Consider the following 52,665-nt stretch of genomic DNA (forward strand, 5'->3'; position numbering starts at 1 on the left):
GCGTTCGCTGCTCAAGGGACCCACCACCTGGCTCGGTCCGGTGGTCCGGTCGAGCTTTCCGACGGGTACGGCGCTGAAGAAGGGTGTGTCCGGGCGCCGGGCGCCGGGCGCGACTCCACGCGGCGAAGAGGGCGTCTCGGGCCGCTCTACGGCAGGCCACTCGGAAGGCCGCGGTCGTGCAGGGGCTCGCGGAGGTCCTGGGCGAGTCGCGAGGTGATGTGCGCCAGCAGTTCCGTCTTCTCGGGATTGAGGTAGAAGTGGTTTCCCTCGAAGACCCGGACGTCCGCGCCCGCGGTGGTCGCCGCCGCCCACGACGAGAGGTCCTCGACCGGACACACGGGATCGCGATCGCCTCCGCACGCCGTGATGGGAATGCCGAGACGGTGCAGGTGAGCCGGGCGGTACGCCCTCAGGAGACCGAAGTCCGCGCGCAGTGCGGGCATCACGATCGGCAGCAGTTCAGGGATGTCGTAGACGGCGGCGCCCTCGGGGTCGAGGAGGCGGAGGTAGTCCAGGATCGCGGCGTCGGTCCCGTCCGGCTGAGGCGGAGCCTCCTCGTGCGGGCCGCGAGGCCGGCCCCGGCCCGACACGAACAGGCGGGTGAGGGGGACGTCGGGGTGGTCCTCCAGGCGGCGGGCCACCTCGTAGGCCACCGCCGAGCCCATGCTGTGGCCGAACAGTGCCAACGGCCGGTCGGCCAGCTCCCGTAGCAGTACGGCCGTGATCGCGTCGGCCAGCTCCGCCATCGTGGTCGCGAACGGGTCGGCGAACCGGTCCTGACGGCCGGGGTACTGGACCGCCACCACCTCTGTCCCCGGTGGTGTCAGCGCGGCCCAGTCCTGGTAGGAACTCGCCGCACCGCCGGCGTGCGGAAAGCACACCAGGCGGATCCTCGCGGCGGGTTCGCTTACCCCGCGCAGCCAACGACCCTCGCTCTGCCGCCTGTTCACACTTCCGCCTCGAACTCGGAGAGCAGGTCGTCCAGCAGCCCGTCGCCTTCGCCGTGCCGTTTCATCTCGCAGACGCGGGCGGCCATGTCCCGCAGCGTGATCGGCTCCAGAAACAGCTGGATCGGCACGTCGATGCCCAGCTCGTCGCGCAGCCGTCCGGCCAGGTGGACCGCCGTGAGCGAGTCGCCGCCGGCCTCGAAGTAGGTCTGTGCCAGATCGGCAACGCTGGTGAGATCCAGGGCCTCGATCACCAGCGCGGACACGGTGGCCGCAAGCCCGTCCTCGGTCGTGGGCGCCGGCTCGGGTGCCGCCTGCTCCCGCGTCGCGGTCCTCCTCGGTGTCAGCGCGCCGAAACTCTCGCCCGCGAACGGGTACGTCGGCAGCGACACCCTGCGGACACCGTCGCCGAAGGCCGGCCAGCTCACCTCCTCGCCCCTCAGCCACGCCTCGCCGAGCACGTCGATCGTGGGGTCCGGGCGGCCCGCGGCGAGCGCCGTGAGCTTGCCGGCCGCCTCGCGCACATCGGCGGCCACGACATAGGCGCGGACGGGCAGCGCGACCCGGCCCGTGCGCAGGGTGTGGGAGACATCGGCGAGTGACGGGGCGTCGGCGGCCGCCAGCCGTGTCGCCAACCGCTCGGCCAGTAGGATGAGTTGGCCTTCGGTACGCGCCGAAAGCGGCAGGACCGTCGGGCCCGCCGCCGCTGTCCTCGCCCGCCGCTCGGGCGCCTCCTGCAGCACCACGTGGACATTCGTGCCGCCGATTCCCACCGACGTCACGCCCGCCAGCCGGGGCAGACCCGCCCTGTTCGGCCAATCCTCCGTCTCCGTCACCAGGCGCAGCGGTGAGGCTCCTGCGCGGAGGCCGGCGACCGGGCTCGTCACGTTGACCGTCGGCGCGAGCGTCGCATGCTCCAGCATCAGGATCGTCTTGATCAGCGCCGCAGCCCCGGCCGCCGTGTCCGTGTGCCCGATGTTCGACTTCACCGAGCCGATGCCGATGTCCGGGGCCCCGGCGAAGGCCCTGGCGGCGACCTCCAGCTCGATCCGGTCGCCCAGCGCCGTCCCCGTGCCGTGCGCCTCCAGGTACTGCGCCGTCGACGGATCCAGCCCCGCGGCCGCCCAGGCCTCACTGACGGCGGCGATCTGCTGATCCACACCCGGCGCGGTGAAACCGACCTTGCCGGAACCGTCGTTGGTGACCGCCGTGCCGCGGATCACCGCGCGCACCGGGTCCCCGTCGGCCAGCGCGTCCGACAGACGGCGCAGGACCAGCACGCCCACGCCGCTTCCCGGCACCGTGCCGGCCGCCTGCTCGTCGAAGGGGCGGCAGCGGCCGTCGGCAGAGAAGATCCCGCCCTGGTAGTGGACATAGCCCTGTCTGCGCACGCTGCCGATGGCCACACCGCCCGCGAGCGCCGCGTCGCACTCACCGAGCAGCAGTGCCTGTACGGCCAGGTGGACCGTCGTCAGCGACGTCGAGCAGGCGGTCTGCACCGCCATGCTCGGCCCGTCCAGGCCCAGCCGATAGGAGATCCAGGGTGCCAGGAACTCGCGGTCCGTGAGGATGCGTACCTGCAGGGCGCCGATGGTGGCCGCCAGCTCCGGGTCCGTGCCGGCCGCCAGCGCGTGCTCGGTCGGACTGCCCCCGACGTACACGCCGGTGCGGTGCGGGACGCTCGGCGGGGCGTACCCGGCGTCCTCCAGGGCGGACCAGGCGGTCTCCAGCAGCAGCCGGTGCTGGGGATCCAGCGCGGCGGCCTCGGTGCGGCTGAAGCCGAAGAGGTCCGCCTCGAAGCGGTCCGCGTCGGCGAGATGTCCCTGGGCGGGGACGTACGCGGGGTTGCCCAGCTCCGCCGCGTCCGCTCCGTCGGCCAGCAGTTCGCTCTCGGTGAGGGTGGAGATCGAACAGACGCCGTCGCGCAGATTGGTCCAGTAGGCATCCAGGTCCGGAGCGCCGGGAAAGCGGCCGCTCATGCCCACGACGGCCACCGCCGACTCCGGATGATGCAGGGGTACCTCTTCGGTCGTCATCGTGTCATGCCCTTCCCGGAACGCGGCTGCCGCAGCGCAGCCAGGCGCAGACGGCGGTCGTCTCCTCGCCGGGCCGCCTCCCCCTGGGGAGCGGTGTCCTCGGCCGAACTGTCTAGATGGGCCGCCACGGTGGCGACCGTCGGATGGCGGAACAGGTCGATCAGGGTCAGGTCCCGGTACTCCGGACGCCGCTCCCGCAGCGCCGTCAGCACGGCCAGCAGCCGAACCGAGTTGCCGCCCAGATCGAAGAAGTTGTCCTCGACGCCGACGCGGTCGAGGGTCAGTACCCGCTGCCAGATCTCGGCCACCCGGTGCTCGGTCTCGGTGCGCGGGGCAGCGTACGACTCGCGCAGCCGGGGCCGTGACGCCGGCGGTTCGGGGAGCCGGGCCCGGTCGATCTTGCCGGAGGGGTTCACCGGCAGCTCGGGCAGGCGCACGAAGACCTCCGGAACCGCGTAACCCGGCAGCCGCTCCGCCAGATGAGCCCGCAGCGCCTCGTCCGAGACGTCCGAGGTGGCGACCAGGTACGCCACCAGCCGCTGCCGCGTCCCGGTCCCGCGCACCGCCGCCGCGGCAACCGCCACGTCGGGGTGGCCGGCCAGCAGAGCCTCGATCTCGCCCAGTTCGAGACGGAAGCCGCGCAACTTCACCTGGGAGTCGATGCGGCCCAGGTAGTGCAGCACGTCGTGCGCGTCGACGCGGCACAGGTCGCCGGTGCGGTACATACGGCTGCCGGGCGGGCCATAGGGGTCGGCGACGAAGCGCTCGGCGGTCATGCCGGGCCGGCCGACGTAGCCGCGGGCCAGGGAGGCGCCGGCGACGTACAGCTCACCGGTCACCCCGACCGGGACCGGGCGCAGCCGGTTGTCCAGCACGTAGGTGCGAGTGCCCGGCACCGCCGCACCGATCACCACCGGCTCGCCGGGACGCAGGACGGCGGTGGTGGAGTAGACCGTGGCCTCGCTGGGCCCGTACCCGTTGACGATCCGGCGGCCCTCCTCGCCGAGCCGTTCGACCAGTTCCGCGGGGCAGGCTTCGCCGCCGACCGCGAGGGTGCGCAGCTCGGGCAGGGCGCCCGGAGCGCGCGGCAGGGTCATCGCGGCCGACGGGGGCAGGAAGACGTACGTGATCCGGGAGTCCCGCAGGCGCGCCTGCAGCGCCTCGCCGAGCCGTTCGTCCTCCCGCGCGATGTGCAGCTCCGCGCCCGCGACCCAGGAGAAGAACAGGTCGGAGACGGCCACGTCGAAGCCGAACGACACGAACTGCAGAACCCGGTCCTCGGCGGTCACCGGGAACACCGGGCGCACGTTCACCGCGAGGTTGAGCAGAGCGCGGTGCTCGACGGCCACGCCCTTGGGGACTCCCGTGGAACCGGAGGTGTACAGCACGTACGCGAGGTCGTCGGGCCCGCAGACCACCGGGTCCGGAGCCGCTCCGTAGGGCACGGTCCCCTCGTCCACCACCAGCGCGGGGACGTTCAGACCAGCCGCCCGCCCCGCCGTCTCCCCGGCCGTCAGCAGCAGGGACGTGCCCGAGTTCGTGACCATGTGGGCGAGGCGGGCCGGCGGATTGGCCGGATCCAGCGGGACGTAGGCGCCGCCCGCGCGCAGGACCGCGAGGGCGGCGACGCCCATCTCCGCCCCACGGGGCAGGAGCAGGCCGATCCGATCCCCACGGCGGACACCCCGGGCCTGCAGCAGTGCCGCCAGGCCGTCGGCGCGCGCCAGCAGTTCACGGTACGTCAGCCGCAGGTCCCCACAGACCAGCGCCGTGGCGTCCGGCTGCGCGGCGGCTCGGTCCGCCACCAGATCGGGGACCGCCCGGTAAGCCGGCACCGCCTCGTCCGTACGGTCGCCCAGCCTCAGCAGCCGCTCGCGCTCGTCCGCCGGGACCATGGGGATGGCCGACAGCGGCGCGTCCGGCCGGTCCAGCAGCCCCTCCAGCAGGGTCTCGAAGCACCGCACCCACCGCCGTGCCGTCGCGGCCTCGAACAGCTCACGGCGATGGATGAGGTACGCGGCCAGCTCCTCGCCCCACCGCTCCACCTGGAGGTGGAAGTCGAACTTCGCGGTGTTCAGGACCAGGGGGAGCCGCTCGACCTCGGCGCCGGACAGCCGCAGCGCCAGCTCGGTGTCGTCGTCGTAACCGAGCACCACCTGCACGACCGGGTCGTAACTGATCTCGCGGGTGGGTGCCACCGCGTTCACCACCGCCTCGAACGGGGCGTCCTGGTAGGGCTGGGACTCCACCAGGGCGGCGTGCAGCCGGTCGATCAGATCGTGGTACGACGGGTCGCCGGACAGGTCGACGCGCAGCGCCAGGGTGTTGGTCAGCATGCCGACCATGTCCTGGAGTTCCGGGCGGTCCCGGCCTGAGACGGGGAAACCGATCACCAGGTCCTTCGCATCCGACAGGCGGCCCACGAAGGCGGCGTACGCGGCGAACACCGCCATGAACGGCGTGCCGCCGCGCGACCGGGCCGTGGCCGCGATCCGTTCGCGGACTTGGGCCGTCAGCGTGAACCGTTCGACGCCGCCCGCCGCCGAACGGACGGCACCGCGCGGTCGATCCAGGGGCAGCGGAACCGTCCTGGGGGCGTCGTGCAGACGTTCGGTCCAGTAAGCGACCGAGCGGTCGTAGCCGCCGGCCGCCTGCCGCTCCCGTTGCCAGACGGCGAAGTCGGGGTACTGGAGCGGGGGTTCGGGCAGAACGTGGCGCGTGCCCGTCGTCTCGTTCTCGTACAGGGTCGACAGCTCGCGCAGCAGCACCCCCAGCGACCAGCCGTCGCAGACCAGATGATGGGCGACCAGGAGGATGCGGTGGCTGCCGTCGTCCACGTCGTACACCGTGCAGCGAAGCAGCGGGCCGGTCGTCGGCTCGAAGGGGTGCGCCGCTTCGGCGTGCACGCGCGCCAGTACCTCCGGCGCCGGTACGGCCCGCTCGACGCGCAGCGCGGCGCGCCCCGTCGCCGCCACGATCTGCACGGCCGTACCGTCCGGGGCGGTCCGTACGACCGTGCGCAGCGACTCGTGCCGCGCCACCAGCCCGTCCAGCGCGCGGCCGAAAGCGGCCACGTCGAGCGGGCCGTTCACGGTGTAGGCGGCGGGCACGTTGTACTGGGCGGTGCCCGGGTGCATCAGGTTCAGGACCAGCAGACGGGTCTGTGCTTCGGAGGCCGGGAATTCGTACTCCTCCCCGTGCTCTCCGTCTCCCGAGCCGGTCCCGACCGCGGTGTCAGTCCCTGTAACCAACTGGTTCACTCCCCGTACGTCCGGTTCTGTGTCGCGTGGTGGGTCGCGTTCCGCGCCGCTGCCTCGACGACCGCCGCGATCCGTGCCGCCTGGGCCGGTTTGAAGACGTCGTAGTGCGTGCCAGGCAGCTCGTGGGCGTCGACGTCGGCGGCGCCGCGCAGCCAGCCCGCGGTCTTCTCCGCCGTCGTGACGCCCTCGGGATCCTCGGTCGCGGAGAAGAGCGTCACGCATCCGTCGTACGGTGGAGGGCTCCATGCGCGGTGCAGACGGATGTGGTGGGCCATGGTGTCCACCAGGGCGTGCGTCCGTGCGTCGTCGAACCCGGCGATCAGGCTCTCGTCGTGCCTGGCCAGCGCGAACGCCTCCGCTCGGGTGGCCGGCACCGGAACGCCCGGGGCGGTGATGCGCAGCAGCATGCTCAGCGCCTTCGCCTCCACGAGCGCCGGATCCAGCGGGATCCGGGCCACCTCGGCCGGTTTGGGCAGGGTGTCTACCACGCCGAGCAGCGCGACGTCCTCGCCGGCACGGCGCAGCGCCACCGCGATCTCGTAGCAGAGCGGTCCACCGAAGGACCAGCCGATCAGCAGGTAGGGGCCATGCGGTTGAGCGGCGCGAATCCGCGCCAGATACTGCTTCGACAACTCGTCGATGCTGTCGGCCAGTTGGGCGACGCCCGTACTCAGGGCCGGGGTCTGCAGGACGTACACCGGGCGGTCCGGACGCAGGTGCGGGACGATTCCGCGGTACCACCAGCCGACGCCGGATCCCGGGTGCACGCAGAACAGGGGGGTACGGGCCGCCGCGCCGCCCGCACGCAGGGTGAGGAGCGGCGCGAGGCTGTCGTCCACGGCACCGGGCCCGGGACCTTCCAGCCAGGCGGCCAGTGCGGCGGGCGTCGATGCCTCGAACAGACGGGGGATGGGCACCCGGACGCCCAGCGCGGCCTTGATACGGGAGGCCAGGCGCAGGGCGAGCAGGGAGTGGCCACCCGAGGCGAAGAACTCGGTCTCCGGATGGGCGGGGAGATCCAGCACGTCGCTGAAGAGACGGCACAGCTCGCGCTCCAGTTCGGTGCGGGGCCCGCGGGAGGGCGCGGTGATCGCCGAGGGGACCGGCAGGGCCGACCGGTCCACCTTGCCGTGCGCGGTGAGGGGGACGGCGTCGATGCGGGACCAGAGGGAGGGCAGCAGATGCGCGGGCAGGATCCGGGCCGCATGTGCCCGCACGGTGTCCGGTGTGGTGCCGTCCTCCAGGACCAGGTGGGCGACCAGCCGCCGGCCTCCGGCAGGGTCGGGAGCCGGGCCGACCACCGCGCGCACCACGCCGGGACAGGCGCTCAGCGCTGCTTCCACCTCCGCGGGCTCGATCCGGAAGCCGCGCACCTTCAGCTGGTCGTCCGCACGTCCGGCGAACTCCAGCACACCGTCGGCCGTCCAGCGCACCAGGTCGCCGGTGCGGTACATCCGGCTGCCCGGCGGGCCGTACGGATCGGCGACGAACCGCTCGGCGGTCAGACCGGGACGGCCGAGGTAGCCGTGGGCGAGACCAGTGCCGGCGACGTACAACTCGCCCACCGTCCCGGCGGGCACCGGGCGCAGCAGACGGTCGAGGACCTGGGCGCGGGTGTTGTCCAGCGGCCGTCCGACGGGCACGGACGAGCCGACAGCTCCGGCCACGGACTGGGCCGTCGCGAACACCGTCGTCTCGGTGGGCCCGTAGCCGTTGACGACCAGCGTCCCGGGGCAGTGCTCGCGCACCCGGCGCACCGCGTCCGGCGCGAGGATGTCGCCGCCCGCCCACACCTCGCGCAGGGTGCCGAGCACGTCGGGTGCCAGCTCCGCGACGGTGCGCAGCAGCTCGGCGGTGAGCCACAGGGCGGTGATCCCCGCCTCGGGCAGCAGCCTCTTGAGGAGGTCGGGGGTGACGGGCCCCGGCGGGGCGATCACCACGGTGCCGCCGTTCAGCAGCGGCACCCAGGTCTCGTAGAGGGCGGCGTCGAAGGTGTGCGGGCTGTGCAGCAGGACGCGTCGATGCGCGGGGCCGAAGCGGGAGTCCGCGGTGAGTTCGGCGATGGCCCGGTGGGGGGTGATGATGCCCTTGGGCTCGCCCGTCGAACCGGAGGTGTACATCACGTAGGCGGCGGACTCGGGGGGTGTGGCGGTGATCGGCACGGGCACGTCCCCCGACGCGCGGGGGGCCAGCACCAGGACCGGATCCGGGAGTTCCACGTCCGGCCCGGCGATCGCCACACGCACGTCCGAACGGTCCGTCAGCGCCGCCAGCCGCGCCGCCGGAGCCCGCGGGTCCAGTGGCAGACAGCACGCCCCCGCCCTCAGCACCGCCAACTGGGCCACGACCATGGACACGGAACGGTCCAACGGCAGCGCCACGGTGTCGCCGGGCCGCACTCCTGCCTCCCGTAGCCGCGCCGCCAGCCTGCCGGACGCCGCGTCGAGATTGCTGTACGTCAGCGACGCGCCGTCCGCTTCGACGGCCGGCGCGTCGGGGGTACGGGCCACCTGCTCCGCGAAGCGGCCGGGAACGCTCAGCGAGCCGGACAGCGGGCGCACCGGCCCCTCCGCCAGCCGGGAGAGCTGGAGCCGTTCCCGCTCCGGAAGGACGTCGAGCCGCTCGGCCGGTGTACCGTCCGCGGCGGCCAGGGCCTCGAAGGCGCGCACCATACGGGCCCCGAGCGCCGCCCCGGAGATGCCCCGGCGACAGCTCACCCGCAGCAGCATCCGCTCTCCGGCGACCACGGCGATCGCCACCGGATAGTGGGTCGCGTCCCAGGTCTCGACCAGCTCGACGGCCGGAGTGCGTCCGTCTTCCCGGGCACGCGGGAAGTTCTCGAACGCCAGGACCGTGTCGAAGAGTTCGTTCTTCCCGGTGGCCCGCTGGATCTCGGACAGCCGCACATGGTGGTACGGCGTGAGGCGCAGCCGCTCGTCCTGGACCCGGGCCAGCAGCTCGTCGACGCCCTCCCCGGAGCGCAGCCGGATCCGCACCGGGAGGGTGTTGATGAACAGCCCGACCATCCGCTCGACGCCGGGCAGATCATGCGGTCTGCCGGACACCACCGCACCGAAGACCAGGTCCTGCGCACCGGTCAGCCGGGCCAGGACCAGGGCCCAGGCGGTCTGCGCCACGGTGTTGACGGTGACCCCGGCCGCGGCGGCGCGCCGACTGACCGCCTGCGTCAGCTCGGACGTCAGCTCGACATCCACGGTGTCCGCGTCGGACCGGTCGTCCGGCCCGTCCGGCCCGTCCGGATCCAGCAGCGCGGGCCGGTCGAGTCCGCTCAGGGAGTCGCACCACGCGGCCTGTCCGGCCGCCTGCTCCTGCGCGTTCAGCCAGACCAGGTACTGCTTGAAGGGGACCGGGGGCGACAGTTCCGACCCGCCCCGGACCAGCTCCTCCAGATCGCGCGCCAGAATCGGCAAGGACCAGCCGTCCAGCAGAATGTGATGCAGCGTCAGCAGCAGGTCGGCGCCGGCGTCGTGGCGCACCAGCAAGCCGCGTACCAACGGAGGACGGGACAGGTCGAACCGGCGTGCCCGGTCCTCGGCCGTCAGCCGCGTCAGCTCGGCCTCGACCTCGTCCGGCGCGCGCCCGGTCAGGTCCCTCTCGGTCCACGGCACCGTCGCCACCCGCGGAATCACCTGCACGGTCTCGTCCAGGTTCTCGTACCGGAAACAGGCGCGCAGATTCGGATACCGCTCCAGCAGCGCGGCCACCCCGCACCGTACGCTCTCCGCCGGGACGCCCGGGGCGATGCGGAACCTGGCCTGCACCAGGTACGGATCGGGGCGCCCGGGCTCGCGCAGGGCGTGGAAGAGCAGGCCCTCCTGAGCAGGGGAGAGCGGCAGCAGGTCGGCGATGCGGCCGCCCATCAGTGGTCGCCCTCCGGACTCTTGTCCGCCGGGTCCGCCAGACCGGATGCGAGGTCCTCCTCCAGCATGGCGAGCTGGTCCGACGTCAGGTTCACCAGCGGGAAGTCGGAGCCGGTGTGCGTGCTGGTGCCGTCCCGTCGGGCATGCCCGGCCAGCACCTCGATCGCCTCGCACCACAGCCGCGCCAGTCGCCGCACCTCGTCCTCGCCGAGCACGTCACGTGCGTAGGAGAAGTCGGCGCTCAGACACAGCCGTCCGTCGCCGTCCTCGCGGACCAGCGCGTCCACTTCCACCGCGTGGCCGAGCGGCAGCGCCTCGGCGGTCATGCCGAGCAGTTCGCCGTCGGCCGTGTCGCCCCCGGAGAGCCTGCCCAGATAGTTGAAACGCAGGTCCGGGACGGGGAGCGCGGCCAGCTTCGGAGCCGTGTCCGGGTTGAGGTGCCGCAGCAGCCCCCAGCCGAGGCCGGCCGACGGGACCGCCCGCAGCTGCTCCTTGACCTGTTTGAGCGCCTCGCCTGCCGCGTTCTCCGTGGACTGCCAGAAGCGCGGGCCGAGCGCGTCGCCCGCGTCCAGCCGGACCGGGTACTGCGTGGTGAACCAGCCGACCGTACGGGAGACGTCGACGGGTGTGGACAGCGTCTCCCGGCCGTGTCCCTCCAGATGGACCAGGAGTCCGGTGCCGTGGCCTCGCTGCCGCATCGCGGCTGCGGCCAAGCCTGTCAGCAGGACCGCGTCCGGGCCGCAGTGGAAGGCCTCGGTCACCTCGGTCAGGGCCGCCGCGCTGAGCTCGGGCGTCAGCTCGACGGTGAGTACGGCACGGCGCGACCCGACCCCCCGGCCTTGCGCGATCCGGGCGTCCGGCCCGTTCAGCATCCGCTCCCACCAGCCGGTTTCCACGTCGGCCAGCTGCGGCCGCACCGCCTCCCGCGCCAGCGCACGAGCCCAGTGGGCGAAGGCGGTACCCGGACGGTCCGGGAGCCGCCCACCGGCCAGCAGGGCGGCGAGTTCGGGGCCCAGCAGCCGCCAGGACACCCCGTCGACGGCCAGATGGTGCACGGTGAGCACCAGCAGCCCCGGACGCCCTGGAACAGCGGGATCGAGCCAGGTGGCCCGCAGCATCTCGCCCTTCTCTGGGTCCAGGCGCAGCGAAGCCGCCAGCTCCTCGGCCATCGCCCGCAGATCCGCACCCGCGGGCGCCTCGACCCGCCCCACGGTCACAGCGGGCACCGCCTCCGGTACCTCCAGTTCGCCCTGCGTCAGACGCATCCGCAAGGCCCCGTGCCGCTCCACCAGCTCGCGTACCGCGGCGCCGACGCGCTCCTGGCCGGCGCCACGGGGCACCGGAAAGACCATCGACTGGGTGAACGCGGCCGCCTCCCCGGCCTGGTCACGCCACCAGCGCATCACGGGCGTCAGCGGAAAGCGCCCGGTGACGGAGTCCTCGTCGGCGCCCACCGCGTCGACGTCCCGCGCCGCCAGGGCGAGCGCGGCGGGTGAACGGGCGACGAAGACGTCACGAGGGGTGATCGCCAGTCCCGCCCGCGACGCCCGCCCGGCGAGCTGGATCGCCATGATGCTGTCGCCGCCGAGCCGGAAGAAGTCATCGTCGGCGCCGATTCGTTCGACGCCCAGCACCTGCTCGAACAGGGCACTCAGGGTCACCTCCCGGGTGCCCTGCGGAGCCCGTCCGGTGACCCGCGGCCGGGTTCCGGGCACGGGCAGCGCGCTCCGGTCCAGCTTGCCGTTCGGTGCCAGCGGCAGCTCGTCGAGCACCACGACGTCGGACGGCACCATGGCCACGGGCAGCCGCCCGGCCGCGTACCCGAGCAGATCCTCCGGCACCGGGTCGGTCCCGCCGCCGACGACGTACGCGATGAGCCGCGGCCTGCCCGGCCGGTCCTCCCGGACGACGACCACGGCCTGTGCCACCGAGGGGTGCCCGCGCAGGACGGCCGCGACCTCGCCCGGCTCGATCCGCTGACCACGGATCTTCACCTGGTCGTCGGACCGGCCGAGGTACTCCAGCTGCCCGTCGCCGCGCCACCGGGCCAGATCGCCGGTGCGATACATCCGGTCGCCGGGCGCCCCGTGGGGGTTCGCCACGAACCGCTCGGCGGTCTGCCTGGGCTGTCCCAGATAGCCGTACGACAGCCCCCGCCCCGCCAGATAGAGCTCGCCGCGCACCCCGGGCGGCAGCGGCCGCAGCCGCTCGTCGAGGACGTAGGCGTACGTACCCGGGATCGGGAAGCCAATGGGCGGGCTCGTGCCGTCACCGGTCAGCGGGCCGGAGACGGTGGCGGCGACCGTGGCCTCGGTGGGCCCGTAGGCATTGTGGAACCGGCGATCGCCGACGGCCCAGCGAGACACCATGTCCGGCGTGCACACCTCCGCACCCACGACGAGCGAACGCAGGTCGGGGTACTCCCCGGCGGGGACCGTCGCCAGCAAGGAGGGTGGCAGGATTGCGGCGCCGATCCGCCGTCCGGTGAGCACGTCGGCGAGTTCCTGCCCGGCGAGCGCGCCCGGCGGCGGTACGACCAGGGTGCCGCCGGAGCCGAAGGCCATACACATCTCGAACACGGAGATGTCGAACGCGGGCGAGCCCAGGTGCAGCACCCTGGTGCCGGGCTCCAGGGCCAGGGTGCCCACGAGAGCGTGGGCGAGGGCCGTGAGGCCGGTGTGCGGCACCACTACGCCCTTCGGTCTGCCGGTGGTGCCGGAGGTGTGGATCACGTAGGCGGCTGCGGCCGGATCCAACTCCTCGGCACACAACGGCTGTTCGTCGTAGAACTGCTCGTCCGGTGCCAGGGTGGGGACGTCCGTCCTCGGCAGTGCCCCGCCCTCGCCGACGACCAGCAGCACGGGCGACGCGTCCGCCAGGGCCAGCCGGATGCGCTCCGCGGGATGGCCGGGGTCGATGGGGAGGTAGGCGGCGCCGGTGCGCTGGACCGCGAGCAGCGCCGGTGTCATCGCGGCCGTGCGGCCCAGCGCGAGGGCCACGATCCGGCCGGGACCGGCGCCGTGCCGGATGAGACGGGCGGCCAGCCGGTCCACCCGGTCCGTCAGTTCGGCATACGTCAGCCGCAGGCCCTCGGCCTCCAGCGCCGGGGCGTCGGGTGTCCGGGCCGCCTGCCGGGCCACCAGGTCGGGCAGGGCCAGCGGGTCGGGGGCGGTGCCGCCGGAGGCCGGCTCCACGAGCGGCCGGCGGCCGGCCTCGGGCACCAGACCGACCTCGGCGTGCGGCACGGTCGGGTCGGCGGCGAAGCAGCGCAGCAGTTCCAGGTAGGCATCCGCCCAGGAGCGCACGGTGGCGGCGTCGAAGAGGGCCGTACGGATCTCGAAACTGCCGTCCATCGTGCCGTCGTCGGCGTCCCGCACGATGCCCACCAAGTCGTGCTCACCACCGGTGTGGATGCGCTCGGGCTCGCTGAAGTCCCGCAGCATGGCCACACTGCGCTGCTGGGTGAGGTGCATGAAGACCCACTGGAACAGCGGTGAGCGGCCGGCCCTGCGGTCGGGCGCGACCGCAGAGACGATGCGGCCCACGGGCACGTCGGCGTTGGCCATGAGCTGGGGGAAGTCCGTCACGAAACGGGCCAGGACATCGGCGAAGGAGTCGTCCGTCCCTACCCGCCAACGGGTCGGGATGGCGTTCATGACATACCCGATGACCCGCTCCAGACCTTTCGCGGCCCGGTTGGCGGACGGGGTGCCCAGCACCATGTCATCGGCGCCGGTCAGCCGGTGCGCCAGGATCGCGAAGGCGGCCATCAGCACGACGTAGACGGAGGCACCGCGCTCCCGGGCCAGCGTACGGACCGCCCGGGCGGTGGGCGCGTCGATCTTGAAGGGGATCTGCGCGACGCCGTCGTCGTCGGGCGCACCGTTCCCGCCACCCGGCACGGTGAGCGGTGCCGGCGGCTCGGCGAGGTAGCGGCGCCAGAAGTCCAGCCGTGCCTCGAAAACACCCGCCTCCTCCAGCTCCCCCTGCCAGGACGCGAAGTCGGCGTACTGGATCGGCGGCCGCGTCAGCGCCGGTTCGGTACCGGAGCACAGCGCGCCATGGGCCTCGGCGAACTCGGCCTGGAGCACGTCGAAGGACCACCAGTCGGCGATGATGTGGTGCAGGCTCAGCATCAGCGTGCTCCGCCGGTCGTCCACCGTGACTAACCGGGCGCGCATCAGCGCGCCGCCCGCCAGATCGAAGGGACGGCGCCGGAACGTCTCGAAGGCCTCGGCGATGGTGGTGCCGGTGCCGCGCAGATCCTCCCGCTCCAGCCTGAAGCGGTCCTCGGCCGGGAAGGTGACGTCGAGCGCGTCCGGCTCACCGCCGATACGGGCCCGCAGCACGTCGTGGTGGGCGCGCACCAGGGTCAGCGCCGCCTCCAGCCGATCCGGGGCGACCGGATCGTCGAAGTGGTAGGCGCAGCAGAGATTGAGCGCGGGCGTGCCCGGATAGAGCGACTCGTACACCCAGAGGTCCTGCTGTGCCGGGCTCAGCCGCACCGGGCCGTTCCCGTCGCGCGGTGGTACGACTGCCGGGATCAGCCCCACCTGCCCGGAATCCACGAGCCGTCGCACGAGCCGGACGCGCTGCTCACCGCTGAGCGCGCTGAACCGGTCGGCCGACGAAGTACCGCCGGCCGACTCCCTCACCCCCGTCATGCCACTTCCTCCTGGAGTTCGGCCAGCCGGTGCAGCCCGGCCAGCACTTCGTCGCGGCCGAGGCCGAAGTCCACGAAACAGGCGACCTCGTCGCAGCCGAGCTCGCGCAGATCGGCGAGCGTCTTCCGGCAGGTCTCGGCGGAGCCGAGCAGGCAGCCCCAGGTCAGATAGCGGTGGAACGCGAACTCCGCCAGCGCCGCCGTTTGTTCGGCGGTGAGTTCGGCGGTGGCCCGGTCCGCCGCACGGTTGGCCGCGGTCTGCCGTACGTACGAGCGCAGGTACCGCTTCAGCGGTGCGGCGGTCACACGCCGCGCCTCCGCGTCGTCCGCGCCGACGAAGGTGTGCGCCATCAGCGTCACCCGCCCGTGGGCGTCGGTGCCGCGCTGGTCGGGGGCGGCGGCGCAGGCGGCGCGGTAGCGGGCGATCTTCTCGGCGAGCTCCTCCCGGCTCTGCCCGACGGTCGCCCCGAGCACCGCCGTACGCAGGCGTCCGGCGGCCTCCCACGTCTCGGGGTTGCCGGAGGTGGTGAGCCACAGGGGGAGGGTCTCCTGCACCGGTCTCGGCTGCGGCACCACGCCGACCGGGGCGCCGGTGCCGTCGGGGAAGTCGACCGCCTCGCCCGCCCACAGACGGCGCAGCAGGGGAATGCCCTGCACGGTCAGCTCGCGGCGATCCGCGTACCTCTCGGGTGCCAGCACGAAGTCGGCGGAGTGCCAGCCCGTGGCCGCGGACAGGCCGATCCGACCCTGGGAGAGGTTGTCGACGACAGCCCAGTCCTCCACCACCCGCAGCGGATGATGCAGCGGCAGAATGACACTGCCCGCGCGGATACCGATGCGCCGGGTGGCCACGGCGAGTGCCGCGCTGAGCACCGGCGGGCTGGGGAAGACCTGACCCACCTGCTGGAAGTGGCGCTCAGGAGTCCAGATCGCGTGGAACCCGAGCCTGTCCGCGGCACGGGCGACGGCGAGAATGTCGTCGTAGGCCTCGCCGCGACGGGGCGCACCGGCGGTCGGGGCGTCGGCGGGGGGATCGGCGCCGAAGAACATCACGCTCAGGTCCATGGCACCTCCTCCTGACCGGAGGCGGTCCGGCTGTCGCGGTCGGGCTGCCGGGGGATGCGCCGCCGGCGTGGGATGGGCGCCGACTCCGCGGACGCCTCGGCCGGCGTGCGCACCCGCTCCAGCTCGGTGACCAGCGCGGCGACGGTGGGAGAGTCGAAGAGCTGAGCAGCCGTCACCGGGCGTCCCGAGCCGGTGAGCCGGGCCGCGACCCGTACCGCGCGCAGAGAGTTCCCGCCGAGTTCGAAGAAGTCGTCGTGCGGTCCGACGCGGTCGACACCGAGCACATCGGACCAGACCGCGGTGATCTCCCGGTGGAGGGCGGAGTCCGCCGGGGCGTCAGTGGTGTGGGCGGGTGCGAGGATCGCGTCCCGGGCCGGATCGGCCCGCCGGGCGGGTTCCGGCAGCCGGAGCCGGGTCAGCGGTACGTCCGGCTCGACGGTCGCGATCCGCAGCACCTCGACGACCGTTTCCGCCAGCCACTGGACGAACTCTTCCTCCAGACACGACGTGCGGTACTCGAAGACCAGCGTCATGCCGTCCGGCGCGCCCGACGGGCCGTGATCGTCGGTGACGTCGACCAGGAGCTCGAACCGCGCCGCGCCGGTGCGCAGCGGCTCCACCCCGGCCTCGGCGCCGGGCAGGTCCACCTCGGCGCGGGCGTTGTTCTGCAACGCCAGCACCACCTCGGTGAACGGCTGCCGCCCCGACCGCCGTACGGGATTGAGCGCGTCCACGACCTCCTCGAACGGCACGTCCTGGCAGGCGAACGCGCTCAGCGCCTGCTCCCGTGTGCGCGCGAGCAGCTGCCGCAGAGTGGGATCGCCGGCGGCGTCGATGCGCAGCACGAGCATGTTGACGAAGAACCCGACAACGTCGTCGACCATGCCGTCACGACCGCGACCGGCGATCGGCGAGCCGACCGCGAGGTCCTCACCCGCCCCCGCCCGAACCAACGCGGCGGCGAGCGCGGCGTGCAGCGCCATGAACAGCGTCGCGCCCTGTGCGCGTGCCGTCTCGACGATCCGTGCGTGCGTGTCCGCGTCCAGTCGCCGGACGACGGTGGCGGTGGACCGCCCCGGTACCGCCGGGCGCTCCGGGCGGCGCGGCAGCAAGGGGCCGCCTGGCGGCAGACCGGCCAAGGTGTCCCGCCAGAAAGCCAGTTGCGTGGCGAACGGAGAACCGGGCCGGTCCGCCGAGCCGAGCCATTCCCGCTGGCGGCGGGCGAAGTCGGCGTACGGGACAGGCAGTGGCCCCAAGTCCGGACAGGCACCGGAGTTCCGGGCGGCGTAGGCACGCGACAGGTCCCGAAAGAGCGGGGGCAATGACCAGCCGTCGGCTGCGATGTGATGCAGCACGAGCAGGAGAGCGTGTTCACCGGGACGGTCCACGACGCTGAACAGCACGGCGTGCAGCGGGAGTTCATGCGCGAGGTCGAACCGGTGCCGGGCCGCCTCGGTGACGGCGCGCGTCAACTCGGCGGAGCCGACTGTCAGGTGCCGCAGCCTCGGCAGGGCCGCGGCGCCCTCCAGCACCCGCTGTTCCGGTTCACCGTCCCGGTCCTCGAAGACGGTGCGCAGCGCGGTCTGCCGGGCGGTCACGTCTGCGAGGGCGTCTCGAAGGGCCTCGGCGTCGATCTCGCCGCGCAGCCGCACCAGCACCGGCAGGGTGTAGGCGGTGCCCGCGTCGACACGGTCCAGGAACCACAGGCGGCGCTGGGCGTAGGAAAGGGGCAGCGTGTCCCCGCCCCGGGGAGCCGGGGTGATGCCGTCCGGGCCGTCCGGGTGCGCCCACTCGACCTTCTCCAGGTGCGGCACCAGCTCCGCCGGTGTCCGGTATTCGAAGAGCGTCCGAACGCCGAGCTCGGCGCCCAGCGTCTGCTGGATCCGGCCCAGCAGCCGCGCCACCATCAGCGAGTTGCCGCCGAGTTCGAAGAAGTCGTCGTGCGGGCCGACCGACGCCGTTCCCAGCACCTCGGAGAACAGCCCGCACAGTGCCTTCTCCGTCGGCCCCGACGGGCCCCGTGTCTCCTGCGCGGCGAGCGAGCCGGTGACCGGGCCGGGATCGGGCAGGGCGGCGCGGTCCAGCTTTCCGTTGGGGGTCAGGGGCAGTGCGTCCAGCAGGACGAAGGCCGCCGGCACCAGGTAGTCGGCGAGCACCCGCTCGGCGTACTCGCGCAACTCGCGCCCCGACAGCTCCCGCCGACGTCCTTCGCGCGGCACGACATAGGCGATGAGCCGCCTGTCACCGGCGGCGTCGGTGCCGGCCACCACGGCGGCCCGCAGGACGGCCGGATGGCGGGCCAGGACTGTTTCCACCTCGCCGGGCTCCACCCGGAAACCCCGGATCTTCACCTGGTCGTCGGCACGGCCCAGATACTCCAGCACTCCGTCCGACCGGCGCCGCACCAGATCGCCGGTGCGGTACATCCGCGCACCCGCGGGACCGTACGGGTCCGCCACGAACCGCTCGGCGGTCAGCCCCGGCCGGCCGCAGTAGCCGAGGGCGATGCCCGCCCCGGCGGCGTACAGCTCACCCGTACAGCCGTCTGCGACGGGCCGTAACCGCTCGTCCAGCACGCGGAGCCGCTTGCCGGCCAGCGGGCGCCCGATCGGCACCGGCCGGCCGTCCCGCACCTCCGACTCGGTGACCGGATGGACCGTCAGGAAGACCATGCCCTCGACCGGGCCGTAGCCGTTGCTCAGCCGCAGCGCGGGGTGGCGCTCCAGGGCTCGTGCCGCGTGCGCGGGCGACAACGGCTCGCCGCCGACGATCAGTTCGGGGACGCCGTCGAAGGCCTGCGGGAACTCGTCGATCATCACGTGGAAGAGCGAGGCGGACATGTACAGGGAAGTGATGGCGTGGCTGACAACGAGTCGGGAGATCACCAACGGGTCGGGGCGCCGGCCCGGGTGGAGCACGCACAGGCCGCCGCTCAGCAGCGGTCCCCACAGTTCCATCGCGAACGCGTCCCAGGACACCGGGGAGCACTGCAACCACGCCGTCCCGGGCCCGAACGAGGCGAAGCTCTGCCCGGTCAGTGTCCCGGTGATCGCGGAGTGGGAGGCGACGATGCCCTTCGGGCGACCGGTAGAGCCGGACGTGAACATCACGCAGGCCGGGTCCCCCGGCCGTACCGTCACGGCGCCGTGCTCCATGGGGGGAACCGTTCTCGCGTCCTCCATCGCCACCGACGGCGCGCCCGAGCCCAGTTCCTCGGCCGCCGTGCCGCGCCGGGACACGATCGCGGCGACGCCCGCGTCGGCCGCCATCGCCCGCAGCCGTTCCGGTGGAAAGCCGGGGTCGAGCACGACATACCCGGCGCCGGCCTTGAGCGTCCCGAGCAGCGCCACCACCAGTTCGGTCGACCGCTCCAGATACACGCCCACCAGGGCTCCGGACCCCACTCCGTGCCGCCGCAGCAGACCGGCCAACCGATCGGCCAGGGCATCGAGTTCGCCATAGCTCAGCAGCTCGTCCCCGTACGCCAGTGCGGCGGCCGCCGGCGTGCGCCGAGCTTGTTCCGCGACCAGCTCATGCACACAGCGCGAGGCCCGCGATGCGCCCTTCTCAGGCATCGCCGGCCGCGTGGGCGGGACGTATGTCCGTCCAACGGTCCTCGACGAAGGCGAGGCAGTCGGCGCGGCTGCTGGCGGTCAGCGCCACGTTCCACCCGTCCGGCACGCTGATCCCGTCGGGCCAGAGCGAGAACTGGCCTTCGGCGTTGGTGAGTACGAGGTAGGTGCCGTTCTCGTCGTCGAACGGATTGGTGGTCATCGTCAGCCCTCCACGAGTTCTCTGTTCTCGGGGTTCTCGGGGTTCTCGGGGTTTTGGGGGTACTCGGGGCTTTGGGGGTCGTCGGGTCTGGCGGAGGCGTCGATACCGCCCGGGTCCCGGGGCGGCCCGGAGTCCGCGGACGCCGCGTCTCCTCCGGCACCGGTGTCGCTCCGGTCGTCGGTCCGGCTTTCGCCGGCCCGGGCGTGCGTATTGTCCGTACCGGCTTCCCTGTCGATGTCGGGAAGCAGCGTGTCGATCTCCCGCACCGTGCTCCGGGACATGCCCAGCGTCGCGACGGTGATCCCGGACAGGCCGGCGATGAGCAGCATGGCCGCCATGCCGCTGCCCGCGCCGTCGCCCACCAGTGGCCCCAGCACCACGAAGATCCCGGTCCCCGCGGCGGCCTGTGGCTCGAAGACATGGTCGGCGAGCGGCCCGGAGACCGCGGTCGCCAGTGGGACGGAGATCTGCGACAGGAACATCACGGCGCCGAAGACCCGCCCGTGCCACTCCTGGGGCACCTTGGTCTGCACGAGGGCCTGCATCACGGCGTTGACCATCGGCATCAGCGCCGCACCGACGAGGATCGCCGCGCACCAGCCGACCACGCCGCCCGCGAGAGCCATCGCCACCTGGGCGGACAGGCACATGCCGATGATGCCGAGCAGCATGCCCCGCGCCCGCTTCCTCGGCCCACTCCAGGCCGCCATCAGCAGGCCGCCGGTGATTCCGCCGACGCCGATCGCGGTGTTCACGCTGGCCAGTGCGGAGGTTTCACCGCCGGAGCGGGCCAGCACCATGGGCTGCACGGCGGCGAAGCCGAAGACCATGACCAGATTGACCAGGCAGAACGTCAGTATCACATCGCGCAGGCTCGGGATCCGGAAGAGGAACCGGGTCCCTTCCACGGCCTCGGCGAGGAGCCGTTTGCGCGGCCCGTGGGCCTTTCCCCGACCGCTGGTATCCCCGTGCATGGGGGCGATCCGGACGGTGGTCAGCGCCACCGCGAAGCTCAGCAGGTCGGCGGCGAGGATGAAACCCATCCCGGAGAAGGCCACCAGCAGACCGCCCAGCGCGGGCCCACCCACCTCCGCCGTGCTCTTGGCGCTCGCCAGCAGTCCGTTGGCGCGCTGGAGCTGGTCTTTTTGCACCAGCAAGGGCACGGCGGCCCCCAGCGCGGGAAACTGGAAGGCGGCGGCGGAGCCGAGCAGTGTGACGGCCGCGTACACCTCCCACGTGTGCAGCCCGCCGCTGAAATACAGCACGCTCAGCAGTGCCACGACCGACAGCCCGCCGGCGTCGGCGAGTTGCAGTGCCGTGCGTCGGTCGATGCGGTCGACCAGGGCTCCGGCAAGCGGGCTGAACAGCACCTGGGGGAGCAGTGCGCACAGTGAGAGGGTGGTCAGGGCGGTGGCCCGCCCGGTGGCCGACCAGGTCTCGAAGACGAAGGTGAACCGGAGGACCGAGTTGCCGACGAGGGAAACCGCCTGCCCGCTCCAGACGAGCATGAAGGGACCCATGCCGGTGAACCGGCTTCGTCCCTCCTTCTTCTCCTTGTCCTGCGTGGTGTCGTCCCGTGGGCGCGCGGAATGACCCATTCACTTTCCCCCGTGTGGTGTGTCAACCGGTTGAGCACCTGCAACGCGAATCAGTAGGCGGCATAGTCCAAATCATGAGCATGCCAGAGAGGGAAGCCGTCGCACGGTCGATTTCACGCCAAGCGCTGCACTGGCCTCATCCGCCCCGCCGTATGACGGACGGAGCAGGAGGCACGGGCGAGCCCTCCGGCTCTCCGGCGGCGGGCACCGGTCACCTGCTCCGGGAGCGCTTCCTTCCCCTGCGGGGGCGCCCGAGATGCTCCCCCTGGATGGGGTGTGCCCGCCTTCGGTGGAACTGACGGGAGGAGACCCTGCGGTTCGCAATACCTGTTTCAGGACTGACTCATGTGGTGTAGATTCGCTCGCAAGTTGATAAAGCGCGATCAATAAATACCTAGTGTGAGCTGGGCTGTTGAATTGTCAGGCGATACGGGGGTATGCGTCGATGAATATGTCTGTTCTGGCTGATTTATCAGTGGACGTATGGCCGTGGACATGAGCACGGTACGCCTCCCCGAAGGTGTCCGTGCCGTTCGGCAGGCCAGAGCTCTTCCCCGAGACGAGTGGGACGCGCTGACCCGCTCTTCCGACCTCTTCCTCACCACTCGATGGCTGGACGTGGTGGAGGACACCGCGGGTGTTCCCATGGCCTACCTGTGGATCGAGCGCGCGGGGAAAATGGTCGCGGGACTCGCCACCGCGCTGGCCGATGCGTCGGCTCCCTGGTCGCTAGGCCGCCCCGACTACGTACTGGAGAAGAGTGCCGAGGCCGGATTGCCCGGTGCGAAGGAAATTCTCGCCGATCTCCCGGGGGAGACCACCTCGGCCCTGATGCCCACGCTGCTGGCGGGTGGCCGTCACCTCGGCAACACCCGTGTGCTGTACGGGCGGGAGGCATCGGCCGACGACCTCGAGACACTCGTCACCGCCGCACAGAGCCTCGCACGGGGGGTCGGCGCGGTGAGTATCGCCTTCCTCTACGTGGACGAGACGGATCACGAGCTGAGGAGCGTTCTGACCCGGTGCGGGTACCGGAGCTACGTGTCCGGGCGATACAGCTCCCTGCACGTGCCGCCGGACGGTTTCCCGGGCTACCTCGCCGCGCTGCCGAGCAAACGGCGTGTGTCCATCAAGGCCGAGCGGCGAAAACTGTACGACGCGGGTTGCCGGCTCTCCGTGGAGTCCCTGGACGGCGCCGACCTGCCCCGCTTCGCCGAACTCGAGGCGGAGCTGATGCGCAAGTACGGCATCGCGTGGCGTGCCGACCAGTCGCTGCCCACACTCGTCCAGGTCCGGGACCGGTTCGGAGACGACGCCTTCGCGATCGTCGCCCGAGCCGACGGGGCGATCCGCGGGTTCGGCCTGATTCTGCGTCACAACCATTACTGGTATGCGCGGCAGAGCGGCTTCGACTACGACTACCAGCGGCGCAGCGGGCTTCCGCTGTACTTCGAGATCCTCTATTACCGACTGCTGGAGGAGGCCGCCGCGGCGGGTGTCACCACCATCTGCTACGGACACGGCAGTGAGGACACCAAACGCTCACGCGGCTGCGTAGCCACTGACCAGTTCTGCTACCAACTGCGCCTGTGAAGGTGCGTGACCTTGACCATCCACCACGAAAGGTCCGGTGTGCCGAACAAGGGCAATCGACGCGTCTTCGCAGTCATCGAAACCTTCTTGGGGGCACTCGGGCGCACTCCCCTGGACGCGGCACGTGCTCAAGGACTGCACATCGCGTTCGTGACCCGGGACATGTCCCGCTACGCGCCCGACCCCCCAGCGCGCGAGGCGTTCGAGGCATGCGTCGACAGCGTGATCGAGGCGGACCCGCACGACAGCGCCTCGGTGGTCGCGGCTCTCGACCGGGCCTACGAGCGCAGCGATCTGTGCGGGATCTACACGACCATCGACCACTACGTTCCGGTCGTGGCCGAGACCGCGCGCACACTGGGGCTGCCCGGGCTCGACCCCGCCGCGGCCCACATGTGCCGCAACAAGCTGAAGACCAGAGAGTCGGCCGAGAAGGCGGGTGTGCCCGTCCCTCTGTGGGCCTGGGTCCGCTCGGAGGAGGAGGCGGTCGCCGCCGCCGAGCGCGTCGGGTTGCCGTGTGTGGTCAAGCCGATGACCGACGCCGGGAGTCTGGACGTCAGACTGTGCCGTACGGTGCAGGACGTGATCGCGCAGTACCACGTGATCGCGTCGGTCCCCACGGACTTCTTCGGCGGGCGGCGCCTGCCCGGGGCGCTCGTGGAGGAGTACCTCATCGGGTACGAAGTCAGCGTCGAGTCCTTCACCTTCCGCGGTGAACGCACCCTGATCGGGGTGACCGACAAGGGGCTCGGTGCCCATCCGCACTTCGTCGAGACCGGAGACGTCTTTCCCTCGCTCCTTCCGCAGACCGTCCAGAAGGATCTCGTCGGGACGGCGTTCGCCGCGCTCGACGCCGTCGGACACGACTTCGGCTGTGCCCATGTCGAGGTCAGGATGACGGATTCCGGTCCCAAGCTCATCGAGATCAACGCCCGTATGCCCGGGGGGCAGATCACCCGGCTCATACGCGAGAGCACCGGGTTCCACCTCCAGCGCGAGCAGGTGCGGATGCACTCCGGACAGGAACCGGACCTCACGCTGCGCCCGCTCGGCTCCGCGGTGTCGCGGTTTCTCTCCGCACCCCGCGACGGCACGGTGCGCGCGGTGCACGGCCTCGACCTGCTCGCACGTATCCCGGGTGTCGTCGAGGTGGACCTGCACGTGGCCCCCGGCGACCGTGTGCGGGTCCCGGAGAACAACGTTGATCTGCTCGGCAGCATCGTGGTGTGCGGGCAGAACGGCGGCGAAGCTCTCCGCAGGGCGGATGCCGCGATCGGGCAGATCGGGATCGAGGTGGAGTGATGGCACCTGCCCCCGCCTCGCGCGACGCGGACGCATGAGCTGCCCGACGGAGGTCCCGGAGCGTTCCTCGGTGTCCTGTCGACAGCCCGGCGTTCGTCCCTCGGCGTGGCGGCCACCGCACCGTTCGACACGGCGCTCGCCGCGATCCGGTGCGTGTGCGTGATGCCGCCCTGCCGGTATCCGCCCCCTCCCGTCACCCGCAGAAGGACACCTTCCTGATCCGATCCCTCATGGAGCCGTGAGATGACCGTTACCGAGTCCGGTGCCGTGGCCGTTCCGCTCACCGGGTGGAGTGGCTCGGCCGAGTACTTCACGTTCCGGGAGTACGACACATACCGACCTGAAGCCGTGGTGGACGTGCTGCTCGGAAAGGTCGCGGGAGTGATGTTCCGCGGCATGGTCGATCCGGAGACGCGCAAGGAACTGGCCCGCCGCTTCTGGGCTAGCACGCACCGAAAAAAGCGCGGGACCGAGGCTCCCGGATACTACCTGGGCACTTACCACTATCACAAGACCACCGAAACATACCTGGAGGAATCCGAGCAGATCGCCCCGGCCCTCGACGAGGTGCTCGATGTCCCCGGCGATCCGACGGCTGTCTTCTACGGAGGCCTCGCCGAGGTCCTGGCGCCGCAGGGCATCGAGGTACGGCGGGCCCGGCACGGTGATCGCCAGGCTTGCCGAGGGTTGCTTCGCTCCTGGCACGGGCAAGGGGAGTACGCCCTGGCGCCGCACGAGGATCTGGCGCAGTGCACCGAGCCCCAGCAGGCGGATTTCGAGATCCAGAAGGTTGCCGGGCGCCACGTCGCGGCGCTCAACATCTGCCTGGAGAACGGTGACGGCGGGCGCCTGGCGTACTGGAACATTCAGCCGGACGAGCTGAGCAAGCGCCGTCTGGGGCTGCACTACACCGGCTCTCCCTACCCTCTGGAGTCCCTCGCCGGGACGGAGCTGACGTGGATCGACGTCAACCCCGGTGATGTGTACGTCTTCAACGGAGCCCATGTGCACGCCGTCGAGCCCAACACCGATCCGGACCTGCGCCGCACCACACTCGCCGGAATCCTCGGGTTCACCGATGACTCGACCGTCGTCTCCTGGACCTGACCTGCAGAAGGAGCCCCGACATGATTTCAGCAGCAGCGCAACGCACGGCGGAACAGTTGATCAACGAGCTGTTCGACGTCATCGACAACCGCCGTTGGGACCAGCTGTCCCGAGTCTTCGCCGAGGACGGCGTGTACGAGCGGCCCGGCTACGAGCCCCTGGTGGGTCTTGCGGCGATCCAGCACTTCTACCGGTACGAGCGCGTCGTCGACCAGGGCCGACACGACGTCGAGCACGTCGTCAGCGACCTCGGGACCGCGGCCTGTTGGGGGCGGTTCACGGGGATGGACCGGAGCGGCCGTCCCCTGGACGAGGCGTTCGCCGACGCCTATGCCGTGACGGAGGGAAAGATCAAACACCGCGTTACGTACTTCTACCGTCCCGCGATCTGAGGAGACAGTGATCATGACGGGGGAAGTCGTCGATCCACGCACCGGGGAGCCGCTGGGCGCCGTCCCCTGGCTGGCGCCGGACCAGACCCCTGCTGTGGCCGCCGCCGCTCTGGAAGCAGCCGGTGCGTGGGCGGACACCGCCGTGGGTGAACGGTGCCGGCTGATCCTCCGGATGGCTGACCTGCTGGAGGAACGGCTGCCTGCGGTCGCGGCGGCGTTCAGCCGCGAGCAGGGCAAGAGCGAGGCGGAGGCGGCGGCCGAGCTGATCCGGGCGGTGGACACCCTGCGCTGGAGTGCCGGTGAGGCCGCACGGCTCACCGTCCCAGCCGCCCTGCCCGAACGGGCCGGAACGGTACGCGAAGTGCGCGTGGAGCCGGCCGGTCCGGTGCTGGCCATCGTGCCCTGGAACTTTCCCGCGGTGGTGCTCGCCCGGAAGCTGGGCCCGGCTCTGGCCATGGGCTGCCCTGTCGTCGTCAAGGCGGCCGACGAGACACCGTCGGTGACCGACGCCTTCCGTACGGCGGCCTCCCGGGCGGGACTGCCAGAGGGGGTCCTCCAGATGGTGCACACCGGCCCCGACGGGGCGCAGGCCCTGGTGCGGAGACCGGAGTTCGGTGTGGTCTCCTTCACCGGCTCCACCCGGGTCGGTCGGCTGGTCGCCGCGGCCGCGGCAGGCACCCTGACCCCGTGCGTCCTCGAACTGGGCGGCCACGCACCGGCGATCGTCACCGCGGACGCCGACCTGGACCTCGCCGCGTCCGCCCTGGCGGCTGCCAAGTTCGGTTCGGCGGGGCAGAGTTGTGGGGCACCCAGCCGCTTCATCGTGGACCGCGCCATACACGACGCCTTCGTGGAGCGGTTCATGGAGCAGGCGCCGCTGTGCGACTACGAACGGGACGGCGCGGGCCGCCCGGGGACCATGGGGCCGCTCAACAACCCCCGTCGGCAGGCGGAGGTGCATGCGCTGGTGACCGACGCCACCGACCGCGGGGCACGGCTTCGGCTCGGTGGCCGGGTGCCGCAGACTCCTGGCTTCTACTACCCGGCGACTGTTCTGACGGAGCTTCACACCCGCTCCCGTGTCCTGCGGGAAGAACCCTTTGGCCCGGTGGCCCCGGTCATCCCCTACGACGGTGACCACGAGGCCATCGCCCTGGCCAACGACTGCGACTACGCGCTGTCCGCCTACGTCTTCGGCGACCCGAACCATGCGGACCGGCTCAGTCGTGCGCTGAACGCCGGCAGCGTATCGGTGAACCTCGCCTCCGGCGCCGCCCCGGACGCGCCGCTGGGCGGCCGCGGAATCAGCGGCTACGGCTATGAGGGCGGCGAGCCCGGAATGCTGGCGTTCGGCCGACTGAAAGCCGTCCAGAGTCGGCTGTCCGAGTGAGGGAGACGGTCATTCCGGTGGGCCGGCGCGGTCGGCCGCCGTGAATCACCGCCCCCGCTGCGCGTAGAGATCCACTCGAACAAGGAGAAGGAATCCGTTGAGCATTCTGATCGTGCACACCGCGAGTGCCAGCCGCCGTCCGCATCTTGCGCGCATGCAGAGCTACGCGAAGGCACATGGCGAGCGTCTGCTCCTCCTGATGCACAAACCGACCTGGGAGGGAGAATACGCAGACCGAGTGATCACCACCGACACCACGAACGCCGAGGAGACACTGCGGGCCGTCAGGGATCTGGTCGCCGGCGAGACCGAGCCGATTCGGGGAGTGACGGCGTTCACCGAGTTCAGCGTGTCGGCGGCGGCGATGGTGGCGGCGGAGTTGGGGGTGCGGTTCATCAGCGAACGCACAGCACATCTGGCCCGGGACAAGTACTCGATGCGGACCGCCTTCGCCGCGCACGCGATTCCGCAGCCCGAGTTCGGGTTGGCCCGCACCGTCGACGAGGCCCTCGCCGTCGCGGATCGGATCGGGTACCCGCTCGTACTGAAGCCGGTGTTCGGAGGCGGCAGCAAGTACGTATGGCGTGTCGATGACCCTGCCGAGCTGGGCCGGAGCTTCGAGCCTATGCGGACCGGGGCATGGGACGGGTTCGGTCAGGACGTCCTGCACCGGGCGGCGTTCGAGGAACACGAAGGGGGTCTGCTGCTCGAGGGGTTCGTGCCGGGGACCGAGATCAGTGTGGAGTCGGTGGTCGTCGGCGGCCGGACCCAGGTGGTGGCAGTGCACGACAGGCCACTGCCGATGGACGGACCACACTTCGCCGAGGTGTTCTGCACGACGCCGACGACCCTGCCCGACGCGGTGCTGGCCGAGGTGGAGCGGCTGACGGCCGTCGCGCACGAGGCACTGGGTGTCGAGGCCGGAGTCACGCATTCGGAGTTCCGGGTCGACCACGGACGACCAAGGATTCTGGAGACCGCGGCCCGGCTGGGCGGCGGAGCCATCTACCGGTCCGTCGCGCTGAGTACAGGAGTGGACCTGGTCGATGCCGCGCTCGACGTCGCCTGTGGGCGCGTACCGGATCTGCGGCCGCGTGAGCCGCGCGCCACCATGGGAGTCCATCTCGCCTTCGCGCGGAGACCGGGCCGCGTCACCGAGGTGCGGGGCGTCGACCGGGTGCGGAGCGACCCCCAGGTCCGCGAGGTCGAGATCTTCGTCGCGCCGGGGGACTGGGTGGATGTGCCTCCGCACGTCACCGGGGCACACGCGCAGGTGCTCTTCACCGCGGACGACCGCGAAGGCGTCCAGCGAAAGCAGGCCGAGCTTGCCGACGCTCTCCACATCGAAACCGAATGACCGCGCACAAGGTGTACGCGGCACAGCCACCGCGCCAGGGGGAGCGGTCTCCGAAGGCCTTCATCGCCGCCACGCGCGTGGCCACGAGCCTCGGCTATTACCTCACGATCCCGCTGCTGGGCCTGGTGGCGCTCCGCGCGGGTGCCATGACCAGCACAGAGGTGGGCGTTCTCATCGCCACCCATACGTTGTTCCGGCGCAGCGTCGCGGTGCCGACGGGGATGGCATGCGACCGGTGGGGTGCCGAGCGCGTCCTGGTGGTGGGCCTGGCCGCCGAAGCCGTCGGATATCTGCTGCTCGGCTCGTCTCTCACGTTCCCGGTGTGGTGGGCGGCGATGGTCGTCGACGGCCTGGGCGGGGCGGCCTACAACTCCGCCGGCAAGGTGATACTCGCCCAGGCCTCCGAGGACGACAGCAGCGCTGTCTCCTTCGCGGGGTTCTACGTCGCCACCAGCGTGGGGGCGCTGCTCGGCCCGCTGATGGGGGCCCTGTTGGCCGAATCTGGATTCCCCCGCCTGATCCTGGTGATCTCAGCGGTCATCTACGCCGGCAGCACGACCGCGGCCGTGGTGCGCTACCGAAGACTCGACGGCCGGGCACTGCGCGGGCCCGCCGGCGCGGTGTCCGTGTGGCGCGACGCCTTCCGTCCCCTGCGCAACCCGTTGTTCCTGGTCTACTGCTCGCTGACCATACCCATGTGGTTCGGTATCTCGCTCCTGGTGTCGGCGCTGCCACTGGAGGCGGAGGCGAGGGGGCTCGGCTACTTCGACGTGGGCCTCATCAGCTCGCTCAGCGCGCTGGTCGTCGTCACGCTGGGCCACTGGGCGGGGCGGCGAGCCGACGGGCTCGCCCTCCACGAACGCGCAGGCCTCCTCGCCGCCGGAGCGGCGATGATGACGGTGGGCAGCCTGCTCTGCCTGCCCATGGGCAGATGGCCGCTGTACGCCTCCATGCTGGTGGTGACCCTGGGCGAACTCGCCCTCATCGCCGCGTCCGAGGTCATTGCCGTGCAACTGGCCCCCATCGGGTCCACAGGGCTGTACCTGGGATACATGACCACGGCCTGGTCCATCGGCGGTACGCTGGCCAGCCTCTTGTCCGGATTCCTGCTCGACGGATCCTTGGCGGGCCACCGGATCTTCTGGGTTCTCGCCGCGGCGTTGCTCGCGGCGGACGCGGCCGGTCTGCGCGCCCTGGCCGGCCGGCGGGCACCGCTGGAACGCGGCGGACCACGGGTTGCGGCCTGATCCGCCGCGAGCCGATCGTCGGCCTCAGACCGATTCGAACCGTTGCAGGCCGGCACTGTGCTTGTAGCCCATGATGAGCACGTCGCGCACCGCGGGCCGTCCGGTGTCCTGCGGCCTGATCGGCCGGACCGCGTGCAGGACCTGCTGGTCCGCCCAGTACATGGTGTCCATCTGCTCCGTCAGACAGAACTCGGTGAGGAGGGCTTTGTCCTGGCTGTAGACCTGGGACTCACCGCCTGTGGCGTTGAGCCGTCCCATCAGGTGGATCGCGCCGTAGTCGACCTCGTCGCGGTGCGGTCCCTCCGGCGTCGGCCGGCCGATCTCGTCGGGCGTGCTGATGATCCGGAACTGGTGGCACTGGACGTCCCACGGGTCGTCGAGCCGGCCGTCCTCCACCGGGAACCGGGCGAAGTTCGTGCGGAGCAGGCGGGTCAGCAGCGGGTTGTCCAGGGTGGAGCGGCTCAGCGGAGCCACGTCACGCTGGATGCCGCCGGCGTAGTCGTTGGCGTTCTCGGACTGGAAGTACGGCCGGTGCGGGCGCAGCCGGACCTCTCCGGTGCGCGGCAGGAAAAAGAAGCGGTCGTAGGCCCGCTCGCGGAAACGGGAGCCGTCCTTCAGGTATCGGTCGACCTCCAGGTGTTCCCACTCGTGCGCCAGTTGCTTCACTCGTGGCCGCAATTCGGGATCGATGGGGAATTGGCTGGCCGGCTCTAACGCGTAGCCGTTGGCCCGTAGTTCGTCCCGGATGTCGGTGTGCAGCATGTTTGGCTCCTCCAAGAAAGGATCTGAGGATCATTCCCGCGTATGAGGTTCCCATGAATGTCCTGACACGAGCACCTGAGATACGGATACGGGAAGCAGTTGTGGTCGGCGTCTCAATCTCCGGCGGCCGCACCAGGTCAGACCGGTTACAAGGTGATGGCGCACCGCCGATGCCGGACAGGCCCTCGCCCGAGATCATTGCGCGAGGGCCTGCTCCTTGTGGTTTACTCCAAAAGGAGTGGCCATTCGGGTACTTGCTTATGTGTGAGCAGGCGGTGCCAGACGTTGCCGGTGAACAGGTCGCTCAGTACGGCGAAACCAGTCGATCCCTCGCAGGCCACACCCACGAGGTGAGCAACTGCCGCGCAGATCCGCGCTCTGACCCGTCCGTCGATGTTCTCGCCCGAGGCCCGCATCCCGAACCGGAATTCGGAACGCGCGCCTGTCCGACATGACCGCGAACCGGGGAAATGCGACTCCGGTGCTGTCCACGGCCGTACGGAAGTCCACACAGCCCGGAGCCCCGTCGGAGGAGGGTTCCCGCCCGGACCCGGTACAACGCGAAACCGCCCCGCTTTACCAGAGACTTGGAGATGCAGTGCCCACCAAACACAGTCCTGCCGCGGACCAGACGATACCGACCGAACCCATGGCAGTCGTGGACGAGGTCTCGTCCTGGCTGGCGGTTCCCGCCGATGAGGTCGACCGTTCCTTCGCGGGCGAGCGTGAGCGCATCGTCGCCGCGATCACCGCGCTCAACACGGCCGCGGCCGACGGGCCCGGTCCCGTGGCCGACCGGGCCCGCTACGCGCAGCAGTTGCTGTTGTCGCGTATCTACCAGACGGTGATGCACATAGCGGACCACCCCACCGCCGAGGGCTCTTTACTGCTGCACGAGGTCACCCGCCTGCTGGAGACGGCCACCATGGAGGCGGAGGACGCCCATCTGGCGCCCGGCATCCTTGACGAGGCCCCGGAAGACCCCAAGCTGTTTTTGTCCTGGCTCAAGACTCTGGTCCGTGGGCATCAGGCCTACAAACATCCGTACTACACGGAGTTCATCAACCGGGAGGCCACGCGTGAAGATCTGCGCACCTATGTGATCCAGGAATCGCTCATCGACGGCCGGTTCGACGACTTGCTCGCGATGATGCAGGTCGGCACCGTGGGCGCCAGCAAGATGGAGATCGCGAACAACTACTGGGACGAGATGGGCAACGGCGACCCCTCGGCCGTGCACACCCACCTCTTCAACAAGATCTATGAGGTGTTCGACGTCCGCGCCGAGGATCTCGAGGCGGCGATGACCACCGCCGACCTGCACTCGGGCAACCTCGCGGTACTGCTGTGCCGTTACCGCCGGCTCTACCCCGAGGCCGTCGGTTTCCTCGGCATGGCCGAATGGCTGGCCCCCGACCGGTTCCGCAACGTCGTGCAGGCCTGGGAGCGGCTGGGCCTGCCCGAGGTCGGGATCGTCTACCACCGGCTGCACATCACCGTCGACTCGAAGCACGCGGCCGGCTGGTTTCACAACGTCGTCGTTCCCAGTGCCCGTTCGACGTCCATGCGGCGTGCCATCGCACGCGGGGCGCTGTGGCGGGTGAACTCGTCCGCCCGCCACCTCGACGAGCGCCTGGAACTCGCGCTGTCCGGCAGCGGTCGCCTGCCTCAGACCGTGAGCTGAGCCGCGCCCGTGCCGGAGTGGGACGACCGACGGAAAGCACCCCCGGACCGCGAACGGCACGTCCGGCTCGACCGCGCCGACATGCGGCCGGTACCCGCAGCACGCCCGTGTCCGGGTGGCGCCGGACGGCGCCCCCCGGTCCTCCGGGGGCGGGTCCCGGTCAGCGACGCGCGGGCGAGGACCGGGGTTGCCGCGCAGTTGCTCTCCCGGGGGACACGAAGGGCAGCAGCGCCGCGATGAGCAGCGACACAAGTGCGACGGTCCCGCAGAGCGCGGCGAACGCCCGGGAGTATGCCTCGGTGGGCGCGGTGCCGGCGGCCCGCGCTTGATCGAAGGCCGCCAGGAACGGCAGCATCAGCACCGCCGTGCCCAGGACGTTGCCGAGCCGCTGCATCGAGGTCAGAATCCCCGCGGCGCCTCCGGCGTGCTCTACGCCCACGCCGTCGAGTACGGCATTCAGGCTCGGAGCCACGAAGAGCCCCTCGGCGATGCCGATGACCACCATGGAGGGCAGCAGGCTTTCGGGCAGGCCGGCGGGCCTGGCGAGACAGATCCAGAGCGCGACACCGCCGCCGACACCGTGCAGCACCGCTCCCGCGGCCAGCACCGTGCGTGCTCCGACCCGACGGAGGAAGCGGCCTGCGATGAACGAGCTGATCGCGACCGCCGTCGCGAGCGGAGCGAAGGCAAGCCCGGCCTGCAGGGGAGAGCGGCCATAGCTGTCCTGGAGCAGGATCGTGTAGCCGAGATACAGCGGCGGCATGGTGGCGGAGAACAGCAGCACCACAGTGGCGCCGCCGACGAACGACCGGCTGGCCAGCAGCTCGGCGTTCGGCGGGGTCGCGGCGCCGCCTTTGGCCCGGCGGAGCTGGGTGATGACGAACACGGTCAGCGCCGCCACTGCGACGAGCAGCATTCCCACGAGCCACCCGGGCCAGCCGAGTTGCTGTCCTTCGATCAGAGGAAGGAGCAACAGGCTCAGTGTCACCACGCCGAACAGGGTGCCGCCCCAGTGGACAGGGCCGGCGGCCGGGGACCGGGATTCGGCTACCGTGCGCCGTGTGAGCAGCAGCGCGGCGATGCCGATCGGCACGTTGATCAGGAACACCGGGCGCCAGCCCAGCCCCAGCAGGTCGGCCTGTGTCACGGCGCCGCCCAGGATCTGCCCGAACACACTCGCCAGCGCCTGCACCGCGCCCATGAGCCCGAAAGCGCGGGCGCGTTGCTGCGGGTCCGTGAAGGAGGTCCGGATGATCGCCAGTACCTGCGGAGACAGTATGGCGGCGGCAGCGCCCTGCGACAGCCGGGCGACGATGAGTTCTCCGGGGCTGCCGGCCAGGCCGCACATCAGCGATGCCGCGGTGAACCCGGCCAGTCCCAGGGTGAACATCCGCCGTCGGCCGTAGACGTCCCCCAGCCGTCCACCGGTGATCAGGCCGACCGCGTAGGTCAGCGTGTAGCCGGCGATCACGAACTCGGTGTCCGCGGTGTTCGCCCGCAGATCCGCCTGAATGCTCGGTGCGGCCACGTTGACGATGAACGTGTCCATCATGGCGATGAACGCACCGGTCAGCACGGTTGCGAGGCCCAGCCAGGAGTATGCCGAATCGGTCTGCGCGGTACCGGTCACCGCGACGCGACGTACTTTCAGCGAGATCACCGCAATGCGTCGTCGAAGGTCCGTGTCACCCTGGCGACCGAGAAATCCGACAGGGCCGCTGGCGACATGACGCGGTATGTGTCGGTGTCGTTCGGACCCGTCCGCGGATGTCCTGAAGAGTGTCCGCGACTGTCACCGGAGCACCGGCGACCTTATCGTGCGCGCCGCGGGAGACGTCGATGACACGCCCGCAGGAGAGGGGGCGGCTGACGTCCTTGCGATTGACGTCGCTTCCTTCGGATGTCGCCGAACGCCGCGGTCCTCACCCTTGATGGTGGAAAGACCGTGGTCCTTCGAGTAGTTGCACAAGCTGATGCGTTCTTGCTCGGGAAGGATCAGTCTGGATACGCTTCTGGCGGTCTTCGGAACCTTCCAGCACTTTTGACGCCGCTCAAGTCAGGAACTGGGTGAAAAGGTGAACCCCGACAGCACAGGAAATCGCGCACGACCGTTAACCGATCCGGTTTCGCTCTACCGCCTGCGAGAAGGCGTTTACGCCGCAGATCTGCTCATTGTGGCGATCGTGGAACTCGACCTCTTCACCTGGATCGGGAGAAGAGCAGAGGTGCGCGCCGCGGACATCGAGAAGGAACTTCGGCTCGACTCGCGTGCACTCGATGTACTGATCACCTACCTCGTCGCTCTCGGACTTCTGGAGCGCGCTCCGAACGAAACGCTGCGGCTCAGCCCACTGGCCGCCGAACACCTGGTCGCCGACTCGTCGTGGGACATGCGGGCGTATTTCGGTTCGCTCAGCGAGCGTCCCGGCTGCGCCGAGATGATGACCGCCCTGCGCAGCGGGAAGACGTCGTCGTGGTCCAGCGCTACCGAGGACAGCCGGGACTGGTCGGACCGGCTGATCGATCCCGGGTGGGCGCGCCACGTCGTCGCGTCCATGGACTCCCGCGGCCTGTTCCTCGGGGCGGAGTTCGCCGCCGCCCTGGACGAACTCCCGGACATCCGCCGGTCGTTGGACATCGGCGGTGACTCGGGCGTGTACTCGTGCGCCCTGGTCGATCGCAGGCCCGAAGTACGGGCCTCCGTTCTGGAGCGCTCACCGGTGGACGAGCTGGGCAGGGAGCTGCTGGTGCGACGGGGCTATGCCGATCGCGTGAACGTCATCACCGGCGACATGTTCAACGGCCCGCTGCCCGGCGGATTCGATCTGCACATCTACTCGCACGTTCTGCACGACTGGTCCGAGGCCCAGGTGCGCGATCTGCTCGACGCGTCGTACGCGGCGTTGGAGCCTGGCGGCTGGATCGTCGACCACGATGCGCACATCAACGCGGACAAGACAGGTCCGCTGCCGGTGGCCGAGTACTCGGTGATGATGATGCACGGCACGCACGGCAAGTGCTGGTCGGTGTCGGAGCTGGAGCCGATGCTCACCGACAGCGGGTTCGTCGACGTCCGGCACAAGGACACCATCAGCGACCGGAGTGTGGTCATCGCGCGGAAGCCAGCGGCATGAGGCCGGACGAAGGACACGCACGGGGGACCAAGACGGCGGAGATGCCGGCCACTTCGGCCGACCGTCCGCACGCACGGCGTGCGGCCGTCGCCAGCATGGTGGGGGCGGTCTTCGAGTGGTACGACTTCTATCTGTACGGCCTAGCCACCGCGCTGGTCTTCAACAAGATCTTTTTCGCGACCCTCGATCCGACCACCGGTCAGCTCGCCGCCTTCGGGACCTACGCGGTCGGTTTCGTGGCCCGTCCACTCGGTGCCGTGCTCGCCGGCCAGATCGCCGACCGGCACGGCCGTCGCCGCGTGCTCGTCCTGTCACTGGTCACCATGGGCGTGGTCACCACGCTCGTCGGTGCGCTGCCGACCTACCGGCAGGTGGGTGCGGCGGCACCGACCGCGCTGGTGATCCTGCGTCTGATCCAGGGCGTGGCGGCCGGAGCCGAACAGGGCGGTGCCGCAGTGTTCATGGTCGAGCACTCGGGTGCCCGCCGACGCGGCAGATGGGGCAGCCTGGCAACCTCGGGGGCAGGGCTCGGGTTGCTGTTCGCCTCAACGGCGTTCTTCCTGCTCCAGCGCTTCGCGAGTTCTTCCGAGATCCTGGCCGGCGGTTGGCGCATCCCCTTCCTGATCAGCCCCGTGCTCATCCTCGTCGGGCTGGTCATCCGGGTGACGGTTCCGGAACCGGAGGTCTTCGAGCGCACCCAGCACGGGAACAGGGCGAGGTCCAACGTCTTCGTCGACCTCCTGCGCCACCACAAGAGACGACTCGCGCTCGGCGTCGGCCTGCGGATCTCGCAGACCACGGCGTCGTACTTCTACACCGTGTTCTCCGTGTACTACATCGGAGTGGTGCTGGGAAAGACCTCCTCGGTCGGGGCGGCCTCGGTGGCGGTCAGCTCGGCGCTGAGCCTCCTCAGCGCACCCTTCTGGGGCATGATGTCGGACCGGTCCGGACGGCGCCGCTGGTATCTGTTCGGTGCCATCGGCAGTGCGCTGTACATGGCGCCTTTCTTCCTCCTCGTCGACACACGGTCGCCGGTGCTGATCGGGCTGGGGGTGGTGTGCGGGCTCAACCTCTTCCATGACGCCATGTCAGCGCCTCAGCCGGCCTGGCTCAGCGAACTGTTCCCCACCGCGGTTCGAGGCAGCGGTGTGGGTATGAGCTACCAGATCGGTGCCGTGCTCGGCGGTGGGATCCTGCCCCTTGTCGGGGTGTTCCTGCTGATGGCCGGTTCAGGCAGACCATGGCTGATAGTCGCCTACTTCGTGGCACTGTCCATGGTGACCGTGACAGCCGCCTGCCTTGCACCGGAGACCGGAGCCCAGGCGCTCGAACCATTGGAGACGGTCAGGGGGTGAGCTTCCGGAGGACCTCGTCCTCCGTCCGTGACCGTGGGCGCGCCACCGACCGGCTCTCGTGCGCTCGACGGCGCGCTCTCCGCCGGCGGGATGCCCTCCTTGCAGGTGCGTGATCGGCGTGTCGGCGGTGGTGCGGCGGCCTGGACGGAACGGGACGCCGCACCTTTCGTTCATCGCCCGGGCTGCCGTCACGCACCGCCGCCGCGCCTTGACCGTCGTCCCGGCGCGGCTCCGGCCCTCATCCGTGCACGTGCCCGGCGTCATTCATGCGGACCGGCCGCCGCCTGGGCACGGGCCCGTTCACAGGACGCTTCGATCTCGGCGTACGCCTGCTCGCGGCCTTCCCAGTGCGAGCCCTCGACGGACTTGCCGGGTTCCAGATCCTTGTAGACCTCGAAGAAGTGGGTGATCTCCAGCCGGTCGAACTCGGCGACGTCGTGGATGTCCCGTACCTCGGCGTAGCGCGGGTCGTGCGCGGGCACGCACAGCACCTTCTCGTCCGGGCCGCGCTCGTCCTTCATCACGAACATGCCGACGGCACGGCATTCGATGGTGCAGCCGGGGAACGTCGGCTCCCCGACGAGCACGAGCGCGTCGAGCGGGTCACCGTCACGGCCCAGGGTGCCATCGATGTAGCCGTAGTCGGCCGGGTACTGGGTGGAGGTGAACAGCAGCCGGTCCAGCCGGATGCGGTGCAACTCGTGGTCCATCTCGTACTTGTTGCGGGAGCCCTGGGGGATCTCCACGATGACGTCGAATTCCACTGCGACCTCCTGGTGGCATGGGCCGCGTCGTCCTGCGGCTCGGGGTGAGGTTCGTCGGAACTTGTGCCGCGGCTCCGCCGTCCGCACGGCGCCGGAGCGCCGGACCGGGGAACGGCCGGGTCCCTGTGCCGCCTCTCTCCCCAGAGCCGTCGGCGGCGGCGTGGGTCCGGTCGGCCGCCGAGCGCACCCGGTGCGGGCTCCGGCGGCACGGAGGCGGTGGCCATCCGCGGGGAGAGCGGGCATCCGGCGCGGCCCCCGCGGCGGGGGCGGCGGGCGGCGGGCGTGGGGCATGGCTCCTCCTGGTCATGTCCTTGGACCAGGGACCGTCAGCGGCGTTTGCCGCGGTTGCGGTGAGCCCCATCACCGGCACGCTCGGCGCGCGCCGTCATTGTGCCCGAAAGATCGCCACAACAGACATACCTTGGAGCACCGAACGGTGCCTTTTCGGACGGCCGGACGGCCACCGGGAGAGCCGCCCCCGTCATCGGTGGGGCGTCCGTGCGGGGCAGCCGGGAGGACACCGTGGCGGTGCGCAGGGACGGAGCCACGCGGAGGTGCGGCTTCGCACGGAGCATGTTCGGGTCCGGGCTCGGTGCGGTCGGCCGGGTGGTCGCGGCGGAAACGTTCCGGCGGATCGGCAGCGACACCAAGGCGATTCCGGCGGGCTCCGTTCCCCACCCGTCGTATGGCGTTCGGCACCTGGACAGCGGGCGGCTGTCGACGTGCTCGCTTCACCGCTGGAGGCTGCGAATTTTATCCAGCACTGACACTCATGCCATGCTCGGCATCGGTCGGCCATTTCCAAGAGCTTCTAACCGATGCGAGCTCGGCCGGAAACTTCCTATGTGGCCAGAATGCCGCCCCGTACGCGGGTTGTCTGACTCTGCCTTGTGTGCGCGGGTTGCATGGTGTGCCCGAAACCTGACCGCGCCCGGCCAGGCAATCTGCCGGGCCCTGCCGTAGTTTTGGGTTGACGGTGCGTGAAGTGGCGATCTAGTCTCGTGGAAGGTTTTTACGGTCTTGATCATCAAGCATCGGCTGTCGCCGCTGAGAATGCCTCAGCCGCCTCTGGCCCCGGTGGCGTTCCAGTTATTGTGGCCGACGCGGGCGAGTTGAGCACAGCACCGTTCAGAGCTTGAGTGTGCTACGGGGGTTCACGGAATGGAATGCGCCACAGAAAGAGCAGCGGACGACGCGGAAACCGGCGTAGCCGGGAGGCTGTCGCCCTGTAGGCGGGCTGCTCTGTCCGGTGGTCGAAGAGTCATTTCCACGGGCAGAACTCGCTCCTGATTCATTCGTTTCGGTCTATGTGACCGGTGGCGGTCTCCCACGCTTTCCTCAGCTGCTGCTGGTTCCGGATGCCTGAGGGCTCCCCTTGGCGGTGAAGCCCGGTATCCGTCCTTTGGATTCGACCGTTGATGTGCGGCCGTGCGGCCGGCGCACGAGTTTCCGGTGTCATTTACCCCGCCCCTTTGAGCGTGATGGCATTCATCCCGGTTGCTCGTTATTTTCTACGCTCGGTCGAGTCAGGTTCCTGGCGATGCGCAACGGTATCTGAAAACGAATAGAGTTGACGTACTCGAGGTGACGATGAAATTTGGTGTGCTCGGTCCCTTGGAAGTGAAATTAGATGCGGGAACCATGGCGCTGGGCGGCATCAAGCCGCGAGCCCTGCTCGGTTATCTGCTCCTGAACCCCAATCGCGTGGTGTCGACCACGCAGTTATTGAGTGTTATCTGGGCCGGGAATGAGCCGCCCCTGTCGGCGCGCAAGATACTGCAGAACGCCGTGTCGCATCTGCGGAGTGCTCTCAGCTCCCATGGCGCGGCGATCCCGGGCGAGGGTGCCCTTCTCACTCAGGCACCCGGTTACACGCTCTCCCTGGACGAGGATCTGCTGGACCTGCGCATGTTCCAGCGCCTCGCGGACGAAGGCCGCCGTCAGCTGGCTGCCGGCAAGCCGGAGGACGCCTCCTCGCTGCTGGGCGAGGCACTCGCTCTGTGGCGGGGCCCGGTACTCGCGGACCTGGCCGAGGCCGGAATCGTCTGGCCTGAGATGGACATCATCGCGAACTCCCGCCTGGACACCTTCGAGGACTTTTTCGAAGCGGAGATCGCCTGTGGCCGGCATCAGCAGATTCTCAGTCAGCTCGAGGAGGTGGCCAACGGCGACAATTTACGGGAGCGTGCCTGCAGACAGCTGATGCTCGCTCTCTACCGAAGCGGGCGCCAGGTGGACGCTCTGGAGTTCTACGGGCGGGTCAGGACCACCCTGACCGAGGAGTTCGGCTTGGAGCCCGGCCGGGATCTGCAGGAGCTTCAGCAGGCGATCCTCACCCACGATGCCTCGCTGATGGACGGCCAGAGACTGGGGCTCGCGTCGACGGGCGACATGCCCGTGACGCCGTCTCACCATCCGGAAGGGCCGGGCGCACCTTTGGAGCGGGATCCGGTCTCGCCAGCGACCTCGACCAGCCTGCTCGCCGTGCGCTGGCATCGGCAGACGCTGTGCACAGCCGAGCAGGAGGCGGCGGATCAGCGGTATCTGCTGGACCGGGTGCGGACCGAAGTCCTCCGTTTCGGCGGTGTCCTGGTCGAGGCGGAATCGCCCGGGCTCATCCTCGCCCGTTTCACCACAGAGGCCGGCGCCGACGACTGCGCCCAGCGCGCCGTCCTCGCCGCTTTGGGCCTGCGCACCCTCGGGGCCACCGAGTTCGACGCGGGACCGGGTGGTCCGCCGATCTCCGTGTGCGTGCTGACCGGGGAGGACAACCGGCCCCAAGCGGCCGGCGAAACCGCGAGCCGGTACCGCGAACTCGTCGCCCGATGCACGGAGTTGCTGGCAACCGTACCGGTCTACGAGACCTATGTGTGCCGGACCACCCGCCTGGGCGCCGGGACGGCGGCCTCCTTCTCCGCCGTGGCCGGTCATGAGTCGTCTGCCTGGCGTCTCCTGAAGGGCAGCGCCGGGGACAGCTTTGTGGTCCTTGAACGCGAGACCGAACTCGACCTGCTGTGGACGCTGGCGGGACACGTCAGGAAGCGTTCCCGGGCCCACCTCGTCACCGTGGTCGGAGAACCCGGCGTGGGAAAGACCCAGTTGGTCATGGCGTTCGAAGAACGCCTTCGGCGCGAGCGGACCGATGTGACGTTCTTGATGGGTGGGCTCCACTCGGCGTCGGAGCCGTCCGATCCGCTGGCCGTCCCCTCAGGGGTACTCGCCTCCTTTCTGGGTGGGTTCCAGCCGGGGGAGACGTGGGAGACCAGCTTGTCGAGACTGAGGGAAGCCGTTTCACGGACCGTGGCGGACGGCAATACCGCCGACATGGTCGGGCATCTGACGCGTCTGCTTCCGGGCGGCCCTGGGAGCGCGGACCCGGTTGCGGACACCCTGGCCGCCTGGCAGACGCTGCTGGAGAGCATCGCGGACGACCGACCCCTGATCGTCGCCATGGACAACCTCGAGCAGGCCAGCGACGAGGTCCTCGACTTCGTCGAGATGCTGGCTGAGACCGCGACGGCCAAGCCGCTCTTGCTGATAGCAATCGCCCGACCGGAGCTGCTGCGGCGACGGCCCACCTGGGGAGGCGGCAGGCGCCGGGCGTCCACGATCCATCTCGATCCGCTGTCCGATGCCGCTCTCGACGATCTGTGGGGCATCATCCTGTCTTCCGTGGACACCGAGCTGAAGCAACGCGTGCACCTTTTCCTCGACACGCTGCCTCCCGCTCTGCGGACCAGTCCGTGTCTACGTCGAGGCTTTGTGCGCATGGCCCTGTTGCTGACGCCCTGGCGGCGAGCGGTGGGCGCTCCCCTGCAATTCCATCGCTCCATTCCGCACGAGATGCCCTTGTGGAGGCTGCCGGTCACCGGCTGATGAGCGGGTCTTGAGTTGTCTTGTGGCCTCCTGCGTATTCCGTTTCGAGTGGCGGCCCGGCCGTGGCGGGGCCGGTGGATCGCGGTCTCCGCGGGGTGGGCGACAACAGGCTCACGCCGGCCGGTGTGCCGCGGATCCGGCGGGCGTTCGGCCCTGTGCCCCAGTGGACCCGGGTCTGTGTCCGGTGCCGCCCGGTGCCCCGCGGCGCGGCTTCGCCTGCGTCCGGCACGGTGGATCCTGTTCGGCGCGATGAACACCGCCACGGACGAGGTGGTCGGGAAACTCTCCGCGTGGCACCGGGCTTTCTCCGGACCGGCTCAGGAGCAGCCGGCCTGATCCTCAGTCGGTCCGGAAGCGGTTGATGGCGTCGAGGTGCTTGGCGCGCATCTCCTCGTCGCGCACGCCCAGGCCTTCCTCGGGGGCCAGGCACAGGACGCCGACCTTGCCCTGGTGGAGGTTGCGGTGCACGTCGTAGGCGGCCTGGCCGGTCTCTTCCAGGGAGTAGACCTTCGACAGGGTGGGGTGGATCTTGCCCTTCGCGATCAGCCGGTTGGCCTCCCAGGCCTCGCGGTAGTTGGCGAAGTGCGAGCCGATGATCCGCTTCAGCGACATCCACAGGTAGCGGTTGTCGTACTCGTGGTTGTAGCCCGAGGTGGAGGCGCAGGTGACGATGGTGCCGCCCTTGCGGGTGACGTAGACCGAGGCGCCGAAGGTCTCGCGGCCCGGGTGCTCGAAGACGATGTCGACGTCCTCGCCGCCGGTGAGTTCGCGGATGCGCTTGCCGAAGCGCTTCCACTCCTTCGGGTCCTGCTCGTGCTCGTTCTTCCAGAACTTGTAGTCCTCGGCGTTGCGGTCGATGATCGCCTCGGCGCCCATGGACCGGCAGATCTCCGCCTTCTGCGGGGAGGACACGACACAGATCGGGTTGGCGCCGCCGGCCAGTGCGAACTGGGTGGCGTAGGAGCCGAGTCCGCCGCTCGCGCCCCAGATGAGCACGTTGTCGCCCTGCTTCATGCCGGCGCCGTTGCGGGAGACCAGCTGCCGGTAGGCGGTGGAGTTGACCAGGCCCGGGGCGGCGGCCTCCTCCCAGCTGAGGTGGTTCGGCTTCGGCATCAGCTGGTTGGACTTGACCAGCGCGATCTCGGCGAGCCCGCCGAAGTTGGTCTCGAAGCCCCAGATCCGCTGCTCGGGGTCGAGCATGGTGTCGTTGTGGCCGTCGGACGACTCCAGCTCCACGGACAGGCAGTGCGCGACGACCTCGTCACCGGGCTTCCAGGCGTTGACGCCGGGGCCGGTGCGCAGGACCACGCCCGCGAGGTCGGAGCCGATGATGTGGTACGGCAGGTCGTGCCGCTTGGTGAGGTCGGTGAGCCGGCCGTAGCGCTCCAGGAACCCGAAGGTCGGCAGCGGCTCGAAGATCGAGGTCCAGACCGAGTTGTAGTTGACGCTCGATGCCATGACGGCGACCAGGGCCTCGCCCGGGCCCAGCTCGGGCAGGGCCACCTCGTCGAGGTGGGTGGACTTGCGCGGGTCCTTGTCGCGGGTCTCCAGACCCGCGAACATCTCCGTCTCGTCCTTGTGCACGGTGATCGCGCGGTACGACTCCGGGAGGGGCAGGGCGGCGAAGTCGGCCGGCGTCGAGTCCGGCGACTGGATCGCGTCGAGAATGGCCTGAGTGGTCACGGTGTTGCCTCCGGCGATGCGCACACTGGGGGAGGGGCGGGGAGGGTTCGCAGGTGCTGCGACGAGTGCCGCTGAGGGGCTTCGAAGGAAGCCGTCAGCTCTTGCGAGGCCAGACGAACTGCCGGTCCAGGTAGGCGATGTGATGCAGCCATCCCAAACCATCCGCCTCACCGGCTCCGGCCAGGTCCTCGCTCAGCAGCTCGGCGAGCACCGGATCCACGACCACGCGTCGGTGACCCGCGGTGAGGACGGTCCGCAGGTGTTCCTGGAGAGCGCCGAGGGCGCCTGCCGCGGCCATGCCCCGCAGCGTCTCCCCGGACAGCAGCAGCGGATAGAGCACGACATGCACCTCGTTCCCCTCCGGGGAGGTGCAGGCGACGGGAGCGAGCGGCGCCATGGCGGGGACCGGAGCCCAGCGCGTGACGAGACCCGCCAGCGCCTCGTCGTCCAGGACGGCGAGCGACGGATCGATCCCACGCAGTGCCGCGGCATCGGCGAGGTGGCTGACATAGGCCACCGTGTCGGACCGGTCCACCTCACTGGACGGCGTGATCGGCACGCCGAAGTCCCTGACCTCGTCATCGGCGACAGCCGCGGGGGTCCCCGTGAGGAACTGCACAAGATGCACGGCATCCTGCGCACGAATGATCCGCGCCAGGCTCCGTAGCGCCGTTTCCAGGCGGTCGATCTCGTCATCGGTCACGTACACGGACGGCTGGAAACGAAGCGTGCTGGTGGCGCTGGCGGTCGGCAGCGCACGGATACCGTGCTGGTGCAGAAGGTAGCCGGACAGGGCGTAACCGAAGGTACCCGCGAGGAAACGGTCGCGGATGACGGGGGAAGCCGCCGTCGACTGCTCGGCGAACTCCAGCCCGGTGAACAGCCCTGTGCCGCGCGCCTCCTTGAGGACGTCCGGGAACTCCGACTGCACCCGGCGCAGTGCGCTCAGCAGCCGCTCGCCGCGCTCCGACGCCAGCCGGTAGGCCAGGCCGTCGTCCGCTTCGAGCATCTCCAGCACCCGCAGTGCGACGGCCGAGGAGAGACTGTCTTTGGCGAAGGTCGAGCTGTGCACCAGCTCGAACTGCGGGCGGTACCGGGATTCACGTACCAGCACGACGGCCGTTTTCGTGATGCCACCGCTGAGGCTCTTCGCGAGTGCGTAGAAGTCGCCGTGCAGATCTATGTGAGCACTGGCGAAGAACGTGCCGGTGCGCCCCACACCCGTTTGGATTTCGTCCACGATGAGGGAGCACTTGAGCTCGGCACACACATCCTGGATGACGCGCGCGAACTCCCGCGTCAGGATGCGCACACCACCCTCTCCTTGAATCGGTTCGACGAGGAAGGCGGTGAACGTGGGGAATTCACGCTCCCGGACGGATACGATCCCGTCGCGGACGACCGGCTCCAGCAGGACCGTTCGTTCCGCCTCCACGACGGCCCGCAGCGCTGCCTCGTCGCCGATCGGAACGAATCGGCACTGGGCCGACAGATTCTGGAACGGGGTGCGGAAATCAGGGTTGTGGGTGAGCTGGACGCTGCCCATGAGCTTGCCGTGGAAGCCGCCCTGCAGGGCGAGAAACAGTGGCTGCCGGGACACCGCCTGTGCGTTGACCGCGGTCACCCGCTCGAGCAGGGCGTCCAGGCTCTCGTCGTCGGCGATCGCGGCACCCGCCGCGTGGGCGGCGACCGCGGCCTGCGTGCTGTGCTCCAGTTCCGTCATGAGGTCACGCAGACGCAGGACGCGGTCCAGCTCGGCGTGCTTGGCCGCGACCTCGATCGCTTCGGCGCCGCTGTTGGCGAACGTGCACGAATAGGTCTGGTCCGGCTCCAGCTCGCGCTGTGCGATCTCGTTCAGCTTGGTCGCCACGGCGCTGGCCGCGGGGTGTTGGGAGAACTGTGCCAGGATCGGGGTCTCCGACTCCAGATGTGCCTTGGCAGCGGCCGTGATGTCCGGGTGATGATGCCCGAAAATGAGTGAGCCGTATCCGCCCACCATGTCCAGAACTGGTACTTCCGCACCGTCCTCGGTGCTACGGAAAAGCGTGTTTCCCTTGGCGCGGGAGTACCTGACGTCAATTCCGAAAGTGCCGAGTACATTGCGCAGGAACGGCTCGGCGAGTTCAACGGGGGTGGTCGTCATGACGCCCTTTCGGGAATTGGGACGCTGATGGGTCCGGAGCGACGGCGCCTGGCACTCGATCGCCATCCGGTAAGCCGGTGCAGCAGATTACTGCCGTTGCCGTGACGGGCAGCCATATGGGACCCATCGGAAACTCACCGGACAGTAATCCGGCACGGTGCGCAGCAAGTTACTGGTGCTGGGATACGTTCGGAGCGAATCCAGGCTCCGGCGCGCGCGAGCAGTCACCAGCCGGCCGCGTGCTGAGCCTCGCAGGGAGGAGTCCCACTGTATGGCCACACAGGAAGAGCTCGTCGACTACTTGAAGTGGGTGACAGCCGACCTTCAGAAGACCCGGCAAAGGGTCAAGGAACTGGAGGAGGCAAAGGACGAGCCCGTGGCCATCGTCGGGATGGCGTGCCGACTGCCGGGTGATGTCCGCGGCCCCGAGGATCTCTGGCGGTTGGTCGCCGAAGGGCGGGACGCCATCGGGGCCGCGCCCACCGACCGAGGCTGGGATCTGGACGGCCGTTTCGACGACGACCCGGACAGCGTGGGCAAGACCTACGTACGCGAGGGAGGATTCCTCGAAGGGGCTACGAAGTTCGACGCCGAGTTCTTCGGGATATCCGACCGCGAAGCCACCGCGATGGATCCGCAGCAACGCCTCCTGCTGGAGGTCGGCTGGGAGGCGTTGGAGCGGGCTGGCATCGACCCGGCATCACTGAAGGACGGACGTACCGGAGTCTTCGTCGGTGTGGCGGGTCAGAGCTACATCGCTGTGGACGGCTGGCCCGAGGAGTTCGAGGGCTACCTGATGACGGGCGCCCTCGGGGCCGCGGCCTCCGGCCGCATCGCCTACACCCTCGGCCTTCAGGGCCCCGCCATCACCGTCGACACCGCCTGCTCGTCGTCGCTCGTGGCTCTGCATCTGGCCGCCAACGCCCTGCGTCGCGGTGAATGCACGCTCGCCCTGGCCGGTGGTGCCACAGTGGCCGGCACCATGATCGGCCAGGTCGACTTCTCCCGCCAGCGCGGTCTGGCGAGGGATGGCCGGTGCAAGCCTTTCGCCGCCGAGGCGGACGGACTCGGCTGGGGCGAGGGCGCCGGCGTGGTCGTGCTGGAGAGGCTCTCCGACGCGCGACGCAGCGGGCACGAGGTCCTGGCGATCGTACGAGGCTCGGCCGTCAACCAGGACGGCGCCTCCAACGGCCTGACCGCGCCGAGCGGTCCGGCCCAGCAGAAGGTCATCCGCCAGGCCCTCGAGGACGCACAGCTGTCCCCCTCCGACGTCGACGCCGTCGAGGCACACGGGACGGGAACCAAACTGGGCGACCCGATCGAAGCGCAGGCGCTTCTCGCGGTGTACGGACGCCACCGGGCGTCCGGCGAGCCGCTGTGGCTGGGATCGGTGAAGTCGAACATCGGCCACGCCATGGCGGCCGCCGGTGTCGCCGGAGTCATCAAGACGGTCGAGGCACTGCGTCGGGGTGTACTGGCGAAGAGTCTGCACAGTGCGACGCCGACGCCGTTGGTGAACTGGGAGAGCGGAGATGTCCGGCTCCTCCAGGAGTCCCGGCCGTGGCCGCGGACGGGCGCTCCCCGGCGGGCCGCGATCTCCGGCTTCGGTGTCAGCGGCACCAATGCCCACGTCATCCTCGAGCAGGCTCCGCCGGTGGACCGTCCGGCGGCGGAGGACCGCCCCGAAGACCGGGTCCGCAATCCGGGGGCGGTCCCGGCGCTGCTGTCGGCAGCCGGGGCGGAAGCCCTGCGCGAGCAGGCCCGGCGCCTGCACACGCACCTGGAAGCCGATCCGGACGCCGACGTCCTGGACGTGGCCTTCTCCCTGGCGACTACCAGGGCGGTGCTCAAGCACCGTGCGGCCGTCGTCGCGGAGGACCGGGAAACCCTGCTGAAGGGCCTTCGCGCACTGGCGGACGGGACGCCGCGGGGCCCGCAGGGCATCGTGGACGCCAGGCCCGTCACCGCGTTCGTCTTCAGCGGCCAGGGCGCGCAGTACGTGGGCATGGGCCGCGAACTGTGCGAGCGCTTCCCCGAGTTCCGTACGACGTTCGAGACCGTCTGCGCCGCTTTCGAACCGTATCTCGACCGCCCGCTGCTGGAGGTCGTCCTCGAAGGTGACGGCGAACTGCTTCACCAGGCACGCTACGGGCAGCCGGCCATGTTCGCCCTGCAGACGGCGCTGCACCGGCTTCTCCAGCACCTCGGAGTCAGGCCGGACGCCGTCACCGGTCATTCGCTCGGTGAACTCTCCGCTGCTCATGCCGCCGGAGTGCTGGAACTCGCGGACGCCGTCGTACTCGTCGCGGCACGCGGCAGGCTGATGGGCGAACTCCCCACCGACGGCGCCATGATCGCCGTCGAGGCGAACGAGGCCGAGGTCCGCCCCCTGCTACGCGGCCACGAGTCCCTGGCCAGCGTGGCCGCGGTCAACTCCGGCAACTCCGTGGTCGTCTCGGGGGACGAGCGAACCGTGCTCGACATCGCCGACACCTTCACCGCACGCGGCCGTAAGGCGAAGCGCCTCACCACGACGCACGCGGGTCACTCGCCGAAGATCGACGGAATGCTGGAGGAGTTCCGGAGGGTCGCCGAGACGGTCACCTACCACGACCCCGTCCTGGGCTTCGTCTCGACCGTCACCGGACGACAGGCCGACGGCTCGGTCGTCGCCACACCGGAGTACTGGGTCCGCAACCTGCGCGAAACCGTCCGCTTCCATCAGGCCGTCGACACACTGCGGGAAACCGGGACGACGACCTTTGTCGAAGTCGGCCTCGACGCCGTCCTCACCCCGGTCATCGAGGAACCGGGCGCGCTTTCGCTGCTGCGCCGCAAGGTCCCCGACCTGACGGCGCTCACCACAGCGCTCGCCACGCTGCACACCCAGGGCCTGGCCATCGACTGGCGGCTCTTCTACGAGTCCACCGGAGCCGCGCGAGTCGACCTGCCGACGTACGCCTTCCAGCCCCGGCGCTTCTGGCTCGACCACCACCGCCACACCACCGACCTCGGCTCCCTGGGACTCCAGACCACCGAGCACCCGCTCCTGGGCGCCGCGGTGTCCCTCGCGGGTTCCGACAGCGTCGTGTTCAGCGGCAGGATCTCCGTCCGCTCGCACCCCTGGCTCGCCGGTCACATGTCCGACGGCGTGCCGGTCGTTCCCGATGCGGCCCTGGTGGAGATGGGCGTCCGGGCCGGTGACGAGGTGGGCTGCACGGTGCTGGAGCGGTTGGTCGTCGACGTCCCCGTCACCCTGCCCGCCGAAGGCGCCCTCGACCTCCAGGTCCTGGTCTCGGAGCCGGACGAGGCCGGCCGGCGGACGCTCGGCATCCACTCCCGACCGCACGGCAGCGAAGGACAGTGGACGAGACATGCCTTCGGTGACCTCACCGCGATGAGCGGCGAGCGGCCGTTCACCCTGGCCGCCTGGCCGCCGCCGGACGTGGTCCACGTCGAGATACCCGGTACCGCCTGGGCGGGCCGGCGCGATGACGAGACGTACGCGTCGCTCGAACTGCCCGAGGACGCCCGCTCGGATGCGGCGCTCTACGGCATCCACCCCGCTCTGCTGGACGCGGCCGCCCGCATCGACGGCGGCGGCACCGTGACCGGGTCCGAGTGGCACGGTGTGCGTCTGCACGCGTCCGGCGCACCCGCGCTGCGGGCTCGCGTGGCTCGGGCGGCGGGTGGCGACCTCTCCCTCCGGCTCGCCGACGAGACCGGGAAGCCGGTGCTGAGCGTGCGCTCCCTCGTGCTCCCGAGCGACCCCGCCGAACGGGTGCGGCACGCCCGGACACGCACCCACGACAGCCTGTTCCACATCCGCTGGACGCCGCTCGCGTGGGCCGAGGAGAGCACCGAGCTGCGGTGGGGGACTCTGGGACAGGAAGCGGCTACCACGCTCCCGGGAGCGCCGCGCTTCCCCACGGTGAGCGATGTGGCCGCGGGGACGGAGGTCGACGCGGTTCTCCTGGAGGCCGCGCCCGACAGCCTCGCGGACCCCGCCGCCACGGCGGGTGCCGTCACCGCGCACGTGCTCGACGTCCTGCAGCAGTGGCTCGCCGACGACCGACTGGCCGATGCCAAGCTGGTCATCCTCAGCCGAGGCGCGGTCTCCGTGGACGGCGCCACACCCGATGTCGGGCTGGCGCCGGTGTGGGGACTGGTCCGGTCCGCCCAGGAGGAGAACCCAGGCCGCATCGTCCTGGTCGACGTGGAACCCACCGCCGACGCCACCGCCGCACTCACCGCCGCTGCCCTGTCGGACGAGCCCCAGCTGGCAGTCCGGGACGGACACGCGTACGTGCCACGCATGGTGCGGGCGTCGCCGCCCCGATCCAGCGCCGAGCAGCGGCCGGCACTCCCCGGTACCGCACGGCCGTCCATGGCTGAGGGCACCGTCCTGATCACCGGCGGCACCGGCTCCCTGGGCGCGTTGGTCGCCAGGCATCTCGTCAGCGCGTACCAAGTCCGTCACCTGCTGCTGCTGAGCAGGAGCGGCCCCACGGCAGCGGGAGCCGACGAACTGCGTGCGGAGCTGCTCCGGCTCGGCGCGCACGACGTCACCGTTCTCGGCTGCGATGTCGCGGACCGGGAGGAGGTGGCGGCGGCGCTGGCACGGATCCCGGCCGAACGTCCGCTGACCGCCGTGTTCCACACCGCGGGCGCGGTCCAGGACGGTGTCATCTCCGCCCTCGGCGCCGAACACCTGGCACGCGTACTGCGGCCCAAGGCGGAGGCCGCCTGGCACCTGCACGAACTCACCCGCGACGTGGACCTGTCGGCCTTCGTGCTGTTCTCGTCCATCGCCGGAGTCCTCGGCAGCCCCGGCCAGGCCAACTACGCCGCCGCCAACGTCTTCCTGGACGCCCTCGCCGAATTCCGCGGCGCCTGCGGCCTGCCGGCGACGTCCGTGGCCTGGGGGCTGTGGGCACAGGCGAGCGGCATGCTGGGCCACCTGGACGCGCAGGATCTGCAACGCATCGCCGACAGCGGATTCCCCGCCATCGAGGCCACCGAGGGGCTGAGGATGCTCGACGCAGCCCTGGCTCTGCGCACACCCACGGTGATCGCCACCCCCGTGGATCTTCCCGTGCTGCGTGCTGGACGCGGTCCCGCGATGCCGCTGCTCCGCGGGCTGGTCCGCAAGCCCTGGCGACCCTCCGTGCGCACTGGTTCCGGCGCGGTGGACTCGCTCGAGCGGCACCTTGAGACGCTGCCCGAGGCGGAGCGCCGGGACTTCGTGCTCGGATGGGTGCGCGAGGAAATCGCTGCCACGGTGGGACGGGAATCGGGTGACGACATCGGCGAGCACCAGGCGTTCGCCGAACTGGGCTTCGACTCCCTGATGTCGGTCACCCTCCGGAACCGGCTGGCTTCGGCGGTCACCGGCGCTCTGCCGGCGTCTCTGGTCTTCGATCACCCCACCCCTGCCCGCCTCACCGACTACCTCCTGACCCGGACCACCGTGCAGATCGACTTCCCGGCGGAGGTCCGGCTCGCCGACGACATCCGTCCTGCCGACGAGTGCGTACGGTGCGCACCCGATCCCGCACACGTGCTGCTCACCGGTGCGACCGGCTTCCTCGGCGCGTTCCTGCTGCGTGAACTGCTGGAGAAGACCACAGCCACGGTCCACTGCCTGGTCCGTGGCGACAACCCGGACCACGCACGCGAGCGTCTGATGCAGAACCTCGACTGGTACGGCGTGGCGGACCGGCTCGACCACGACCGGATCGTCGTGGTCCAGGCCGACCTCGCCCAGCCCCGGCTAGGACTGGACAGCTCGCGCTTCGACGAACTGGCACGCCTGGTGGACGTCGTCTATCACGCCGGGGCGGAGGTCAACTGGGTGCGGTCGTACGCTTCGCTCAAGGCCACCAACGTCTCCGGTACCGAGGAACTGCTGCGCCTGGCCGCCGCCTCTCGCACCGTACCGCTCCACTATGTCTCCACCACCGGTGTCTTCCTGTCGGCGAACGCCGACGGCACGCCGCTGAAGCCGATCGGCGTCACCGGCCCCGCGGAGCAGCTGTCCAACGGCTACCGGCAGAGCAAATGGGTGGCGGAAGGCCTGGTGGGGCTGGCACGGGAGCGCGGCCTGCCCGTCACGGTCCACCGGGTCGACCTGATCGCAGGCGACCAGGAGAACGGGGCCTGCCAGACACAGGACTTCGTCTGGCTCAGCGTCAAGGGGATCGTTCAGGCGGCGGCCGCGCCGAAGGAACTGCCGGTGTCCTTCCACATGATGCCGGTGGACTACGTCGGCGCCGCCATCGTCGAGGTGTCGCGCAAGGCCGACGGAGCCGTGCCCGTCTTCCAGTACTACAACGACGACAGCGTCTCCTTCGAAGACCTCGTCGAAGTGGTGCGGTCCTACGGGTACGCCGTGGCGCCCGTCGCCCTGGCGGACTGGATCGAAACGGTGAGGTCGGACGAGGGGAACGCCATCGCCCCGCTTCTGGACAACTACGAATACGCGCAGTCGGGCGACGGCTGGCGGGACATCTACCCCCGTATCGACACCAGCGACACCGTGAACGCCCTGGAGGGCAGCGGGATCGTATGCCCACCGCTCACGCCCGAACTCCTGCGGACCTACATGGACTTCTTCGTGCGCACTGGGTATTTCCCCGCTCTCGCGGAGTCCGAGGCCGCTTGAGGTCCCTGATATCCGGACCGCCACCCCGTACCAGCACCTGCGCTCAATGAACAGTGGAGTCTGACATGACCGGCAACACCATCTCGAACAGCGAACTGGTGAAGGCACTCCGGACGGCCCTGAAGGACAACGAAGAACTGTCCCGGGAACGCGACGAGCTGGTGGCAGCCGCTCACGAGCCGATTGCCATTGTGGGTGCGGGATGCCGGTTCCCGGGCGGGGTGGACTCGCCCGAGGGCCTGTGGTCCCTGGTGGAGCGGGGTGTGGATGCCTCGGGTGAGTTCCCGCAGGACCGGGGCTGGGACGTGGAGGATCTGTACGACCCGGATCCGGAGGCGTCGGGGAAGTCGTACACGCGTCGTGGGGGTTTCCTCTACGAGGCCGCGGATTTCGATGCGGGGTTCTTCGGGATCTCGCCGCGTGAGGCGCTGGCGATGGATCCGCAGCAGCGACTGGTGCTGGAGACGTCGTGGGAGGCGCTGGAGCGGGCGGGCATCGATCCGCACACCCTGCGCGGCAGCGACACCAGCGTCTTCATCGGAGGAGGCGTGCAGGGATACGGTCCCTCCCTGCTCGCCGCCGACAGCGGCACCGAGGGCTACGGCCTCACCGGTACGACGAGCAGTGTGTTGTCGGGGCGGGTGGCGTATGTGCTGGGGCTGGAGGGCGCTGCCGTGTCGGTGGACACGGCGTGTTCCTCGTCGCTGGTCGCGATGCACCTGGCGGTGGCGGCACTGCGCCGCGGCGAGTGCGCGATGGCCCTGGCGGGCGGTGTGACCGTCATGTCGACCCCCTCGACATTCGTCGAGTTCTCACGGCAGCGGGGACTGTCCGCCGACGGCCGGTGCAGGTCCTTCTCCGACGACGCCGACGGAACCGGCTGGGCGGAGGGCGCGGGGGTGCTCGTGCTGGAACGGCTCTCGGACGCACGCCGGCTCGGTCACCGGGTGTCAGCGGTGATCAGAGGATCCGCGGTCAACCAGGACGG

Annotated in this window: 27 protein-coding genes and 1 riboswitch; of the genes, 13 read left to right on the top strand and 14 right to left on the bottom strand. The window is 70.3% G+C overall.

Annotation, left to right across the window (positions count from 1 at the left end):
* Positions 1-146: 146 nt before the first annotated feature.
* The 9 genes from AB0N16_RS40080 to AB0N16_RS40120 form a co-directional block, all read right to left on the bottom strand.
* Entirely contained in the window at positions 147-881 is a 735-nt protein-coding gene (locus AB0N16_RS40080; protein ID WP_365805728.1) for an alpha/beta fold hydrolase, read from the bottom strand.
* 65 nt (positions 882-946) lie between these two features.
* The gene (locus AB0N16_RS40085) at positions 947-2,983 is read right to left on the bottom strand and encodes a beta-ketoacyl synthase N-terminal-like domain-containing protein (protein WP_365805730.1); all 2,037 of its coding nucleotides are present in this window, start codon (positions 2,981-2,983) and stop codon (positions 947-949) included.
* The gene (locus AB0N16_RS40090) at positions 2,980-6,234 is read right to left on the bottom strand and encodes an amino acid adenylation domain-containing protein (protein WP_365805732.1); all 3,255 of its coding nucleotides are present in this window, start codon (positions 6,232-6,234) and stop codon (positions 2,980-2,982) included. The genes AB0N16_RS40085 and AB0N16_RS40090 overlap by 4 nt, the downstream gene beginning before the upstream one ends.
* Before the next feature lie 5 nt (positions 6,235-6,239).
* Positions 6,240-10,124: an amino acid adenylation domain-containing protein gene (locus AB0N16_RS40095; protein ID WP_365805734.1), complete on the bottom strand. Its 3,885-nt coding sequence runs from the start codon at positions 10,122-10,124 to the stop codon at positions 6,240-6,242.
* Positions 10,124-14,788, bottom strand: a complete 4,665-nt coding sequence (locus AB0N16_RS40100; protein WP_365805736.1) for an amino acid adenylation domain-containing protein — start codon at positions 14,786-14,788, stop codon at positions 10,124-10,126. The genes AB0N16_RS40095 and AB0N16_RS40100 overlap by 1 nt, the downstream gene beginning before the upstream one ends.
* Positions 14,785-15,852 carry a MupA/Atu3671 family FMN-dependent luciferase-like monooxygenase gene (locus tag AB0N16_RS40105; RefSeq protein ID WP_365805738.1) on the bottom strand — a complete coding sequence of 356 codons (1,068 nt, stop codon included), beginning with the start codon at positions 15,850-15,852 and terminating at the stop codon, positions 14,785-14,787. The genes AB0N16_RS40100 and AB0N16_RS40105 overlap by 4 nt, the downstream gene beginning before the upstream one ends.
* The gene (locus AB0N16_RS40110; protein ID WP_365805740.1) at positions 15,843-19,427 is read right to left on the bottom strand and encodes an amino acid adenylation domain-containing protein; all 3,585 of its coding nucleotides are present in this window, start codon (positions 19,425-19,427) and stop codon (positions 15,843-15,845) included. Before AB0N16_RS40110 ends, AB0N16_RS40105 begins: the two co-directional genes overlap by 10 nt.
* The gene (locus tag AB0N16_RS40115; protein WP_365805742.1) at positions 19,420-19,626 is read right to left on the bottom strand and encodes an MbtH family protein; all 207 of its coding nucleotides are present in this window, start codon (positions 19,624-19,626) and stop codon (positions 19,420-19,422) included. The genes AB0N16_RS40110 and AB0N16_RS40115 overlap by 8 nt, the downstream gene beginning before the upstream one ends.
* A gap of 2 nt (positions 19,627-19,628) precedes the next feature.
* A complete protein-coding gene (locus AB0N16_RS40120; protein WP_365805744.1) occupies positions 19,629-21,224 on the bottom strand; it encodes an MFS transporter in 1,596 nt (531 codons plus the stop codon).
* 495 nt (positions 21,225-21,719) lie between these two features.
* Here AB0N16_RS40120 and AB0N16_RS40125 point away from each other — a divergent pair, with 495 nt between their 5' ends.
* The 7 genes from AB0N16_RS40125 (at position 21,720) to AB0N16_RS40155 (ending at position 29,612) form a co-directional block, all read left to right on the top strand.
* Positions 21,720-22,817 carry a GNAT family N-acetyltransferase gene (locus tag AB0N16_RS40125; RefSeq protein WP_365805746.1) on the top strand — a complete coding sequence of 366 codons (1,098 nt, stop codon included), beginning with the start codon at positions 21,720-21,722 and terminating at the stop codon, positions 22,815-22,817.
* Positions 22,818-22,829: 12 nt separating this feature from the next.
* Positions 22,830-24,119 (top strand): ATP-grasp domain-containing protein, encoded by a 1,290-nt coding sequence (locus tag AB0N16_RS40130; protein WP_365805748.1) that lies wholly within the window; start codon positions 22,830-22,832, stop codon positions 24,117-24,119.
* Between the two features lie 243 nt (positions 24,120-24,362).
* A complete protein-coding gene (locus tag AB0N16_RS40135) occupies positions 24,363-25,226 on the top strand; it encodes a hypothetical protein (RefSeq protein WP_365805750.1) in 864 nt (287 codons plus the stop codon).
* A 20-nt stretch (positions 25,227-25,246) separates the two neighbouring features.
* The gene (locus AB0N16_RS40140; protein ID WP_365805752.1) at positions 25,247-25,618 is read left to right on the top strand and encodes a nuclear transport factor 2 family protein; all 372 of its coding nucleotides are present in this window, start codon (positions 25,247-25,249) and stop codon (positions 25,616-25,618) included.
* Between the two features lie 13 nt (positions 25,619-25,631).
* Complete coding sequence (locus AB0N16_RS40145) at positions 25,632-27,008, top strand: aldehyde dehydrogenase family protein (RefSeq protein ID WP_365805754.1); 1,377 nt, start codon at positions 25,632-25,634, stop codon at positions 27,006-27,008.
* A 97-nt stretch (positions 27,009-27,105) separates the two neighbouring features.
* Positions 27,106-28,365, top strand: a complete 1,260-nt coding sequence (locus AB0N16_RS40150; RefSeq protein WP_365805756.1) for an ATP-grasp domain-containing protein — start codon at positions 27,106-27,108, stop codon at positions 28,363-28,365.
* Positions 28,362-29,612, top strand: a complete 1,251-nt coding sequence (locus AB0N16_RS40155; RefSeq protein ID WP_365805758.1) for an MFS transporter — start codon at positions 28,362-28,364, stop codon at positions 29,610-29,612. The genes AB0N16_RS40150 and AB0N16_RS40155 overlap by 4 nt, the downstream gene beginning before the upstream one ends.
* Positions 29,613-29,636: 24 nt before the next feature.
* Here the strand turns inward: AB0N16_RS40155 and AB0N16_RS40160 are convergent, their stop codons facing one another.
* Positions 29,637-30,374: a 2OG-Fe dioxygenase family protein gene (locus tag AB0N16_RS40160; protein ID WP_365805760.1), complete on the bottom strand. Its 738-nt coding sequence runs from the start codon at positions 30,372-30,374 to the stop codon at positions 29,637-29,639.
* Positions 30,375-31,023: 649 nt separating this feature from the next.
* Here AB0N16_RS40160 and AB0N16_RS40165 point away from each other — a divergent pair.
* Positions 31,024-32,058, top strand: coding sequence for an iron-containing redox enzyme family protein (locus AB0N16_RS40165; RefSeq protein ID WP_365805761.1), 1,035 nt, complete (start codon positions 31,024-31,026; stop codon positions 32,056-32,058).
* A gap of 160 nt (positions 32,059-32,218) precedes the next feature.
* Here AB0N16_RS40165 and AB0N16_RS40170 read toward each other — a convergent pair whose 3' ends face one another.
* Complete coding sequence (locus tag AB0N16_RS40170; protein WP_365805763.1) at positions 32,219-33,688, bottom strand: MFS transporter; 1,470 nt, start codon at positions 33,686-33,688, stop codon at positions 32,219-32,221.
* A 445-nt stretch (positions 33,689-34,133) separates the two neighbouring features.
* On the opposite strand from AB0N16_RS40170, the gene AB0N16_RS40175 reads away from it, so the two are divergent.
* Both AB0N16_RS40175 and AB0N16_RS40180 read left to right on the top strand, forming a co-directional pair.
* Positions 34,134-35,192 (top strand): methyltransferase, encoded by a 1,059-nt coding sequence (locus tag AB0N16_RS40175; RefSeq protein WP_365805765.1) that lies wholly within the window; start codon positions 34,134-34,136, stop codon positions 35,190-35,192.
* A gap of 41 nt (positions 35,193-35,233) precedes the next feature.
* The gene (locus AB0N16_RS40180) at positions 35,234-36,547 is read left to right on the top strand and encodes an MFS transporter (protein WP_365805767.1); all 1,314 of its coding nucleotides are present in this window, start codon (positions 35,234-35,236) and stop codon (positions 36,545-36,547) included.
* A 260-nt stretch (positions 36,548-36,807) separates the two neighbouring features.
* On the opposite strand, the gene AB0N16_RS40185 is transcribed toward AB0N16_RS40180, so the two are convergent.
* Entirely contained in the window at positions 36,808-37,311 is a 504-nt protein-coding gene (locus tag AB0N16_RS40185) for an inorganic diphosphatase (protein WP_365805769.1), read from the bottom strand.
* Positions 37,312-37,621: 310 nt separating this feature from the next.
* Positions 37,622-37,685, bottom strand: a riboswitch (Fluoride riboswitch).
* A 1,216-nt stretch (positions 37,686-38,901) separates the two neighbouring features.
* Between AB0N16_RS40185 and AB0N16_RS40190 the strand changes: the two genes are divergently transcribed.
* Positions 38,902-41,187 carry a BTAD domain-containing putative transcriptional regulator gene (locus AB0N16_RS40190; RefSeq protein WP_365805779.1) on the top strand — a complete coding sequence of 762 codons (2,286 nt, stop codon included), beginning with the start codon at positions 38,902-38,904 and terminating at the stop codon, positions 41,185-41,187.
* A 339-nt stretch (positions 41,188-41,526) separates the two neighbouring features.
* On the opposite strand, the gene ccrA is transcribed toward AB0N16_RS40190, so the two are convergent.
* Together ccrA and AB0N16_RS40200 are read right to left on the bottom strand one after the other, a co-directional pair.
* A complete protein-coding gene (ccrA, locus tag AB0N16_RS40195; RefSeq protein ID WP_365805771.1) occupies positions 41,527-42,870 on the bottom strand; it encodes a crotonyl-CoA carboxylase/reductase in 1,344 nt (447 codons plus the stop codon).
* Positions 42,871-42,964: 94 nt separating this feature from the next.
* A complete protein-coding gene (locus AB0N16_RS40200) occupies positions 42,965-45,013 on the bottom strand; it encodes an aminotransferase class III-fold pyridoxal phosphate-dependent enzyme (protein ID WP_365805773.1) in 2,049 nt (682 codons plus the stop codon).
* 271 nt (positions 45,014-45,284) lie between these two features.
* Here AB0N16_RS40200 and AB0N16_RS40205 point away from each other — a divergent pair, with 271 nt between their 5' ends.
* The gene (locus AB0N16_RS40205; RefSeq protein ID WP_365805775.1) at positions 45,285-51,677 is read left to right on the top strand and encodes a thioester reductase domain-containing protein; all 6,393 of its coding nucleotides are present in this window, start codon (positions 45,285-45,287) and stop codon (positions 51,675-51,677) included.
* Positions 51,678-51,742: 65 nt separating this feature from the next.
* On the top strand, positions 51,743-52,665 hold a 923-nt coding region (locus AB0N16_RS40210; RefSeq protein WP_365805777.1), incomplete at its 3' end, for a polyketide synthase.

It is taken from the genome of Streptomyces sp. NPDC051105 (genome assembly GCF_040682795.1).
In the GTDB taxonomy this organism is placed as follows: Bacteria; Actinomycetota; Actinomycetes; order Streptomycetales; family Streptomycetaceae; genus Streptomyces.

What these genes read in the sequence shown, in the direction of transcription:
- AB0N16_RS40085 (WP_365805730.1), bottom strand. Translation starts at nt 2,983, where the DNA reads ATGACGACCGAAGAGGTACCCCTGCATCATCCGGAGTCGGCGGTGGCC.
- AB0N16_RS40095 (WP_365805734.1), bottom strand. Translation starts at nt 10,124, where the DNA reads ATGGGCGGCCGCATCGCCGACCTGCTGCCGCTCTCCCCTGCTCAGGAG.
- AB0N16_RS40100 (WP_365805736.1), bottom strand. Translation starts at nt 14,788, where the DNA reads ATGACGGGGGTGAGGGAGTCGGCCGGCGGTACTTCGTCGGCCGACCGG.
- AB0N16_RS40105 (WP_365805738.1), bottom strand. Translation starts at nt 15,852, where the DNA reads ATGGACCTGAGCGTGATGTTCTTCGGCGCCGATCCCCCCGCCGACGCC.
- AB0N16_RS40110 (WP_365805740.1), bottom strand. Translation starts at nt 19,427, where the DNA reads ATGCCTGAGAAGGGCGCATCGCGGGCCTCGCGCTGTGTGCATGAGCTG.
- AB0N16_RS40115 (WP_365805742.1), bottom strand. Translation starts at nt 19,626, where the DNA reads ATGACCACCAATCCGTTCGACGACGAGAACGGCACCTACCTCGTACTC.
- AB0N16_RS40120 (WP_365805744.1), bottom strand. Translation starts at nt 21,224, where the DNA reads ATGGGTCATTCCGCGCGCCCACGGGACGACACCACGCAGGACAAGGAG.
- AB0N16_RS40125 (WP_365805746.1), top strand. Translation starts at nt 21,720, where the DNA reads ATGAGCACGGTACGCCTCCCCGAAGGTGTCCGTGCCGTTCGGCAGGCC.
- AB0N16_RS40135 (WP_365805750.1), top strand. Translation starts at nt 24,363, where the DNA reads ATGACCGTTACCGAGTCCGGTGCCGTGGCCGTTCCGCTCACCGGGTGG.
- AB0N16_RS40140 (WP_365805752.1), top strand. Translation starts at nt 25,247, where the DNA reads ATGATTTCAGCAGCAGCGCAACGCACGGCGGAACAGTTGATCAACGAG.
- AB0N16_RS40145 (WP_365805754.1), top strand. Translation starts at nt 25,632, where the DNA reads ATGACGGGGGAAGTCGTCGATCCACGCACCGGGGAGCCGCTGGGCGCC.
- AB0N16_RS40155 (WP_365805758.1), top strand. Translation starts at nt 28,362, where the DNA reads ATGACCGCGCACAAGGTGTACGCGGCACAGCCACCGCGCCAGGGGGAG.
- AB0N16_RS40160 (WP_365805760.1), bottom strand. Translation starts at nt 30,374, where the DNA reads ATGCTGCACACCGACATCCGGGACGAACTACGGGCCAACGGCTACGCG.
- AB0N16_RS40165 (WP_365805761.1), top strand. Translation starts at nt 31,024, where the DNA reads ATGGCAGTCGTGGACGAGGTCTCGTCCTGGCTGGCGGTTCCCGCCGAT.
- AB0N16_RS40180 (WP_365805767.1), top strand. Translation starts at nt 35,234, where the DNA reads ATGCCGGCCACTTCGGCCGACCGTCCGCACGCACGGCGTGCGGCCGTC.
- AB0N16_RS40190 (WP_365805779.1), top strand. Translation starts at nt 38,902, where the DNA reads ATGAAATTTGGTGTGCTCGGTCCCTTGGAAGTGAAATTAGATGCGGGA.
- AB0N16_RS40200 (WP_365805773.1), bottom strand. Translation starts at nt 45,013, where the DNA reads ATGACGACCACCCCCGTTGAACTCGCCGAGCCGTTCCTGCGCAATGTA.
- AB0N16_RS40205 (WP_365805775.1), top strand. Translation starts at nt 45,285, where the DNA reads ATGGCCACACAGGAAGAGCTCGTCGACTACTTGAAGTGGGTGACAGCC.